Genomic DNA, 54,642 nt, shown 5'->3' with positions numbered 1-54,642 from the left:
GTTACCGTATCGGCGGAGACATGGACCGCAGCCGTCGCCTAAAATCTAAGCAAGGGACCCTTCATGCAGCGACTTGGAATTCTTCTCTCCGGCAGAGGCTCAAATTTTCTTGCGATCGCGAAGGCTATTCATGAGCAGCGGCTGCTCGGAGCGGAAATTGCCGTGGTCTTGTCGAATCTTGAAGATGCTCCTGGGCTGTCGGCGGCACGCGAGCTGAATATTCCAGCGTTTGGAATTCCTTCGGTTGGCCGCAAACGCGCTGAGCATGACGCGGAGATGATTGCGCGTCTGCATCAGCACAAGGTGGATTTGGTCTGCCTGGCGGGATATATGCGCATCATCTCGCCGGTCTTCGTGGGGGCGTTTCCGAACCGCATTCTCAACGTGCATCCGTCATTGCTGCCCGCCTTTCCCGGACTCGACGCACAAGAACAGGCCCTGAACTACGGGGCGAAGGTAGCTGGATGTACGGTGCACTTTGTCGATGAGGCAGTAGATCACGGCGTCATCATCTTGCAGAAGACCGTGCCGGTGCACGACGACGATACCGACGAGACATTGTCGGCTCGCATCCTTGAACAGGAGCACCGTGCCTATCCGGAGGCCATCGCCGCCGTGCTCAGCGGCGAATATTCCATACGGGATCGCCGTTACATCCGCAACAGCCCTGACAAAGACCTCTGAGGAGAGACGGAGTCAAAACCGACGCATCGTATCGGGCACGAGACCCATCAGCGCTCCGAGCGCGAACAGCAGCAGTGTGTAGCGAATCATCGTCGCGCTGCTCGGGCTCTCCGGGGCCGCGCCCGTAAAGAGACGCCAAGCCATACCGGCTGCGATGAACAGAAAGACTCCTTCATGCAGGAACGCAAAGAAGAGAATGGCGGCGGCCAGGATCAGGCCGCGCTGCATACGATTTAGCGCGTGGGTCGCCTGCGCGCCGTCAAGACCCAACACCGGCACCAGATTTATGAGATTTAGCCATGCGCCCGCGTGAGCTAGCGCGGCCCAAAGTTCGACTTTGGTGAAAAAATACATAGCCGCGCACGCTGCCGCAGCCAGCAACCCGGCGAACGGCCCCGCTAAGGCGATACTCGAGAGCGCGTCGAGCGAAATTCCCATGCTGTACCAGCGCACATACGCGCCAAGTCCAGGCAGGAACACTGGAAGATCAGCCTTCAATCCGCGACGCCGGGCTGCGACATAGTGTCCGAGCTCGTGGATGAGGATCGACACCGCGAAGCCCAGACCAAATCTCCACCCAAAGAGCGCCCAGTAGACCCCGAAAAAGGCGAAGAAACTGAACAGAAATTTGAACTTCAACAGAGCGAGCAGAAAGGTCTTGGCCTTCAGCAGGAAGAACGCAGCGGGAGCCAATGGGCCCAGCCTCTTCTTCCAGGTGGCCGTTCGTTGCTCCCCTTGCTGAATTCGTCCGTCGATCGCCGCGAGGTGCCCTGCCACCATCTGGCTCTGTTCCGTATCGGCGGGCAGCCACTGGAGCATCTGCTGCCAGGTCTCACGAGCCTGCGGCCAGGCCCGCTCCTGCTCCTGCGATACTGCCAGTTGTCCAAGCCCCTTCAGGTGTCGGGCATAGACGATCGAATGACACTCTGGACAGGCGAGCGTCATCGGTGGCAGCCAAAGACCACAATCGGGACAGTTGTGAATCGGATCAGGAGTAGTAGCGGAGGGGTCGTTTCAGTCACACCAGGTCAGCCGTAGAAGCATCTGTGTCTATTTTATCCGTTCGTCCGCAACCATGCTCCACTTTTGGCAGGACGATTTCAGAAGCTGTCCCGCCGGACGGGCCCAGTGCGCGTGGAGCGGTCACTTCGTGACTTGTATACCGGTCTCGGCGGGGTAAGCATGGGTCCTCCCGTTGGTCGGAGGAAAGATGATCCTGGCTAACGTGAGCACCACAATAGATCGTAGCTGCAAGAAAAGGTATACGCGTCACGAAGTGACCGCTCCACGCGCACTGGGCCCGTCCGGCAGGACAGCTTTAAGTCTCGCGACCTGCCTGTCCCTGCTGCTCGGTTGCATCGTTCAGCTTTACCTTCACATCGAGCCGTTTGCGCCCGCGGAAGATCGTGAGAGTTACCTCGTCGCCTGCCTTATGCGAGTTCATCACCGCCGCCAGATCCTGCGCGTTTGTGATCTCCTGTCCGTCCATCGCGACGATCAGATCGCCCCCCAGCATCACCGGCATGTTTCCCTGGTAGGCTCTCTGAGTTCCTCCATGCAGACCGGCCTTCTCCGCTGCGCCGCCGGGCAGAACGCGCTCAATCAACAGACCGTAGTCGGCGGCCAAACCGATCTGGTCGGCGACCTCCGGCCCAATCGCAAGCGTGGCAATGTCGAGCGAGGGACGACGGATTCGCCCGTACTTCGCGAAGTCTGCGATGACGGCTTTGGCGGTATTGACCGGGATGGCAAAACCTATGCCTGCCGATTGATCAACACCATTTGAAGCGATGAGAGTGGTGATGCCAATGACCTCGCCGCGCGAATTAAGGAGTGGTCCGCCGGAGTTGCCCGGATTGACGCTGGCGTCGGTCTGAATCGCGTCTTCGATGGGGTTGTTGTTCGGCCCGCGAATCGACCGTATCGCGGAGATGATTCCGCGCGTCATCGTGCCGGACAGGCCAAACGGATTGCCAATCGCGTAGACGCGCTGGCCGACGGTCAGGCTCTGCGATTCGGCAAGCGTCGCCGGCTGAAGGTTAGGAGCATTGTTGATCAGAAGCAGTGCGAGATCATGCCCTTTATCCACCCCAACCACGGTGGCCTTGTACTTGTGCTTGTCTGAGAGCGTGACCTCGACGCGCTGAGCGTTATCAATGACGTGATCGTTGGTCAGGATGTGGCCCTGCTTGTCCAGAATGAATCCGGACCCTTGTCCCTGTTGCGGAACCGGACCGTAGAAGAAGTCCATCGCGATCGCGGTCGAAGTGATGTTGACCACCGAGGGAAGGGCTTTCTTGTAGACGGCAATATTCTGCTGCTCCTCCGTGTCGTAGGCGGGCGCGGCATTGGCTTCGGTCAACTCAAAGGTGCCGAGCGGGCCATTCACGGCGGCGGTGTTCGTCGGAATCAAGGATGCGGCAGGCGTGGCGCGATGCAGCCACGGCGAGACGGCTCCCGTCGACCAGACATGCGTAGTCAGGTAGTAGAAGCCGGAGAGAAGAAGGACCACAAGGAGAACGGGGCGCAGTTTCATCGTGAGCACGACCTGATCTTTCAAATAGCCGGTTGCGAAAGACCGACACATTCAATTGTATCGAGGCGCGCGCTCCCCTGCGCAGGAGCATAAGGCCGCGGATCCTATCAAAAGGGTCCATCAGGATTGTCTGAAGAGTTGGAAAGCGGGACCGGATTCGTCCCGCTCTTCGAGAACACCAGGAAGTTGAAGTCTGTCGTGCTCCCGATCCATACCCGGGGAGGGCAAGTCTGCGCTTACTTACACCATTCGCTGCAACCGATTGAGTGCCGACGGCTTGATGCGCGGCGCATGGAGGAAGTTCTCGCGTTCGGGTTGCCGTTTGGCCTGCACCTCCCACGGCTCCTCCTTGACCTTCACCGGGCCGGCCCAGGATTCGGCTTCGAGGTCAGCGCTGTCAATGCTTGCGCGACCCACGAGCGAACGGTCGGTGCGATCGAGCCGATCAGATCTGTCTGCGCGCTCAGGCCTTTCGGCACGTTCGGAGCGTTCTGGGCGATGGGTTATCTCCACTTCCTGGCTCTTCGCCGCGACCTCAATTCCTTCCAATGCCGACTCAACATCCTGTTCGTTGCTATGAACCGTCGCCATCAGTGAAGCCATGAAGTTTGCCATCATGCGCTGCGCACACTTCTGTCCACACAGATGCTTGGCGCCCTTGCGCGAGTTCTTCGGCGTCTCCCAACCCCGCAGCTTCAACTCGCCGCCCTGTTCGTAAGCGACGAACCAGTAGTTACTCGTCTGCTTCTCTGCTGCACAGATATCGCAATTGATAGCTTGCCGGATCATCTGCCTGTCTCCTTATCCCTCGGTGAAGTGTGCCTGTCTGACACAGTCCCTTCATCGGCAGAAGATCGGAATGCATCATCTGGAGACATCCAAAATGTTAGGGATTTGATGCAGCCCGTTCCCCCGGAGTCCGGGACAGAGGCTTGTTTACGCTGCAGCTTCGAGGATCGGCCAGAGCTGATCGACCTGCCATTCCAGCTCCGTCAGCGCGCCGCCATTAGTCAGCACATAGTCGGACAAAGCGCTCTTCTGCTCATCGGAGATCTGCTGAGCCAGTCTGCGACGTGCCTCTGCTTCAAGTTCCGCGCGCTCCTCCTCGCTGATCATCCTGCCGGTGGAGCAACGAGCGACGAATCGCGCGATCTTCACCTCTTCCGGAGCCGTCACCAGAATGATCCTGTCGAAACGGCTCCGCCAGCGCGAACCATCTGCACCATAGCGCGTCTCGAAGATCAACGCCGACTCCACCATCACAACGGCGTGAGGTTCCTGCTGCATGATCTTCTCAGTCAACTCCATCTGACGTGCGATCACCAACGGATGCGCGATCGCATTTAATTCTTCAACGCGACCCTCCGCGAAGGCGATGCGCGCCAGGGCGGCACGATCAAGAGTTCCATCGGCGAGAACCACATCCGGACCAAAGTGCGCGACCATGCCGTCGTAGATCGGCTGGCCCAACTCCATGAGCTCGCGTCCGATCGCGTCCGACTGCAGGATGTGCGCCCCGTGAGCCGCAAACAACTTCGCTGCGGTGGATTTTCCGCTTCCCAACCCGCCAGTGAGGCCGACACGCAGCATAGAGCTACTTGTTCCCCAGCGAGATTCCGCGCCGCAGCCTCGCAGCCACCACCGTATTCTGCATGAGCATTGCAATCGTTAACGCGCCGACGCCACCTGGGACCGGGGTGTACGCGCCCGACACCGCGAACGCAGCCGGATGAATATCCCCGACCACAACTGATCCGCGCTTGGCGAAAGCCGCTGCCCGGTTTGGATCGCCGGGGAAGAACTCTTCGACCTCCGCAGCGTCCGTGATGCGATTGATTCCGACATCGATCAGCGTTGCGCCCGGCTTGACCATCTCCGCTGTCACGAATCCCGCGCGCCCGATCGCTGCCACCAGAAGATCGGCCTCGCGCGTGAAGCTACCGAGGTCAACAGTTTTGCTGTGGCATACCGTCACGGTGGCAGAGGCGTTCAGCAACATCACCGCCGTGGGCTTGCCCACGATATCCGATCGCCCCACGACGACCGCGTTCTGTCCGGCGATTGGCAATTCGCTACGGCGCAGGATCTCGAGGATACCCGCCGGAGTACAGGGAGCCAATCCCGGCTGACCGCTCTGCAGCCGGCCTACATTCACGGGATGAAACCCATCCACATCTTTGTCCGGCGCTACAGCCTCGAGCAGCCGCTTGGTATCTACGTGCTTCGGCAGCGGAAGTTGAATCAGGATTCCGTCGATGTCCTCGCGGTCGTTGAGGGCCGCGACCAGCGCCAGCATCTCCTCGGTCGTGACGCTCTCCGGCGGCGTGATCATCTCGCTGAAGATTCCCAACTCGCCGCAGGTCTTCACCTTGGTGCGAACGTAAATCTGCGACGCAGGCGACTCGCCGACCAGAATCACCGCCAACCCAGGAGTGATGCCGCGAGTCACCAGAGCTTGAACCTCGACCGCGACTTCGGCCTTGATCTGACCGGCGATCACAACGCCGTCCAAAATCGTTGGAGTTCTCTTCATGTCATCCATACATCTTTCATGGTATCGCGCTCTCCGGTCCCCCTGACGGTAAGATAGTTTCGTGAGCGCGCAATCCCTGCCGGCCGAAGATCTGCGGTACGTCGTCTGTCCGGTATGCCGCCAGCAACTCGTACGCTTGGGCGATGTCATCTCGTGCAAGGGATGCGGGCGACGCTACCCGGTGGTCGACGACATTCCTGTACTGCTCGCGGACCGTGCTCTCTGATCTATTGACTCAAGGAAACTTTCCGGGCCATCTCGTCGTAAAGTCCCTGGAGATACACTCTGCGATCGATCAATGGCGCATTCAGAAAGAGAGCACGACCTCAGTCAATTTATGACGTCTAACATCACAGATAAACTGACGGACACACACCGGGCAGGAGAAGCACAGATGACAAAGGTAAAAGGCGCCCATGTCGAAAAGTTCACCGATGCCGATCTCTCCGGGTTGCGGGAAGATCTGATGAAGTCGGGTCTCGACTCCTGGCAGGCCGCCGATCTCATCAGCAACTTTCTTGTCGCGCGCGGCTACGGCGTCTCCACGCAGGATGCGCGTAAAGCGGCGTTCCGGATGGAATCGATCAGCTGCTCTTTGCCTTGCCTTCAGGAGGAGTTGGAGAAGATCGCGCAGGTGATGTGAAGGCCCGCACCTTCACATGGCTCCTTCCGGCTGGAACAACGCACCGCGCGAGACTGAGTCAAAAAAATCTTTCGGGCGGCAATTCCGTCAGCTACACTATGCCCATGCCCGCTGGCTCTCGCTGCTCTATTCTCCTTCGTCTCACGCTCACTCTCCCCGTAGGGACGTCGCTCGTTGGCGAAGAGCAAAGCGCGGAGCAATCTGATCCTCCACAGCTCGTAAAGACCAATCTCGCTAACGGAATCGATCGGATCGCCGGACGGGAGCCGGGTTCGCAGATAGAGTACGTACGGCTGGCTCTCGCGGGTTTCTCCGCTCCCCGCTGGCGTAGACTCTTCCGTGCCTTCACCCGCCCCCGCGCTAATCGCCCAATGCACCCTGCGCCCAAACGGCAAATCTTATTTCGAACTCTTCGCAAACTTTCAGGGGCTACCGGCCTCGCCGTTGGGTACGGTCGACTCGAGATAGCTGATGTGGCTGATAAGTAATATTTATCGATAATCGGAAAGTACGTCTCGACCCGTAGTTGGGAGACGCGCATGCTTTAAGCATGTGGAAGAAGAATCTTTTTTATATTGGAATTATTGTTTCGGCGAGCGGGTTGATCGGGCCTCCGCTTGCGTTGGCCGCGGGTCTCGCGTTTGGGTTGAGCACGGTGCATACGTTTCACGGAGAGGGACGGGACCTGTCGAAGTTTCTGCTGCAGGCTGCCGTGGTCTGCCTGGGATTCGGGATGAACCTGAAGGAGGTCGTGCACGCGGGAGCGTCGGGGTTTCTATACACCGCGATCAGCATCACGTTTGCACTGGCTCTGGGAGTCGCGCTGGGTAAGCTGCTGCAGGTGGGGAAGACGCAGTCGCTGCTGATCAGCTTTGGAACTGCGATCTGCGGAGGAAGCGCGATCGCGGCGATGGGACCGGTGCTGAACGCGAATGAAGAAGAGATGGCGGTCTCACTGGGCACGGTGTTTGTGCTCAACTCGGTGGCGTTGCTGCTGTTTCCGTTGATTGGGCACCTGATGAACTTCTCGCAGACGCAGTTTGGGTTGTGGTCGGCGCTGGCGATTCATGACACGAGTTCGGTGGTGGGTGCGGGGGCGAAGTATGGGCCGACGGCGCTGGCTGTAGGAACGACGGTGAAGCTGGCGCGGGCACTGTGGATTGTGCCGCTGGCGATTGCTACGGCGATGCTCAAGAAGAGCAAGGCGAAGGTGCAGTGGCCTTGGTTCATTCTGTACTTCTGCTTTGCGGCGGTGGCAGCGAGTTATGTGCCACGTTATATGCCGCAGTCCGTGCCGCTGTTTGCGGCTCTGAACAGGTTGGGGCGCGCGGCTTTGACTGTGGTGTTGTTTTTGATTGGTACTGGCATTACGCGGGAGACGCTGAAGGAAGTGGGTGTCAGGCCGATGGTGCAGGGGATCGCGCTTTGGATTGTGGTGGCAAGCTTGTCGCTATGGGCGATCCACGTTGGATGGATCTCGCTGTGAGGAGCTAGCGGTCGGGGGCGTCGAGGCGGTGGCCTTCGGCTGGTCGCCGCTTCTGTCTTTGAAAGGATCTTTCCACTGGACGGGGAGGCTGTTTCGACTGCCTCTCTTTTTATTTTGATGCTGGAGGAGATGGAGAGGCCGGCGACTGTGAAGCTCACCAGCTGTCGCTGGCTGCAGCGGAGGCAGCGTACGGGATAGCGCATGAGGAGTATTTCGGTGAGGTCTTGCGACCGAAGGCTGGATCGGCGGAAGCTCTGGCCGGAGCAGTACTGGCATCGGATGGGAGCGCCATTGCGAGACTCGGTTCCGAGGTACGGGGTGCGAGTGTGGGAGGAGTGTCTGCGGCGGGAACTCTGCTTGTGATCGTCCTTGAATCTCATCTTCAACTCTTATCCTCTTCGGGAAGAAGGGGAAGGTTGAAGAGTTTTTCCGGAGTCCGGCGCGAGGTGGCCGATGTGCGCGGCGCGCGGATCGGGTGCACGGTAGGTCGGGCCGGTGATTTGGAGAGCAGGGTGTGGAGATCGCGGAGGTCTTTATGTAGTTTGCGGAGTTGGCGCGAGTCGATGCTGGTGGGCGCGCCTTCGATGGTAAGAGCCAGTTGCGGCTCGCGCTGCCTGAGTTCACTTTTGAAGACCTGACGGGCGCCTGGGATCGTGTAGCCCTCGTTGTAGAGGAGGCTTTTGATGCGGAGAGCCATTTCTACATCGCGACGTCGGTAAAGACGCTGGCCAGTACCGCCTTTGTGCGGCTTGAGCTGAGGGAACTCGCTTTCCCAGAAGCGAAGGACGTAAGCGGGAACGTCGCAGAGTTTAGCGACCTCACCGATGCGGAAGTAGAGCTTGTCGGGGATGTCGGACCCGGAGGGTGGGGTGGTTTTGCGGATTGGCTGGTGCTGCGCCATGCCAGAAGCTCCGGAACCGCCTGCCCGGCGGGTGTGGTGTATCGTTCGGCTGCTGCCAGTATAGGCCACTCGGTCTGGATGGTTTGTATTTTTCCCGGGTCGGAGCTGTTGAATTTTCAGGCACCTGGGGTGGTGACGGGCTGGCGAGGCTCGGTCTTTCCGCGGGCGCTGCGGAGGTACTGGACGGGCCAGGTGGTGGACTGGTGGAGAACCGCAGCCGCGTGAAGGGGCCAGTAGGGGTTGCGGAGTAGCTCGCGCGCCAGCAGGATGAGGTCAGCCTGACTGGTGCGGATGATCTGGTCTGCCTGGGCCGGCTCGGTGATCATGCCGACTGCGGCGGTGGGGATTCCGGCCTCGCGGCGAATGGCGTCGGAGTGATGGACCTGGTAGCCGGAGCCTACTGGGATCTGCTGAGCGGGGTGGTTGCCGCCGGTGGAGACGTCTACTAAATCGACGTTTGCCCGCTTGAGGAGCTTGGAGAAGGCAACGGACTGCGAGAGATCCCAGCTTGCGCCGAGCGACTCCGGTGCCCAGTCGGTGGCTGAGATGCGGACGAAGAGAGGTAGATGCTGGGGCCATGTGGCGCGTACGGCTTTTACTACTTCGAGGGGAAAGCGGGCGCGGTTTTCGAAGCTTCCGCCGTACTGGTCGGTGCGCTGGTTGGAGAGCGGGGAGAGGAACTCGTGCAGGAGGTAGCCGTGTGCGGCGTGGATCTCGACGAGGTCGAAGCCGGCGGCGAGGGCGCGATGAGTGGCTGCGACGAAGTCGGCGATGATTTTATCCATGCCGGCGCGGTCGAGAGCGTTGGGCAGGGGTAGGCTTCGTCGAAGCGGATGGCGGAGGGGGCTACGGGCTGCCAGCCGCCCTCGGAGGCGGGCATGGTGCGGACCTTTTCCCATGGGACGGACATGCTGGCTTTGCGGCCGGCGTGGGCTAGTTGGGTGCCGGCGTAGGCGCCGTGCTGATGGAGGAAGGCGGTGATGCGTTTGAGCTCGGGGATGTGGTCGTCCTTCCAGATGCCAAGGTCGCCTGGGGTGATGCGGGCTTCGGGGCTGACGGCGTTGGCTTCGGTGATGATGAGGCCGGCGCCGCCAATGGCGCGGCTGCCGAGGTGGACGAGGTGCCAATCGTTGGCAAAACCGTCCATCGAAGAGTATTCGCACATAGGGGATACGGCGATTCGGTTTGGAAGCGTGAGGCCGCGGAGCTTGAGAGGAGCGAAGAGGTGGTTGGTTGGCTGGGTCACTCCTATTGGATGTGGCGGGTTGGATTTGGATCTGAAGGGACAGTCAACCCTTACGGATTAAATTTTTGCGGTGGTATATGGGTGGTTTTCGGTGGAAGTCGCAGATTTTTGTGGTTTATTCGTGGTGAAGATGTGGTGAAATGCGTGGTGGACGTGGAGAAAAAACAGCGGTCATTTGGTAGCTGAAAAATACGCCAAGCATTCCGGATTTTTTCGAGCAGACTGCAAGACGGAACCTCAGGCGACAAGAGAGCGTATTGTTTTTCTGACTGAATGGAGGCTCAAGATGCGGGTGAACCAGAGTACGGCGGCGATGCTGGCAGCGACGATGGCAACGTCGATGATGTTGATGAGCGGCTGCCGGATCGAGAATGACAAACATGGCGATGCCGATAATGTGAAGATTGCTACGCCGTTTGGCGGAATGTCGGTGAAGACGAATGAAGCGGCAGGCGTCGATGCGATTGGGCTGCCTGTGTATCCGGGCGCTGTGATGGTGAAGAAGAAGGATAAGAACGACGGGGCGGCCGATATTAATTTGAGTTTCGGCAGTTTTTCGCTGAAGGTGAAGGCGGCCAGTTACACGACGCCCGATAGTCCGGATCTGGTGGCGGCGTTTTATCGCAAGGCGCTGGGACGATATGGGGATGTGATTCAGTGCCAGAACAACAAGCCGGCGAGTTCGCAGACGCGGACGGCGGAGGGGTTGACCTGCGCGGACGATCAGAAGAATCACGTCAAGGTGGACAACGATCTGTCGGGCAAGATGGAGTTGAAGGCTGGTTCCAAGCAGCATCAGCATATCGTCGGGATCGATCCTGAAGGCAGCGGAACGAAGATCGGGATGGTGGCGCTGGATCTGCCGGGACGTATCTCGGTAGGCGATGACAACGACTCGACCAAACAGTAACGCGGTTGGGTGAGGCTCGGGTGGTGTGGCGGAGTCGCTGCGCTTGCCGCGCCCTTTGGGGTGGGGTAGCTTCATAAGATATGCATGCGTACTGTCACCGTTGCGGAGGCGAGCTTTCTGCCAGTGTTGGGGAGTCGCCGTTCTGCCCCCATTGCGGTTCGCCGCAGATCTATTTGCAGGACTATGAGGAGCAGAACAACGGCGCGGAGGGCGATACGACGGGTGCGACGCCGCCTCCGAGGCCGCAGCAGGTGGAGTGGAAGACGGCGATTCGGTGTGCGCTGCTGGTGGCGGGCGTGGCGGCTGTGCTGAGCGTGGTGTCGGCGCGGGTGCAGTTGGTGTCGCCGCTGACGTGGCTGTGGACGATCAGCGGGTCGATGATTACGCTGGCGCTGTATCAAAAGAGGAAGCCGCTGGCGTGGATGGATGCCGGCATTGGAGCGCGGATTGGCGTGGTGGTGGGCCTGGCGCTGGTCTCGTGTCTTGCGGTCGCGATGGCGGGTGCGGGGTTGGTGGCGAGGTTTGGGCTGCACAGCATGGCGGGATTCGATGCGGATCTGACGCAGGCGCTGCATGCTCAGATCGAGAAGGCCGCTGCGACGGCGCCGGAGCCGCCGGAGGTGCTGCGGTTTCTGTATTCGCCTGAGGTGAGGGCGGGGATTATGCTGGCGGGGTTTGCGATGGTGTCGGGCGTGCTACTGGTGTTGTCGACGGTGGGTGGGGCGCTGGGTGGATTTATGCGGACGCGGCGGAAGGTTTCGGCGTAGATCCGGTCGTGTGGCCTCCGGCGAGGCGGCCCCAGAATCATGGAAGATGGAGGCCTGGATAGGGTGCCGAGACAACTTTCGGTCAGTCGGCAACTGCTGAATGACCGGTACGGAAACATCGTTACCGAACCGAACCAAGCAGAAGATGGCTCTCACGGCTGACTATCGTCCGATTGAGCCCATCGGAGAGCTATGCAACTCAGACGCAACGACCGGAGTCAATTAGGGCAAGCTTTCCGAGGGCAACTGACCCAAACGGGCAAAACTGCATCTACATTCGAGACGGGGGATGGACGTCGATTTGAGCGATTCGTCTGTGGGCTTTGCCGCTCAATTGATACTTCCGACCCAACCTAATATCTGAGAGTTTGGGGGAATACTTTCGTGGCGATCTCTCCAGCGGTGATTCCTGAAAGATCTTCTTCGACCCCACCGCGCAAGCTCCGCCTAAAGTGGTTGCTCGTTCTGGCAGGCGTCGCCATAGGTTTCGCGGCCTGGCGCGTCATCGATGTGCACTGGCCGTACCGGTACCGCAATGTGGAGCCGCTGCTGCAGAAGGTCTTCGCCAGCCAGATCAAGATCGATCACTATCATCGAATCTACTTCCCTCATCCTGGTTTCGTGGCGACCGGTTTGACGCTGCGCCGCAATTCGGCCCCGGACCTTCCGCCGATCGGCTCTGCACGAGATCTTATAGTCCAAGGGAACTGGCTGGATCTGGTGTTATTCCGAGACCGGGTGCGCCTGGTGGATGTCGGGGGCTGCATGTGGTGATTCCGCCGGTAGGCAGCCGCGCCAACCATGAGGACTTCTCACCCGGAAGCAGCGGTGATTTTGCGGGTCCGACGACTGTGGTGGAAGAGTTGAACGTGCATGATGCGGATCTCGACATACTTCGGGTGGACGGGGGCCGTTACTCGTTTCCAATTCACCAACTGGTGATCCGCAATTTTCGTAAAGGTGGTTCGATCTCGTATTTCGTGGACATGCAGAACGCGATACCGGGCGGACACATTGTGGCGAACGGGAGCTTCGGCCCGCTGTATCCAGATAATCTCGGAGCGACCCCGGTGTCGGGTGAGTTTAGCTTTGCTCCAGTGAACCTGGGGGATATTCATGGAATAAGCGGGACATTTTCGGGCAGGGGTCACTTTAAGGGAGCGTTGACGGCGATTGAAGCGGATGCGGACTCGGTGACGCCGGACTTTGCGGTGGGTCGTGGCAAGCCGACACGGCTGGAAGCGTTGGGGCACCTCACCATCAACGGTCTGAACGGGAATATTGTGCTTCATTCGGTTGACGCGCATGTTGGCGCTACCACCGTTCATGCGAGTGGGCAGATTGTGGGCGCGCCGAAGGTGACTAACCTGGACCTGACAGTAACTAAGGGCCGTGCGGAGGATGTTTTGCGGCCGTTTTTCAAGGAGAAGGTTCCGGTGACGGGGAGTGTGTGGCTGCACAGCCACGCGGTTATTGCGGCTGCGGAGGGAGGACGGAAGTTTCTGGAGCGGCTCCGGATGGATGGGGCTTTCGACATACCTGACGAACGGCTTACGGATAAGAGAACGGAGCAGTCGCTTTCAGCCTTCAGCGATCGGGCACAAGGCCTGAAGCGACCGGAGGGCGGAACGTCTGCGGCTGATCCGGCAGCGGGGGAAGATGAGGAAGTTCTCTCCTCGTTGAAGGGTCCAGCGAGGATACGGAACGGTGTGGTTTCGACCGATGGTCTCGATTTTCAGGTTCCCGGAGCTGGGGTGAAGGTCAAAGGAACCTTCAGCCTTTACGACAAGAGTGTCCACATGGTGGGCGATCTTCATATGCAGACGGATCTGTCGCACGTTACGACGGGTTTCAAGTCGGTGCTGCTGAAGCCGTTCGCTCCGTTTTTCAAGAAGCAGAATGCTGGGGCGGTGATTCCTATTGCGATCACGGGTTCTCCGAACCAGTACAAGGTGACGCAGGACCTGGCGCATAACAAGTAAGGGGAGGATGCGGTCTCGCATTCGATGCTCCTGGCAGATTCGGTCTGCGCATTGTGTGCAGAAGGGTGATGCGTCGGATATGTTTTCCCACTGCATTGGCCAGGTCGGGCTGGTATCATCAAGCGCAATTGTATGAGTGAAGATACTGAAGTTCGGAAGCCGAAGTTTCGTGAAAAGGGCAGGCTGATGTCGGCCTCGGAGATCGAGCGTACGCTGGTGCGGCTGGCGCATGAGATCGTGGAAAAACATGGCGGCAGCAAAAATGTCGGCCTGGTGGGGATTAGGCGAAGAGGCGTTCCGCTGGCGCAGAGGCTGGGCGTGCTGATCGAGAAGATCGAGAAGCATCCGGTGGATGTGGGTGTGCTGGATATCAGCTTCTATCGGGACGATCTGTCGACGGATGGGCCGAGGCCGAAGGTGACGCCGGGGGCGATCGGGTTCGATGTGACGGGGCGCGACATTATTTTGATGGACGACGTGTTGTATACAGGGCGGACGATTCGGGCGGCGCTGGATGCGCTGTTTGATTACGGCCGGCCGAAGAGTGTGCGGCTGCTGGTGCTGATCGACCGCGGGCATCGTGAGTTGCCGATTGAAGCGACTTACGTGGGACGGCTGATTCCTACGTCGAAGCGGGAGATTATCGAGGTGAAGTTGAACGAGGTCGATGGGCAGGAGCAGGTGCTGCTGGTTGAGCTGGTGGATTGAGACGGGCCCGCTCCGCGCGGGGCGGTCACTTCGTGACTTGTATACCCCTTCGGATGGCCCTCCCGTTGGTCGGGGTGAGATTTGATTTGCGAGCAACGCGAGGACCTAAGAAGATTCTCCTGCCCCGACCGGTATACGTGTCACGAAGTGACCGCACTCCGCGCAGGAGGCCCGTCCGGCAGGACAGAGATTCGCTCCAGGCTCTAAGATAAATTCGATGACAATATTAGAGACGCGCACGGTTGCGGCTGGTTCTTTGCTGACGGTTGCGAGCCTTTCGGTGGAGGAGGTTGCTGCGATTCTGGCGGCGACGGACCGGCTGGAACGGATGGCTGCGGCGGAGAGAGCGAAGATACTTGCAGGGCGGCGGATTGCGCTGCTGTTTTATGAGTCGAGTACGCGGACCAGGACTTCGTTTGAACTGGCGGCGAAGTCGCTGGGGGCGATGACGACGCTGGTGAGCGATAAGTCATCGTCGATTGAGAAGGGCGAGAGCCTGAAGGACACGGGGCTGACGCTGCGGGCGCTGGGGGCGGAGTGCATTGTGCTGCGGCATGCGAACTCGGGGGCGCCGTATCTGCTGGCGAAGTCTACTGGATTGCCGGTGTTGAACGCGGGGGATGGGATGCATGAGCATCCGTCTCAGGCGCTGCTGGATCTGCGGACGATGTTGGCGCGATTGCCGGGGATCGATGGGCGGTTGGTGAATGCGAAGACGCTTGAGGGCGTTACGGTGGTGATTACGGGGGATATTCTGCATAGCCGGGTGGCGCGGTCGAATGCGATGCTGCTGCCGAGGCTGGGGGCGAGGGTGGTGCTGTGCGGGCCGAAGGAGTTGCTGCCGGAGGATGCGCTGGGGTTGGGAGTTGCTGATAGCAGCGGTACGGTGGAGATTGAGCGGGACTTCGATAAAGCTTTGAAACAGGCTGGTACTGAGGGCAAGGCGGTTGTGATGATGCTGCGGATTCAGCGGGAGCGGCTGGCAGGATTGGAGTTGGATCTGGGAGATTACACTTCGCGGTATCAGTTGGATGAGGAACGGCTTGGGGCACGGGCGCCGGAGGCTTTGGTGATGCATCCGGGGCCCATGATTCGGGGGCTGGAGATCGCGGGCGAGGTGGCGGATGGGCCGAACTCGGCGATTGAAGATCAGGTGCGCCATGGGCTGGCGGTGCGGACGGCTTTGCTGGTGAGGGCGTTGGGTGTGGGTGGATTCGAGAGTGTAACGGTATGAGTGACCTATTGATTTTGAATGGACGGCTGGTGGATCCGGCGAGCGGTGTGGATGCGGAACGGGATTTGCTGCTGCGGCATGGTCGGGTGGCTGCGGTGGAGATGCCGGGGGCGCTGCGGGCGGCGAAGGTCAACGAGACGATTGATGCCAAGGGAATGATCGTCGCGCCGGGGCTGGTGGATGTGCATGTGCATCTGCGGGAGCCAGGGCAGACTTATAAGGAGTCGATCAAGACGGGAACGGCGGCGGCGGCGGCGGGTGGATTCACGAGCGTAGTGGCGATGCCGAATACCGTGCCGGTGAACGATTCGGTTGGGAGGCTGGAGTGGATGCTGGACGCGGCACGTGGCGCGGTGGTGAAGCTGTTTGCGATGCCGGCGGCGACGTTTGGAAGTTTGGGCGAGGAGATCACGGACTTTCACCAGCTGCGGCGAGCAGGGGCGGTTGGCTTTACCGATGACGGAAAGCCGGTGCTGCACGATCGGGTGATGCGCGCGGCTCTGGTGGCGGCTGCGGGGATTGGGGTGCCGGTGTCGCAGCATGCGGAGGATACGCGGCTGACGGGCGGATGCAGCATGAATGCCGGGCCGGTGGCGTTTCGGCTTGGGTTGCGCGGGATGACGGTGGAGGCGGAGTCGAAGATTGTGGAGCGGGATATTCGTCTGCTGCGGGATATTGAGCAGCATGATGGGCTGCGGCCGCATCTGCATGTGCAGCATGTGTCGACGGCGAAGGCGATGGAGGCGATTCGGCAGGCTAAGCGGGCGGGGCTGCATGTGACGTGCGAGGTAGCGCCGCATCACTTCACGTTAACGGACGACGCGGTGGGTGAGTATGACACGAATGCGAAGATGAATCCGCCGCTGCGGAATGATGCGGATCGTTTGGCGATGATCGCCGGGCTGATGGATGGCACGGTGGATTGCATTGCGACCGATCATGCTCCGCATGCGCTGTTTGAGAAGGAGCAGGAGTTTGAGCGGGCTCCGAATGGGATTACCGGGCTTGAGACTGCGCTGGGGTTGGCGTTGCGGGTGCTGCATAAAGGCAATGGGATGCCGATCTCGCGGGTGATCGAGTTGATGAGCGCGCAACCGGCTGGGATTGTCTCGCTCGATGGGCGTGGGACGCTTAGAGTTGATAGCTTTGCGGATGTGGTGGTGTTCGATCCGGCGGCGGAGTGGAGTTTTGAGGCGGGGAAGAGTCGTTCGAAGTCGCGGAATACGCCTTTTGACGGCGCGCCCATGCTTGGTCGGGTTGCGGCTACGATCAGCGAAGGGCGGGTTGTGTTCAGAGTGGATAGATAAGAAGTCTTCACGGCATTTTTTGTTAGTTACTTTATGATTCTGGTGATCCCTCGCGTGTTGTTAGGCTGCCGCGGGACAGGAGACATATGTTCGCGGCTTTTACATGTTTGATCGTTGTTCAATTCGCGATTATTGTGTCGCATGACTTAGTTGACATTCCTGGCTGGGTGCACGGGTCTCAAGTGCAGGCTGTGGTAGGAAGGCGAAAGGTTTTGCTTGCGACGCTTGCAAACTCTGTCTTCCCGGGGATCGCCGTGGGGTTTGCTCTCTATTTCTGGAATCGGCCTAAACCGAACTTCGTTCCTACCTACTGGGTCATCTATTGTGCTGTCGCGCTCTTGTCTGCTGTTGGAATGTGGTACGTTCCTTACTGGCGCGGAGCACCCGTAAAAGAGAGAAGTGAATACATGAAAATGTACGCGGGGACTCGCCACATCCTTCCTGCTCGTGGCGACAATCCCCGTCCCAATGTGTTCCACATAGGGATTCACATCTTGTTTTCAGTGACTTTTTGCTTGGCGCTGATCCTACGTTTTCGCCAAACATAGGGCGAATGCTAAAACCAGACGGACGCGGGGTGTTGCGGATAGAGTATTTTTCTACTGCGCTGTTGCGTGTGAGCGAAGAGACATCGCTATGTATAGGAAAGTGCAAGGGGATCGGAACCAATGGAAGGCGGTTTCGTATAGTGACGCATGAGAGTTTTGCGTTCGGCGGCGGCGCTAGCGGTTGTGTTGACGGTGATCGTGGGGGTGCGGGCCGGTTTTGCTGCGACGACCTACGAGGTGGGCGCGAGTTCGCGGGTGTTCACGCCAGCGCATGTCCGGAACTGGCGGCGCGCGAAGACTGAGGCGCTGGTGACGACGATCTGGTATCCGGTGAATGCTGATGGAAAGGTGTATGAAGAGCCGCAGGTAATTGGACCGCCGGATGGGCCGCTGTTTCTTGCGGGTGGCGCGGCTGTGGATGCTCCGATTGCGAGTGCGCCAGCGAAGTTTCCGGTGGTGATGCTGTCGCATGGCACGGGTGGCTCGGCGATGCAGCTGGCGTGGCTCGGCACGGTGCTGGCGCGTCATGGATATATTGCAGTGGGGTTGAATCATCCGGGGAATAACGCGTTGGAGCCTTATACGGCGGAGGGGTTTGTGTTGTGGTGGGAGCGGGCGACCGACATCAGTGATGCGCTGGATGCGCTGCTGCTGGATCCGACGTTTGGACCACATGTCGACGAAGCACGGATTGGCGCGGCGGGGTTTTCGATTGGCGGCTATACGGTGCTGGAACTGGCGGGTGCGCGTACGGATCAGGAGCGATTTCTCAAAGCGTGCGAGACCGATCCTACGTTACACAAGTGCGTGGTGCCGGAGATGAAGGGCATGGGCGATCCGGAACAGATGCTGAAGAAGGTAAGGGCGAGCAGCGCGGAGTCGATGGCGCGTGGAGGTGCGAGCTACCGTGATCCGCGGGTTCGGGCGGTGTTTGCGATAGCGCCGGCGGTTGGACAGGCGTTCGACGCGGATGGTTTTCGAGACGTGACGATTCCGGTGGCGATGGTCGTGGGAGCGGCCGATCAGATTGCTCCTGTGGCGACCAACGCGGGGAGATTTCTGGCGTTGATACCGAACGCGCATCTGGCGGTGTTGCCTGGTGGTGTGGCGCATTACACGTTTTTAGACGCCTGTACCGATGTGGGGAGGGCGAAGCTTGGCGTGTTTTGCGGAGATGCTGCGGGAGTGGATCGCGAGAAGGTGCATGGGACCGTGTCGGAGATGGCGGTGAAGTTTTTTGATAGGAATCTGAAGTAAGAGAAATGGAAGATTAGATTCTTTTCTGTTCGACTGCGCTGCGCGGTACTCTTTGCAGAAGAAGTGGAGGCCGTCGATAGGCTGGTTAGAGAGCTGAGATCAGGGGACTTGAGGCAAGGGTTCAAATTAACTGATAAAGCAGCGAAGCGTTCCGCCGCAGCGCGCATATTTCCTTCCTCGGCTGTAGGCGGGAAGACTTTCAGCTCGTCTGTATCAATAACCACAGTTCTCAGACAGATGACAGGAGAGGTGTCCGACAGCTTTGATTCCTGTCTTAGCTCTTTCCGCAGCAAAAGCAATCGGCGAGAGAATGCAATGAATTTTATACAGAAAGCATCGCCGCACAGGTTTGGAGGCGCGGATTGTTGCAATACCCATCAGGTAGACTCTTAACGTGACTGCTTCTTCCCGCCGTCTTGTGCTTTTCGTCCTCAATGTGACATTCCTGGTCATCGCAGCTCCGGCGCTGTTCTCGCAGAGTGCCGTTCCGACCGAAGCGACGCTACCTGACGCGCCTGTGCCGCAAGCGCCGGTGGAGATCGCAAACAACACGGCGGGATATAGCTCTTCGATTCTGGATGACGAGCAGACGGCGCAAGCTCAGACCACCCCGGAGCAGCCGACCTCGCCTGGGCAGGCGGATACCACGAAGAAGCCAATGACGGATGGGGAGAAGAAGAGCGCTTCGGAAGAGGAGCTCCAGAAGGAACTTCACCAGCGAATCGGTGTCGTCGTGCCAAACTTCAACGCTGTGCTCGATGGCAACAACCTTCCTCTTACTCCGGGACAAAAGATGCGGGCGTCTTTCCGGAGTGCGATTGATCCCTACCAGGTTGGGCTGGCGTTGTTTACGTCGGCGATCGGACAGGCGCAAAACTCGCACTCCAGCTCCGACCCGATTCCTGGCACAAATCCAGTGCAGTACATGAAAGAGGGCTATCAGCAGGGTTGGGGGGCTTATGGCAAGCGTTTCGGCGCGGCATTCACCGACCAGTTTAACGGAACCATTCTTGGCAACGGAGTTTTTCCCGTGCTGCTCCACCAGGACGCCCGCTATTTCCGGATGGGAACGGGACCGGTCAAGAAGCGGCTCTTATATGCGGTGAGCACCACGATTCGATGTAAGGGCGATAACGGAAATTGGCAGCCGAACTTCTCGAACCTGTTAGGGAACCTGGCGGCGGGCGGCATCTCGAATCTCTACTATCCGAAAGATGATCGGGGATTCGGGTTGACGATCGAGCAAGGTTTTCTGGTGACCGCCGAGGGCATCTTCGGCGCTCTTCTGATTGAGTTTGGCCCGGACGTCATCAGGCATTTTCAGAAGAGTCGTCTTCTTCCGCCGGATGTTGTTGTGACCCAACCCTCCGCACCGAGGAGCCACACCTCTCACCCCGCTCCCTAGAAACCTTTCGCGCGTCGCAAGTCTCTGTCGGGGATTGAGCGGGGTGAGATTTGATCCTGCATCTTCAGGCTTGAAGGATACCCGTCTTCTTTGCGACCGAGGTGAAGGTTTCGAGGGCTCGATCGATCTGCTCGCGTGTGTGTTCGCTGGTCATGATGGTGCGGATGCGGGCTTTGCCCTCGGGGACGGTGGGGAAGGCGATGCCGGTGGCCATGACTCCGGCGTCAAAGAGGGCGCGGGAGAAGTCCATGGTGCGGCGGCCGTCGCCGATGATGATCGGGGTGATTGGGGTTTCGCTTTTGGGAGTTGTGTTGCCGCCGACGTCGAAGCCGGCGTTGGTGAGTTGCTGTTTGAAGTAGGCGGTGTTGGCCCAGAGTCGTTCGATGCGGTCGGGCTCGTTTTCGAGGATGTCGAAGGCAGCGATGCAGGTGGCGGCGACCGATGGCGGGTGCGAGGTGGAGAAGAGGAAGGGGCGGGCGCGATGGTAGAGGTAATCGATGAGGTCGCGGCTGCCGCAGACGTAGCCGCCGAGGGCTCCGATTGCTTTTGATAACGTGCCGACCTGCACGTCGACTTTGTCGGTGGCGTGAAAGTGATCGACGGAGCCGCGGCCGTTGCGACCGAGGACGCCGGAGGCGTGGGCGTCGTCGACCATCATGATGGCGCCGTACTTTTCGCAGAGGTCGGCGAGTTTGTCGACGGGGCCGATGTCGCCGTCCATGGAGAAGACGCCGTCGGTGATGAGGAGCTTGCGGCCGGGCTCGTTCTGAACTTCCTGGAGGAGTTGCTCGGCGTGGGCGATGTCCTTGTGGCGGAAGACTTTGATCTTTGCGCGAGAGAGGCGTGCGCCGTCGATGATGCTGGCGTGGTTGAGTTCGTCGGAGAGGATGAAGTCTTCTTTACCGAGGATGCTGGAGACGGTGCCGGCGTTGGCGGCGAAGCCTGACTGGAAGACGACGCAGGCTTCGACACCTTTGAAGGCAGCGATCTTTTCTTCGAGCTCCATGTGGATGTGCATGGTGCCGGCGATGGTGCGGACGGCGCCGGAGCCTACGCCGTATTTTTTGTGGCGGCGATGGCGGCTTCTTCGAGGCGGGGATCGTTGCAGAGGCCGAGGTAGTTGTTGGAGGCGAGATTGATGACGTGCTTGCCGTCGTAGGTGCAGACGGGAGCCTGCTGGTCGTCGAGTATGCGCAGCTTGAAGAAGGTGCCTCGCTCGCGGAGGTCGTTGAGCTGGGCGGTGAGATGGGCAAGCTGAGGGCGTTTGGCGGCTGCGGTGGTCATGAAATTTATCTTAAACCTTTTGTGGCTGGGCGGTCTCTGGTGCGGAATGAGCATCTTAGGAGGTGACCGGATTTGCGATCGGTGACTTTTGTTCGCTGAAACTCATTTCCGAACTAAGAACGAGGATGGCACGATGAACTTTCAATATTCGAGCAAGACCGTTGGCGCGATGATGCTGGCGTTGGTAATGATGGCTGGATGCAAGTCGAAGCAGGACGCTGCGATTGATCAGGCCAAGAAACAGGCCGCAGCTACGGGACAGGCGCAAACGGTGACTTCGACCGATGGCAACGGTAATGTGACTACAACGACGGTGCAACCGCCAGCGCCGGGACAGGCGACGCAGGCTGTTACGACGACCACGACCCCACCTGTGCCAGCGGCACCGGTAGCGGCGAATACGCCTGCAACCGCGCCTGGGGCCCCCGAACCTGTAACTTCTGATCAGGCTGCAACTGGACAGGCGGTGGCCCCGGGGCAGGTGGATGCTTCGGGACAACCGGTGGTGGCGCCTGCACCTGGGGCTCCGCCGATTGTGCGACCGGCTGACGTCAATATTGCTGCGGGGACCAACCTGACGATTCGGATCAATCAGCACATCAGTGTGAAGACCAGCCATGCCGGAGACCGATTCACGGGAGAGGTGGAGGAGCCGGTGGTTGGGCGGGGCGATCGTGTGGTGATTCCGAGGGGCGCGCCGGTCAGCGGAGTGGTGGTTGCTTCGCATCGACGGGGACACTTCAAAGGATCTTCGATTCTGGAGCTGCGGCTGACGTATCTGACGTTGAACGGGTCGCGATATGCGCTGGATACGTCTGATCTGACGCAGACGAAGAAGGGAAAAGGTAAGAGGTCGGCGGCGATTATTGGCGGCGGTGCCGGAGCCGGGATGCTGATTGGAGGTATAGCTACGGGCGGCGTTGGGCTGCTGGTCGGAGGGCTGGTTGGAGGCGGGGGAGGAACACTGATCAGCGGTTTGACTGGGAATAGGGATATTGAGATTCCGGCTGAGTCGATTGTGCGGTTCAAGCTGGCGGATGATCTGGTGATTCGTCCTTCTTGATTGCGAAGTATGCTGAGAGGAAAGCTCATCCTTGCGGGTGGGCTTTTTCTTGTTCGTGAAGATGTTTTGAGACGAGGTGGTGGGCCTGGTCTGCGATGTCGGTGTCGCCGCCACTGCCCGGGAGCCAGTGCATGTCGGGTTCGCGGCGAAACCAGGTGAGCTGGCGTTTGGCGTAGTTGCGATGACCTTGCTGGGCTTGGGCGACGGCTTGCTCGCGGGTGAGTTCGTTGCGGAGGACGGCAGAGGCCTCGGCGTAGCCGAGCGAGGTGAGAGGGCGGCAGGCTTCGCCGTAGCGAGCTATGAGACGCTCGGCCTCCTCGACCAGGCCGCGGTCGAACATGGCGGCGGCGCGCTGGTTGATGCGTTCGTACAGGAGGGGCGTGCGGGGTTGAGTCCGAGGCGCAGGATGCGGTAACCGGTGAGGGCATCGCGGCCTTGCTGCCATTGTTCGGTCATGGGAGTGCGTTTGGTGGAGTTGAGGGTTTGGCCGGCTGCGAGAGAGACCTCGATGGCGCGTACGACTTTGGGGATGTCGTTGGCGTGGATGGCCGCTGCTGCGGCCGGGTCAAGCCGGGTGAGGAGGCGGTGGAGATATTCGGGGCCGCGGGTGGCAGCGATGTTGCGGAGCCGTTCGCGCTGGCCGGATTTTTGTGGAGGTGATGGGAAGAGGCCGTCAGTGAGGGCTCGGAGATAGAGGCCGGTGCCCCCGGCGACGATGGGGAGGTGGCCGCGTTCGGTGATGCCGGCGAGGGCTTCACGGGCCTGACGGCTGTAGTCGCCTGCGGTGCAGGGTTCGTCTGGCCAGGCAATGTCGATCATGTGGTGAGGGACGAGGGCGCGCTCTTCATGGGTCGGCTTGGCGGTGCCGATCTCCATCTCGCGATAGACGGCTACCGAGTCGCAGCTGATAATCTCGCCGTTGAACTGTCGGGCGAGATAAATGGCGAGCGAAGTCTTGCCGCTGGCGGTCGGGCCGGCGAGAAGGATGAGGGGTTGTTCCGGCGCGCTCACCATAGGCGCCACCAGCCAGTGTGGAAAAGCTGGTGGACGCCGGCGCGGAGGACGCTGAAGAGGAGGATAAGGGCGGCCAGCGTGAGGAGGCCGCGAATCTGGCGGCGGCGTTCGTGTTGGAGTGGAGTTGCGATCGTGGTGGCCGTCTTTTCCGATGATAGATGATGGCCGATTGTGTTTGGAGTGAGCCGCTTTGAGCAGAGCGGGTCGCTGCCTCAGCATCGATGGCCACCCCTGCGATGAGATCGCATCACTAGGGCACTTGCCACCGGGGTGCGGGCTGCAGTTGCTCAAACGGCAGCTTGAGTGTGATCCTTGAAAGATGATGCGGAAGAAGATGGTCGGTGCAATTGTCGGATCGGCGCTGGCCTGCTGTATTTTGCGGTGGCACAGGAAAAAGGGTACTGGCGTGCGGAAAGTTCTACGGCACAGTCCATTACGGGCGATATCGGCTTCTCCGGCGAGAAGATGTCGATCAACTTTACCGGCTTTGTGATTGCTCAGATACGTTCTCTTGAGCCGGGCGAGGTGAGTGCTGTGTTCGATGCAGATAGTAGTGGAGGCGGGAGTGGCAACCTCTACAGACTGAACATCCCGGCCGCGAAGAAGTTCCTGCATAAGAATACTTTGTGCGGTACTGAGGATGTGCAATGGATGGCCACGTATGTTGTCGGGCGCTCTTTGAAGATTGCATTTTTCTCGGGACCAAAAATGCCCGTCTTCACGTTGACTGAGATCGGAAATTCAACGGACCTATGCGGCACTTTTTCTTACGTGCGCTGAGTCAGCGGCAATCGATCTCACCCGATAGATGATTTTGAGTGGTCTGGTGCGTTCTTGCGTAATAGATCCGGTTACGGGAGGGGCTTGTTGGTGAGGAAGTCGATGCGGAGTTCGAGGTTGGGGCCGTGGAAGTTTGCGGGGAGCGGGGGAATTGGCCTACGCCGGTGATGCCGCCCCAACAGGCGCGGTCGATCGCCTGATCCTGGCTGGAGCCGTCGAGGTTCATGGCGGCGATGCGGCCGTCGGGGAGGATGGTGAAGCGGATGAGGGTCTCGCCCTGTTTGTTGAGGGGCGGGCGGGCCTCTTCGGGGATGAGCGGGATCCAGTTGCGCTTGATGTCACCGAGGATGCGGCGGATGTAGGGGCCGAAGTCGACGCCTTGCGTGTCGGAGAGGATATCGGCTCCGGTGCCCATGCCTGAGCGTCCGCTGGATTGGCCGCCGCTGTAGTCGCCAGCGCTGCCGTGGTCGCGGGAGGCGCTCTGTGCGGCCTGCCGAATGGCGTCACCGGCGGTCTGGTTGGGGTTGCCGAAGTTTGGCCGGGTTGGGACTGGTTTTGGTGCTTCTACGAGAGCCTGCTGGGCCGGCTGTTGGGTAGGCTGAGGCTGTGGGGCTGGGGGTAGCGGCGTCGCCTGTTGTGAAGGAGCGGGCTGGGTGACGGGTGGCGCGGGAGTGGGCGCGGCCGGAGCGGAGGGCGTTGGCGGGGCTGCCTTGCGCATTGCCTGCAGCTGCTTCAACATCTTCTCGTCGACGACTGGTTGTGCCGGGTGCGCCTTCGGGATTTTGGGTGCGATTTTGGAGAGATTCGTCGGGTCTTCGAGGCGGGTTAGCTGGTCACGCTCTTTGAGCACCTGGGCGGGGCTGATGAGGCGGGGCTGATGGAAGAGGACGCGCGGACCATAGAAGAGGAACCAGCCGATGGCCAGGTAGATGATGATGGAGATGTAGATGGACTCGCGGAAACGGGCCTTGGAGCGCTCGTCATCGAGGGAGTCGAGCAGGTGAATGAGTTCGTGCTCTTCGAGTTCGCCGTAGCGGCCTGTGCGCACCTTTGGGGTCTGGTTGGGTGGTGCGGATTTGGGCGGGGTCTCGAGTGAAGGCATGGGCTCTGTGTTCTGACGGCTGCGGGAGGCGAAAGTTTCGTGCGGGAGCGATCGTGATATTCCGGCAGGATGCACCGGGTTGCATAGTCCTCTTTATTTTCTCATCTTTACTGCATGGATTGGGAAAAGAAGCGTTCGCGGGAACTTTCGAACAGACAGGTGAAACCGTAGACTAGGAGGGTGACTCTAAGATTTGCGCCTGATGTTCGTGCCGTAGTGCTGACGATCAGCGATCGCTGTTCCCGTGGGGAACAGATGGATCTCTCGGGACCCGCGGTGTGCGAGCTGCTCGAAGATGCCGGGGTGGGGCAGGTGTTGAGCGAGATGCTGCCGGATGAGGTCGATCAGATTGCCGAGGCGTTGAGACGTAACGCGAAAGTTGTAGACCTGATTGTGACGACCGGGGGGACGGGGCTGGCGAAACGCGATGTGACGCCTGAAGCTACGAGGATGGTCTGTGAGCGGCTGGTCGATGGGTTATCGGAGCGCATGAGAGCCGACGGGCTGCTGCAGACGCCGCTGGCAGCGTTGAGCCGTGCAGTTTGCGGGACGCTGGGAGATGCGCTGATTGTGAATCTGCCGGGAAGTCCGTCGGGCGCGAGGAGTTCGCTCGCATCGATTCTGCCGGTGTTGCCCCATGCGCTGGACCTGCTGGCGGGGCGGACGGCTCATCATGCATCCCCAGAAAGCGATCAGCATGGAAGGGCTGACGGCAATTAGAATGAGAAGAACCCCGTGAAGATCTCTCCCGTTGCCCTTCTACATAAATTGAATGTCGTGATGCTTGCGGCACTGAAGCCGCTTGGCGTGTGGGGCATCGGCGCGCTGGCGGTGATCGACTCGGCGGCGATTCCTGTGCCGATCGATGCGCTGCTGATCGACTATGTGGTGCACGATAAGTCTCGATTTTTACTTTATTGCTTTATGGCGGCGGTGGGCTCTGCGATCGGCAGCCTGTTGCCGTACTACCTGGGTCGCGCGGGCGGGGAACTGTTTCTGCTGAAGCGAATCAATCGGCAGCGGTATGAGCAGATGCGGGACCGGTTTGAGAAGCAGGAGTTTCTCGCGATCATGATTCCGGCGATGATGCCTCCGCCGACGCCGGTGAAGCTGTTTGAGTTTGCGGCGGGCGTGTTCGAGATGAAGATGCTTTGGTTCTTCAGCGCGATCTGTCTCGGGAAGTTCATACGATTTTTGATCTGGGCCATTATCACGATTACGTATGGGCCTGCGATTCTGCATACGATTACGCGGGCGATACATCAACACCTTACGTATGTGCTGGGGTTCAGCGGCATTCTGATTGTCCTGCTGCTGGTGTATGTTCTGCGGAAGGTGTTTGACCGGCGGCGGGGAACGACGCTTCCGGTGGAAGAGAATTAGCGCGTTTTCAAATTAGCTAATGCTGGATGTGGCCGTCCATCTCCATGCGGACGATGCGGCGGTCGGCGTTGAGATAGACGGTTCCGGAGAGTGGGGGCTTTTCGCTGCCGGCTAGGAACGGTGTGTCGTAGAAGCGCAGATCACGGAAGGTGACGGTGGTGAGGCCTTCTTCGTTAGTGCCGATGTCGGTGACTACGGGATATTGCGACCAGTCGAGGTAGGCTTCGCCGAGCCAGCTGCGTTTGGCTACTAGAGTAGCGAGCCGGGTGGGCGGCTTATAGATGACGTCGGCCTGAGTGCTGGTGGTGACGACGCTGTTGAGAGTGTCAACTGTGGCTAGCTGGTAGAACTGCGGAGTCTCGGCGATGGTCTGCCAACGAAAAGGATTGATGGGGTAGGGGCTGGCGAAGGCACGTGAGATGGGTGCTCCGTTGTAGTCGGTGGATTGAGCGAGTTGGAGGGCCTTTGCGTGTTCGACCAAGCGCAGGGTCCAGAGGGCGACGATGGCGACGAGGGCGAAGATGGCCCAGCCTCGTCCGCGGAATGCTTGTTTACGTGCGCCTACTTCGCTGTTGACGAGCCCGAAGAGGGAGGGCGCGATAAGAGCCAGGAGCAGAAGGAGAAAGATGACGGGTTCGAAGATGAAGACGATGGAGCCGGCGTACCAGTGAGGGTTGAAGGGAAAGAAGGGGCGGAGGCCATAGTTGTTGGTCCAGTCGAGCAGGAGGTGGCTTAGCAGGGCGATGAGAGCAAAGCAGTAGAGCAGTCCCCAGCGGATGGGGGCGCGGTGGGGGGAGTGGGGTCGTCGTGGGGTCGAAAGGCAGGGCGGGGTCGGGTTGTTTTTGGGCTTCGTTGCGTCGGCTGCGCCAGCGGTGAAAGAGCCAGATGGCGCCTAGGATCAATGCAGCTTCGAACGGCAGACCGAGGAGGGTGTGGGTCCAGCCGCGATGATGCTGGAAGGCTGCGATGGGACCGCGAATGGCCCATAGGGTGTCGAGGTCGGGAGCTTCGGCGGCGAGGGTCATCGTAGCGGTGGCGTAGGCGGCCTTGCGATTGAATCCGGAGCGGGCGAGGACGGCGCCGGTCATGAGGTGGGTGATGGGTTCCATTTGCTTCCGATAGTAGCTTGTTTCGCGGCGATGTCCTGCCGGACGGGCCCACTGCGCGTGGAGCGGTCACTTCGTGACGTGTATACCGGTTTTGGCAGGATGACAGGCATGGGGGCCTCCCGCTGGTCGGCACAATCTTCCTCCGACCAACGGAAGGACCGTTGCTTCCATTCGACACGACAAGGTACACGAGTCACGAAGTGACCGCTCCACGCGCAGTGGGCCCGTCCGGCAGGACATGCTTGGTAGAATCGAAATAGACCATGCCTACCTTGACTGCGCTTTCGCCCGAGGTTCTTGCCAAGTACCAGCCTGTGATCGGGCTGGAGGTTCATGTTCAACTTTTGACGAATTCGAAGGCATTTTGCGGCTGCGTCAATAAATACGGTGGCGAGCCGAATACGCATTGCTGTCCGACCTGCCTCGGGCTGCCGGGGGCGTTGCCGGTGTTGAATCGCAGGGCCGTGGAGTTTGCCGTGCTGGCAGCGAAGGCGATCAACTGCGAGATTCGCGAGACGAGTATTTTTTCACGGAAGAACTATTTTTATCCGGATTCGCCCAAGGGATACCAGATCTCGCAGTTCGATAAGCCGATTGCGGAGCATGGATGGATTGAGGTGCCGGCGTTTGATGCGAGTGGCGCGGCTGTGACGAAGCGGATCGGTGTGACGCGCCTGCACATGGAAGAGGATGCGGGAAAGAGCATTCACGATGGGTTTGCGGATTCTGTGTCGAAGACGTACATCGATCTGAACCGGTGTGGGACGCCGCTGGTGGAGATTGTGAGTGAGCCTGATCTGCGCACGGCGGATGAGGTGTTTGAATACCTGACCAAGTTGAAGGAGATTCTGCTCTATACCGGCGTGAGCGATTGCAACATGGAAGAAGGCTCGCTGCGGTGTGATGCTAACGTCAGCGTGATGCTGAAGGGGGCGAAGGAGTATGGTACGAAGGCTGAGGTGAAGAACGTCAACAGCTTTCGGTACATTCGCGCGGCGGTAGAGTACGAGATCGAACGGCAGATTGGCGTGATTGCAGACGGTGGTCGGGTGGTGCAGGAGTCGCGGCTTTGGAATAACGCGGAGGGACGGACCTACTCGATGCGGAGTAAGGAGCAGGCGCATGACTACCGGTACTTTCCGGAGCCGGATTTGCCGCCGCTTGTCGTTGGAGCCGAGTGGCAGGCGGAGATTTTGAAGATGATGCCGGAGCTGCCGGAGGCTCGGCGGGCGCGAATGATTGCGGAGTATGAGATCTCGGCGCAGGACGCGGCTACGCTGACGGCGACGCGTGAGTTTGCGGACAGGTTTGAAGATGCGGCGAAGAAGGCGAAGAGTCCACGGCGTGTGGCATCGCTGCTGACGAGCGAGTTGACGATGCGGCTGCGGGCGGCGGGGCTGGAGTTGGAGCAGTCGCCGGTGTCGATGGCGGGTGTGGTGATGGCGGCGGACCTGGCAGAGTCGGGTGAGCTGTCGAGCAAGATGCTGAAGCAGCTGCTGGATATGGCGTTTGAGAGGAATGAAGATTTTCCTGTTGTGTACGAGCGGGAGAAGCCGCAGCAGATCTCGGATACGGGCGCGATCGAGGCGATGATCGATGAGGTGATTGCTGCAAATGCGAAACAGGTGGAACAGTATCGCGGGGGAAGAAGACTGTGGCCGCGTTCTTTGTCGGACAGGTGATGAAGCTGTCGAAGGGACAGGCAAATCCTGCGCTTCTGAATGAGCTGGTGACGAAGAAGCTGGATGCGTTGGGGTAATGTGCGCTTACGATACACGCCCTCTACTAAATGAAATTCTTCCAATCTTCGCGAAGGAGATTGAAGAACTGCTAAACAAGCGGAACGAACCGAAGTTAGCCGCTCAGATAATTTCGCTGGCGATAGTGGATCGTTGCAAGTGCGGTGAGGATTTTTGCGGTGCATTTTATGTCGAGCCTAAGCCAGCGGGAGCCTACGGTCCAGGCCATCGTAATGTGGAACTTGAACCCGAGAGTGGAATGATCATTCTTGATGTCGTCAATGATCGAATTATGCAGATTGAAGTTTTGTATCGTGATGAGGTGCGCCGGGCGATTCAGGTCGGCGATTCCGTAGCCTCAGTTTGACTTGCCAGTTTGAGTTGAATTAAGTTCTTGCGCACGCACGATGTAGGGTTTAATGGGCGGATGCATGTGCGTGGCCCTCTATCCAAAGATGTTTATCGTGGGGTGTGTGTGAGTATTCTGCTTGCTCTCTTTGGGTGCCGGAGCGATGCTCCGTACGTTGTGCCGGAGGAGCCGATGCCGGCGAACACCGTGATGCTGTCGCAGATGATGCGTGAACTTTCCGCTACGCCGGGATTCACGGACGCGATGCTCGCGCAGCTGGATAAGAACGGGAAGAAGGGCCCGGCGCTGATGACGCCAGCACTGGTGAAGCGGCTGCGTGAGTTGATTCTCGGGAAAGACTGGCAGGGACTGGATCGGTTTCCTGGTTGGACGATGCAGGCGATCAATCCCACGGTAAGAGTCGCGGGTCGCGTGGTTGCCAAGGATCAGAGTGTGACGGATCTCGCGGCCCAGCACCCCGGAATGCAGGTGGGTTCGGAATCGACAAAGAGCGCGGTGACTAAGAGCCAGATCAAGGACTATATCGATCTCGGTGAGTATGCGTTGGAGGCTGAGAAGGTGAGTCTGGATGCTCCATCGAAGCTGCCGAGTTTCACTACGGATGGCTTGGTGAGCGAACTTGGGGGCGGCGTGGTGAGAGGAGATGGCGCCAATCCAACGCTTGCGCCGATGCATGCTGAGAGTCAGCGGCTCGCGGATTTATTGAACCGGCTGAGTTTGAACGGGCTGAGTGATTATGCTCCTGTTACGGTTGCAATTGAAAGTCAGAGCGCGAAGACCCCGCAGGAGCTGGTAAAGGCGCTGATGACGACTGGGCATACGGTGGTGGTGGCGGATGCGCGGTACTTTGCCAACTTCGGGCACTTTCATTACAAGGGACAGGATGTGATGATGCCGTTCTGGGTGGACTCGCAGATTCGCGTGCCGGGGACGAGACGTTCACTGTTGGTTCCGGTGAGCCATGCTGAGTACGAGTGGGAGGTTCGCGGGCCGAAGGTGAATGCGAATGTAAGTTGGTACTTCGGCATCGATGGCAAAGCGGAGTTTCGCACGATGGATACGCAGGATCAATCATGGGTGCTGGGTCGCCATGCGCATGAGTATCGCGATGCGGATGCGGTGGAGGTGACGCGGCTGGTGGGGAAGATGTCGATTGCTTATATGCATCAGCATCTGGCTCGGCCTGAGCTTCCGTTTGGGGGGTACTATCCGCTGGGCGTGTGCCAGGACGGCGTTGCTGCGATTGAGAGGAAGATGACGGGGAAAGATACTCTGTTTCCCAATACTGCGGATGGAGCATTGTTTGATGATCGACGCGACGCGGAGGTCAATGAGCTGATCAAGGCAATTCCGAAGGACCGGGAGGAGGGGTGCCGGAGCCTGCGCGGATCTTCGGTTCGCTGCCGACTGCTGATTTGAACGCGATTACGATTCCGGGGTTGGCCGCCGATCTCGAGAGGGTGCATGCGGCCTGGCAGGATGGGTCGCTGGAGCGGACGCCCTCGTGGATTAGAAAAGTCACGCTGAGAGTTGTTGGTGTGGCAGCTTTAGGGATGCTGGCGGGAATAGTGGTTTGGCGAAGAAGGCGAAGTCGGTGACACTACTGTTCGAAGCGCGGTGAGGGCTTGATGATGCAACGTTGCGGTGGTCTTGAAGACTCTTAGTATGAGGAGGAACTCTATGACTACGAAGAAGGCAACGGCAAAGAGATCGGCGAGTAAGAAGACAGCTTCAAAGAAGACGGCTGCGAAGGAGGCTCCGGCAAAGAAGGCCGCAAAGAAGAGTTCGACGCGAAAGTACAGTCCTTCGGCCAGCAAGAATGTCGAGACTGAGATGCGCGAGATGAAGAAGGGTACGCTGAAGAGTGGTCGGAGCGGGAAGAAGGTGACCAATCCGAAGCAGGCGATTGCGATAGGTTTGTCAGAGGCCAGGAAGGCGGGGAAGAAGGTTCCGCCGTCGCCGAAGAAAGGGTAAGGATGACTGAGGTCGAGAGGTATCGCGCGATGCTGGAGGTCGCGTTGGAGGAGGCCCGCACAGGGCGGAGTGAGGGTGGTGTTCCGATCGGTGCGGCGTTGTTCGACGCGGAGGGCAAGCTACTGGCATCGGGAAGAAATCGTCGGGTGCAACAGGATGACCCGTCGGTGCATGGAGAGACCGATGCCTTTCGACGCGCGGGCAGGCAGCGGTCTTATAAGGACAAGGTGATGGTGACTACGCTTGCTCCTTGCTGGTATTGCAGCGGCCTGATCCGGCAGTTTGGAATTCGCACCCTGGTGGTAGGGGAGAGCAGAAACTTTTCTGGTGGAGTGGAGTGGCTGAAGGAGCATGGAGTAAAAGTGATCGATCTCGATTCGCAGGAGTGTTCGGATCTGTTGACCGCGTTTATCGCAGAGAAGCCTGAGGTTTGGAATGAGGACATCGGCGAAGAATAAGGGCTTTTATGGTGGTCGTTCTATGTCGAAGGGCGCTCTTTGATGTGGAATGATGAAGAGATGGGTATTGAGTCAGGCGGTGGATTCGGTTGCAAGCTCTGTGGCGAGCGCCACGTTTTGTCTTTGAGTTATAGCGTGAAGGCTCCTCTGGCAGTTGGTGCGATTCCGGCGGAAGAGTGGGATCAGCGGGTGGTTATTACTCACGATCAGTGCGTTGTTGATGGTAAGGATTTCTATCTACGCGGACGCATCCTGGTGCCGGTGATTGGGTTGGAGGAACCGTTTGTTTGGGGAATATGGGCCGAGGTAAGTCCGAAGAACTTTGTGCGGACCAATGAACGATGGACGGCTGCTGGGCGGGAGAGGGATCCGGCGTTTCCGGGTTGGCTGAACTCTCAGCTGCCGGTCTTCGGCGACACATTTAATCTCGAACTGAGTGTTCAAACGCAGCCGGTGGGGCAGAGGCCGCAGTTTGTCGTAGTCGATGCAGGTCATCCGCTGGCGATCGAACAGCGAGATGGGATCACACTCGAGCGGGTCGAAGAGATTGCTGTGATGATGATGCATCCGGCGAATCGCTAGATCAAGCTGCTCGGCCTTTGCCGACTGCAAACCACGCCATCCCGCAGAAGATGTAGGCAAGGTAAAAGTAAGGGAGCCAGTTGTAAGGGCTTGCGGGGACGGGGTAGAGGGTTCCGGCTAATGCGAGCACGATGGCGAGTGTAGTTGCGGCGGAGAGGATCAGCGGAGGGTTGGTGAGGCGGTTGTTGCGCTTGAGGTAGAGAGGGAGCGCTATGGCGGCGAGACCGTAGGTGGTGAGGAAGCCGTAGACGGCGAGGGAGCCCATCCAGCCATAGATGTCGGTGCCTGCGATGCCGCGGAGAGCGAGGATCGTTACAGGGAGCGCGGTGAGGATACCGGCGACGAGGACCGCTGAGCCCGGGGTGGCGTTCTTGTGGTGGGCGACAGATAGGCGGCGGTGGACGAGGCCGTTGTGGCCCATGCGCATGAGGACGCGAGCAGCTGCGGTGATGCAGGCCAGGGTGCAGGCGAACATGCTGACGAGAGCGCCGAGGTCGATGAATGGACCGAGGGGGTGACGCCGGCGAGGTTGGCGAGCACACGCATGGGGGCAGTGGATTCGCCGAGGTTCTGGTGGGCGGTGTGCATGCCGAGGGTTTCGAGGTAGGCGCAGAGGATGAAGAAGAGGCCTGTAAAGACGGCGCTCTGGATGACGGCGCGGGGGATGGTGCGGAGCGGGTTAGAGGCTTCGGCTCCGAGGGTGGTAGCGCTCTCGAAGCCTACGAAGCTGAAGAGGGCGAGGACGACGCCGAGACGAACTGCGGAGGGAGTGACGCCTTGGAGGTGGAGTTGGGCGTGGTCGATGTGAAGGCCATTGCGCCAGAGCAGGAGCGCGAGCACGATGGCGATCAGTGCGACGGAGGTGGCTTCGATCCAGAGCATGAGGCGGGCAGAGACTTGTACGTCGCGGTAGGCGATGAAGGTGGAGACGCCGACGCAGAGTAATGCCAGCAGGAAGGTTGGGGCCGACTTACCGGTGATCGAGAGGAGGAAGACGTTGGCGTAGTTGATGAACCCTCCGGCAACGGAGGCTCCTGTGGCGATGTAGGCGAGCAGGAGTGCCCAACCGGCGATGCCGCTGATGGCTGGTGGGAGCGAGGAGGTTGCGTAGGTGTAGAGCGAGCCTGAGCAGGAGGTGTAGCGGGCGAAGCGGCTGATACAGAGGGCGATGAGGAGGATGGCAGCGGTGGCGAAGAGATAAGCGAGCCAGGTTCCGCTCCCTGCTAGGACGAAGACCAGCGGGATGGTCATGGTCGGCGTGGTTGTGGGAGCGATGGTGGAGATGGATTGGGCGAGGGTCTCCATCGGCGAGAGGATGTTCGCGCGCAGACCGGGAGCAGGAGCGAGGGAGGCTTCGGATTCGGCTACGGTTTGCTCCATTGTGTTTGACCCTTCTTGCGTCGATGGGAACGGAGATGCGGATGCTGAAGCGTTGCCGGATGTCGGAGGCAGAGCTGCTTGTGGTTGGAACGATGACGTGGAGTTAGACCGAGGATAGCTGAAGTTTGCTGGAGCGCGAAGCGGTATCTTGCGTGGGGGCCGATGATGGGGAGTCTGCCGTAATTGAACTCGCAGATCGGTTTGCAGGAGGAGGCGAGCTCGTTGCTTCGATGGAACTCTTCAGAAGAGCGAGACGGAGATCTTCAAAGTTTCAAATTAGGTGTAAGCTATCGGGCGGGACCCCACACATAAAACCTATGAGGTACGACCATGAAGGCGTTCGCACGTTGTTTCGTCGCTTTGGTACTCACTGCTATGCCGGTCAGCGGACTAGCTCAACAGTATTACAGTCATGTCGGAGTCACTCGGGCCGTGAAGCTTCGGATATTGCCGGGAAAGACCAAGGAGTTTTACGAGGCGTTTGCTTATGCACCTAAGGTCTTTGAGGCCGAAAAAGCGGCCGGCATCATCCTTGGATACGAGATTCTCACTTCGGTGAACTTCGAGGGGCCGGAGAAGTGGGACGTGATGTACGTGATTCATTTCAAAAATATGGCCATACTGGATACGTCCGCGGATCTGGCCGAACCGATTGTTGCCAAGGTGTATGGTTCGCCCGAGAAGAGAGCGGAGGTGCTCACGATGAGGGCGGAGAGCACGGAGGTTGTCTCGAGCGAACTGGTTCGCGAGATTCAACTGAAGCCGTTGCCATAAACCGAAGCCTGGAGCGCCTGCGCGGCTACTTCTTGTCTGACGACGAGGAAGAGGCTGCTGCAGGCGCTGCCGCTGGGGCGGAGGGAGCCGTGGCCGGAGAGCCGCTGCCGCCCGAGGAGTTGGAGTCGGCGCTGGACTTTGAACCACCAGACTTGGAATCGCCGGACTTGGAATCGCCAGATTTCGAATCGGCTGACTTCGCGTTGCCGGCGCTTGATCCTGAACCGTTGCCATCGCTCGAGGACTTCGGTTTGGCGTTGCCGTAGCCGTCGGCGTACCAGCCGCCGCCTTTGAAGCTGACGGCGGGCGCGGAGATGACCCGCTCCAGGTGGCCGCTGCAGTGGGGGCAGACGGTGATCTCGGGGTCGGAGAACTTCTGAATCTTTTCAGTGTGCTTGTGGCAGGTGGTGCATTCGTATTCGTAGAGCGGCATGGCTTCTTTCTCTGTTTCTTACTTATTGGGATGCGGGACGAGGCTTGAAGATGCGCTTTCAGGCCTCGTTCGGTGATGGAACGTTAAAGTTTGCCTAGTTCGATGAGTCGAACGCTGGCGATGGCTTCTACTTTGCGCAGGGCGTCGACGGCTGCGGTGGCGGAGGCGGCTTTGGGAACATCGATCTGGACGACGGCGAGCGCCTGGCCGTGGGGTACGCGCTGGCTGTGAGTGGAGTGGGCGCGGCCCAAAGCGAAGTTGGCGATGTTGACCGAGTGTTCACCGAGAATCGTGCCGATGCGACCGACTACGCCGGGGACGTCGTGGTTGCGAATGGCGACGAGGGTGCCGTGGAGGGGGCTTCGATGTCGATGCCGTCGTAACTGAGCAAGCGGGGCGAGTTGCCGTGTAGGACGGTGGCGGAGGCGCTGGCGTCGCCATCGGAGGAGTGGAGGACGATCTTGAGGACCGAACCTGCGCCGCCGACGGTGAATTCTCTTTTGTCTTCCTGGATTCGGATGCCGCGTTCGGCTGCGATGGCGGCGGCGTTGATGCGGTTGGCGGTGCTGCCGCCGTCGGCGCCGCTGAAGATTCCTGCGATGGCGGCGTTGCGGATGAGGTCGGTTTTACCGGCGGCGATGCGACCTGTGTAGGAGATCTGGATGTTTTCGAGGTTGCCCGGGGTGGCGTGGGCGAGGAAGTAGCCGAGACGTTCGGCCATCTCGATGTAGGGAGCAATCTCTTTGTACTCTTCGTGCGAGAGCGAGGGGAGGTTGACGGCGTTCTGGACGACGCCGAGCTTGAGGTAGTCGCGGACCTGCATGGCGAGCTGAATGCCGATGGCCTCCTGAGCTTCGTCGGTTGCGCCTGCGATGTGCGGGGAGAGGAGGACGTTGTCGAGATTGTAGAAGGGCGACTCTTTGAGGGGCTCCTGGTGGAAGACGTCTAGTGCGGCGCCACCGACGTGGCCGGATTTGATGGCGTCGGCGAGGGCTTGCTCGACGATGAGTTCGCCGCGGGCGCAGTTGATGATGCGGATGCCCTTCTTCATGATCTTGATGGAGGTTGCGTTGATGAGGCCTTCGGTCTGGGTGGTAAGGCCGACGTGGAGGGTGAGGTAGTCGGAGGATTTGAAGATGTCGTCGATGGGGACGAGGGTGACGTTGTTCTCGCGGGCGATGACGGGGGCGACGAAGGGGTCGTATCCGAGGATGGTCATGCCGAAGCTGGCGGCGCGGCGGGCGACTTCAAGGCCGATGCGGCCAAGGCCTACGATGCCGAGGGTTTTGCCGCGGAGTTCCTGGCCCTGGAGGGATTTTTGTCCCACTTGGCCTGGTGCATAGTGGTGTTGGCGCGCGGGATGGAGCGGGCGAGCGAGATCATGAGGCCGAGGGTGAGTTCGGCGACGGCGACGGCGTTGGCGCCGGGGGTGTTCATGACGACGATGCCGCGATGGGTGGCGGCGTCGGTGTCGATGTTGTCGACGCCTACGCCGGCGCGGCCGATGACGCGTAGCTTGGGGGCGGACTCGAGGAGCTTGGCATCGGCCTGGACGGCGGAGCGGACTACGAGGGCGTCGGCGTCGGTTAGTTCGGCGGCTAGTCCGTTTTTGATCTGGTCTGGGGTGACGATCTGCCAGCCGGGTTCTTGTTGGAAGACTGCGAGTGTGGCGGGAGAGACTTTTTCGGCGAGAACGATCTTCAAAATTGACCTCTGCGTTCGGTGTCTGTTCACTGCGACTGGTGTTGAAGGGGTACCCCCTCCCCCATACCCACTCACAAGTTATTTGTTTTCATTTAGATGGCGAAAAGGTGGTTTGCTAAATTATTCTATCTAAATGGGTTACGGCTAAATATTTCCAACGAAATGAGTTAGGGCCATCTACCCCACGGATTGGGCGGGTAGGGCTGCTTTTTCTGTACTTCCCTCTATTTTACGGGATTGGAGGAAACTAATGCGCCACGTTCATGTTGTTGTTTGATCTGGGTTTAGGGCGATCGGGGGCTTGACACGTTTTTGTGTGGCCTGAAGTGTCCTGCCGGACGGGCCCACTGCGCGTGGGGCGGTCACTTCGTGACGGGTGATTGCTTCGCCGGCGCTCCCGCTGGTCGCGAGCCATCTCTCGCGCCGACCAACGGGAGGACTGTCGCATATCGCTTACCGAGACCGGTATACCCGTCACGAAGTGACCGCCCCACGCGCAGTGGGCCCGTCCGGCAGGACATGATCTTCTAAATAAAGAAGTGGGGGACGAAGGAGCTCAAATTGTCGGTGATGGGGTTGAAGGATTCGCGAACGCCGAGGCCGCAGCAGTCCTGGTCGATCATCCACAGGCCGAGGACGGTGTGGCGATGGTCGAAGATCGCATCGGGCGCGAGGGCCTGGATGATTTGTTTGCCGTTGTAGGGGCCAGGGGTGGTGGCGATGGTTGTGCCTTCGCGGACGAGGGTGATGTTGGCGCCTTCGCGGGACATGAGCGGCTTGCGGACGTAGTTTCGTAGATTGGCGACGCTACGGTCTTCGGCGAAGTGGGATTCGAGGAGGAGGTCGTGGTTGGGGTAGAGCTGCCAGAGGATGGGCAGGATGCCCTTGTTGGAGAAGAGCATCTTCCAGATGGGCTCGATCCAGCGGGTGCTGGGGTAGGTGTCGATGGCGTGAGGACCGAACTCCTCCTGGAGCATGGCCTCCCAGGGGTAGAGCTTGAAGATGGAGAACATGGGGTGTTCGTCGGGGTCGAGGAAGAGCTGCTGCTCGTCATTCCAGCCGATCTCGTTCATGAACATCTGAAGGGTTTCGAGACCGGCCTGTTGCGCGGTGTCGCGGAGGTAGGTGATGGTGAGCTGGTCTTCGGGGTTGTCGAGTGCGGCGAAGTAGATCGGCTTCGAGAGGTAGGGGTCGATGTCATGCCACTTGGCGATGAGCTTTTCGTGGATGGAGTTGAACTGGTCGGGCTTGGCGGAGACGAGCGATGATGGCATGTCTTTGAGCCAGTGCCACTGAACGACGGCGGCTTCGAGGAGTGAGGTGGGAGTGTCGGCGTTGTACTCGAGGAGCTTGGGGGCGTTGCCGGATTGTGCGCCGGCCCAGCTTAGGTCGAAGCGGCCGTAGAGGGCCGGTGGCTCGTTGTTCCAGGCCCACTCGATGGCTTCGATGGCGAAGGCGGGGACGTCGAGTTCGGCGTAACGCTTCTCGTCGATGATGTGTTGGGCGGCGGCTAGGCACATCTCTTGCAGCTTGTTGCCGGCGGCCTCGAGGGTGTCGATCTCGGCGGCGGTGAAGCTGTAGGCGGCGGACTCGTCCCAGTAGGGCGTGCCGTTTTCGAGGGTGTGGAAGGTGAGGCCGACGGACTCGACTTTTTGTTGCCAGACGTCGCGGGGGTTAGGGTGATGCGCTGCATGAGTCTCCTGAGGTCGATGATTCGTCGCTGCTGTTTATTCGCCGGCGCTGCCACCGTGGGCTCCGCCTTCGCCGCCGCTGCTGCTGTGACTTCCGCCCTCGGAGAAGCTGCGGCCGAAGCCACCTCGGATGGTTACACCGGAGCGGTTGGCGTAGCTGCGACCGGCTACAGGGACGTAGCCTCCGCCGCCGACTACGCTGCCGAGTCCGTAGCCTCCCCAGCCGCCGTAGTAGTAGCGGTAGGGAATAAGGAGGGGAGGAAGCCGCCGTGGCCGTCGGGGCGCTGTTGCTGGATGCCTTGCTGGTCAGCGGGGAGATTGGCGCAGAGGCTGTCATCGACGACGCGGTTTTGTTCGTCGACACACCGCTGCATCTCGGGTTTTTGGCAGCCGGCGAGCATGGAGAGGGCGGCTGCAGCGAGGAGTGGGGCGGCGACTTGCGAGGAGCGCTTCATGGAGGGAGTGTGCTGAGACAGGTTATCAGTCACATGGTGGAGCTGGAAGGAATTTTGATTTGCTCAAGTCACAGTTGATTCGGGCGGTCGAAGAGCGAGACGACGGAACCACCTCGACGGCCCTTCCCGAGTTCTGAAACAGGCACACAGAACGTTTAGACTGGCTCACGCGAATGGGAAACGGTAGGAGAGCCCGACGATGACACCCAGCAAACTCAATAAGGCGCGAGTCGCAGATCTGCACGCGATGACGAATGGATATGTCGAACGCGGGGATATTCCGGGCATCGTGACGCTGATTGCTTGTGGCGAAGAGGTCGATGTTGATGTGATCGGCACAATGACTGTTGATGGAGCGAAGCCGATGAGGCGCGATACGATCTTCCGGATTGCGTCGATCACGAAGCCGGTTGCCGCGGCCGCAACTATGATTCTGGTCGACGATGGGAAGCTTCGGCTGGAGGATTCTGTGGAACGGTGGTTGCCTGAGCTTGCGAATCGCAGGGTGCTCCGTCGCATGGATTCAGCACCCGACGACACGGCGCCTGCGAAACGCTCGATCACGGTGAGGGACGTGCTGAACTCTACCTTCGGCTTTGGCAGCGTGATGGCGAGACCGGGCACGTATTGGATTCAGGAACTGATTCGCGATGGGCATCTTGGGGGCGATGGGCCGCCTCATCCGTCGTTGGCGCCCGGAATGGACGAGTGGATGCGCAGGCTGAGCGAGTTGCCGCTGATGTATCAGCCGGGCGAGCGGTGGCTCTATAACACCAGCTGCGATGTGATGGGCGTTCTGGTGGCGCGTGTTTCGGGGAGGTCGTTTGATGCGTTTCTTCGCGAGCGGCTGTTCGATCCGCTGGGCATGAAGGACACGGGGTTCAGCGTTCCGGCGTCGAAGCTCGATCGGTTGCCGGGGGTGTATGTGTTCAATCACGAGAGCAGGAAGTTGGAGGAGTTCGACACGGTAGGGGATAGTGAGTACAGTCGGCCGCCGGCGTTTGAATCGGGTGCGGGTGGGCTGGTATCGACTGTCGACGACTACTACGCTTTCTGCCGGATGATGTTGAACAAGGGTGTGTGGGGTCGAGAGCGTGTGCTGACGGAGGCGTCCGTTGAGGCGATGACGAAAGATCAACTTTCGCCGCAACAGAGAGAGGGTGCGGAGTTGTTCTTCGGCAATCACAGCAGTTGGGGCTTCGGGATGGCAGTGAGCCTTCGACGCGAGAAACCCTGGATGGTGCCGGGAAGATTCGGCTGGGACGGGGGCTTTGGGACTTCGGCTTATTCGGATCCGGCGAATGACTTGATTGGCATTCTGATGACGCAGCGCATGATGGATTCGCCGGAGCCTCCGGCGGTGTTCACGGACTTCTGGGCGGGTGCGTACCGAACGTTAGAAGAACAGTGGCATTAGCGTGAATGTCGGGCGCTTGTTATGAGGCAGATCCTGCGGATCGAGGTCCCGGCTGTGCAGTAGGGTTAGAGAAGAAGCAAGTTCGGACGTCCGACTCGGGACTTGCCCACTTCTCACGAAACAATTTGACACCCAACAGTTGGCGGTCTTGCAAATGTCACGATTCGATGAATTCGTGGCGCCGCGATCATGTGTTGCGGATTTCCGCCGATACCGGAGACAGGACGAGGGAACGATGCGGTACTTAAAAGTTTGCGGAATCTTACTTGTGGCAACGATCGTAGTCAGCGGTAGTACGAGCATGGCACGGGCAGCTGAGATTCAGCAGCCTGTGGTTTCACGCATTTCGCCGAACTATCCGGCGGTTGCGCGGCGCATGCGCGTGGAGGGCCCGGTTGTGGTCGAGCTGACAGCGATGCCGGATGGATCGGTGAAGAACGTTCACGCGGTGTCAGGGCATCCGTTGCTGATGCAGGCGGCTGAAGACTGCGTGTCGCATTGGCGGTTTTTGCCGATGGCAAAGGCCGAGCATGGAACGGTATCGGTTATCTTTTCGTTGAGCGAGTGAAGAGAAAAGGCCAAGTGCTTTGAGCTGGAGGGTGCAGCGCGAGTAACCGAGATCGTTTCGCGTGCCCCACCGTTCCGCGAGGAGTGTTGGGGCACGCGAGATGGCTACTTTGCGTGTTCGGCGAAGAAGGTTTGGGCGGCGATTAGGCCTTTGCCGAAGGTGAAGTTGGGGGCGGGGAATTTGGTTTTGTGGATGACTTGTTCGAGGGCACCGATGATGGCGATGGTGTCCATGTAGTCGAAGAAGCCGATGTGGGCGATGCGGAAGAGTTGGCCCTTCATCTCGCCCTGGCCGTCGGTGACGATGGCGCCGAACTGAGATTTGAGACCTTTGACCAGCGTGCCGGAGTCGGTGCCTTCGGGGGCTACGATGGCGGTTGCGGCTGCGGCTTCGTTGCCTGCGGGAGCGAAGAGTTTGAGGCCGAGTGCGGTGGCTGCGGCGCGAGTCATGGCGGCGCAGGTGATCGCGTTGTCGACTAACTTCTTGCGGCCTTCTGCGAGGTCGCCTTCGGGTTTTTCGGGTGTAGCGGCTTGAGCGGCGATGTAGTTCAACGCTGCGCCCAGGGCTGCGATGAGCGCTACTGACGGCGTGTAGGCGGACTCGCCCTTGGCGGCGTTCTTGCGCTCCTTGCGGAGGTCGAAGTAGTAGCGTGGGTTGTAGGTGGCCTCCATGCGATCCCAGGCGCGGGCGCTGACGGCGAGGTAGCTGAGGCCGGGGGAATCATGACGGCCTTCTGCGAGCCGCCGATGAGGACGTCGATGCCCCAGCCGTCCATGTCGAGGTGCGAGGTGCCGAGGCCGGTGATGCCGTCGACGATGAGGAGGGCTTCGGATTTTTCCTGCTTGAGGAGCTTGGCGATGGCCTCGATGTCGTGGCGGACGCCGGTGGAGGACTCGGTGGCCTGGACGAAGACGGCGCGGGTTTCGAGGTGGAGATTCGCTTTGATCTCGTCGAGGGAGAAGGTGCTGCCGTAGGGGGCGCTGACGACGTCGACGTGGCAGCCGAAGGCTTTGGTGATGCCGGTCCAGCGCTCGCCGAACTTGCCGGCGGTCAGAACCAGAACGCGATCTCCCGGTGACGTCAGGTTGGAGACTGCGGCTTCCATCGCGCCGGAGCCGCTGCTTGAGAGGATGATGACGTCGTTTTTGGTGCCGACAAACTCTTTGAGCTGGGAGAGGACGCGGGTGTACATCGCGCGAAACTCGGGAGTGCGGTGGTGGATATCGGCCGCAGCCATGGCGAACTGGGCGGCGGGGAGGAGAGGGGTCGGACCAGGAGTGAAGAGGCGCGTTTTGCGAATCATGGGTTTATTGTAGCGGGGTCCTGCCGGACGGGCCTCCTGCGCGGAGGGCGGTCACTTCGTGACTTGTATACCTTGTCTTGGCTGGTGAGAGGCATGGGGCCTCGCGTTGCTCGGCGTACTTATAATTAGAGATTGATTTGATGAGATGAGGGAATGATGACGATTGGCGAGAAGATTCAGACGGATATTGTGGTGGCGATGAAGGCGAAGGATGAGCATAAGCTGACGACGCTGCGGATGGTGAAGTCGTCGCTGAAGAATAAAGAGATCGATAAGCGCGAGAAGCTGACGGATGCGGAGGAGCAACAGATTTTGACGACGCTGATCAAGCAGCGGAGGGAGTCGGTGGAGTCGTTTACCAAGGGTGGACGGACGGAGCTGGCGGCGAAGGAGCAGGCGGAGATCGGGATGATCGAGGGCTATCTGCCGCAGGCCGCGGAGGAGGACGTGATTCGCGCGGTGGTGCGGGGCGCGATTCATACGATGTCTGAGGGCGGAAGCAGACCGACGCCAAAGGAGATGGGTACGGTGATGAATGTAGTCAAACAGCGAATTCTGGCGGATGGGTTGCGTGCGGATGGGAAGCTGGTGAGCGAGATTGTGAAGGCGGAGCTGGCGAAGTAGTTGCATGAGGCTGGGTGCGCGGTTGGAGGTCAGGTAGGGTCGGTAGGGCTGAGCTCCTGGTTGATCGCGCGAACGGTTACACAAGCTGTGACGGCAAAGTTCTTGTCCAGGAGCTTATCCTTCGATGTCGACTCCTTCTTTCAAATCAGTTGAACCGGAAGAGACCCTGTCGCTGCGGATGCCGGCGAAAGCAGTAAGAGCCCAGGGCGTTATCGCCTGGTCAAGCCTCTTCTTCGTGCTTCTGCAAAGCGTCTGCAGCTTCTTTGTCGCTCTGGATGGTCTGCGTGTCGTGATTGGAGTAGCGGCTTTGGCCTCCATCACACAGGCCGGGATAACCTGGGACAAAGTCCACACCGACTGGATTCGCGTGCCCATGATTGCGTTTGCCCTGATGGGTGCGCTGCTGAACCTGACGATTCTGCGGCGTGTTCGGTATCTCCGCAGACGCTCGTCGTCGCTCTGGCGTCAAAGACCTCTGACGCCGCGCAAGATTCGACTCGAGCGGATCCAGCTGGTTTTATCTCTGGTCACGCTGGCTCTTATAGCAATTGAAGAGCTGACTCACTTTCATACGTTTCATCGGATGTAATCTTCGATTGCGTGCGGTGGGCGGCTGTATCTTCGCGACCAGTTGAACTTCCGCGCTGCGATGATGGCGCAGCCTGGCGGATTGGATGTGAGCGGAGGGGAAGCTCTGGTGAGCGATATCGTGAAGGGCGAGCTTGGCAAAATGATCAGGCGCTTCGAGTGGAGATTTCTGAATTGCGTGGCCGATGCCGGCCAGTGTATAGTCCTCGGCCATCGAGGTAACAACTATGCGAAAGATTCTGTGCGCGTTAGCACTGTTAGCGTTTGCAACGCCTCTGCTGGCTAGTGATCCCTTCGTTGGGACATGGACGCTCAACTCGGCAAAGACGAAGTATACGACCGGTACCGCAGCAAAGAGCGTGACGCTTGTGATTGAAGAGCAAGGCGACAGTCTTCAGGTGACTGGTACTGGCACGACCGGTGATGGCTCGCCGATATCGGTGAAATATACGGTTCCGATCAAGGGCGGGGTGGGGACAGTACAGCAGGGCGACTTCGACGGCGTCAACTCAAAGCTGGTCAGCTCTCACAGTCGCCTCAACACCTTCACGAAAGCCGGAAAAGAGCTCAGGACACGGCACGCGGTTGTTTCGGCAGACGGTAAGACGCTTTCGACCACCGTCAAGGGAACTGGTGCGGACGGGAAGCCGGTGGCCGGGGTGGACGTTTACGACAAACAGTAGCGTGGCGGTTGCAGTTATCGAAGCTTCGATGCCCTGTGGAAGATCTTGAAGCGTTAGGTGTGAATCTGCGTGGATGCTGAGATCAACAAGGTTTGGGGGTCCTGAGTGCTAGCCATTCAGGAATTGCGACTTGTGCCGGGCTAATGGCGCGAAGTGGTCCAGTTGAACTCGGTGCCGGCGATGATGGTGCGGCCTTGCAGGGGGACTTGTGGGATCTCGTGGTAGCCGGTGTTGCTGAGGTTGAGCAGGCGCAGGTAGGGGCGGACGTGGCCGGTGTTGCGGGCGAGGGCGACGTCCCAGAGTGGGTAGGCGGTGTGCTGGGTTCGCTGGACGATGTTGACCTGGGTGTGGGCGTTGATCTGGTGGCCGATGCTGCCTGGGAGGGTTCCGTTCCAGGCGAAGATGGCGTTTTGCGCGGCGTAGTTGTAGGCGTACTCGGAGATGAGGTTGGCGGGTGGGGACGCGGCGTGGGCGGCGGTGTAGCTGAACTGTAGTTGCTGCGTGGTGGTGAGGCGGAGACGGAGGGTGGTCTCGGCTCCGGTGATGTTGAGGTTCTGGATGTTGACGGCCTGGTAGGGCTCGGCGAAGGTGAGGGCTGGGGTGGCGAGGGCTAGTTTGGAGTAGTCGATGGTGTTTTTTTGCTGGAGACGGAAGCCGGTTGCGGTGAGGGTGAGGCGGCCGTTGTTGGGAGTCCAGTCGAGGCCGGCTTCGTAGCTCCAGGAGGACTCGGGTTTGAGGTTGGGATTGCCGATGGTGGTGGGGTCGGCGTAGTAGAGATCAACGTAGGTAGGGAGGCGGAAGCCGTGGCCGGCGGAGGCGCGAAGACGCGTGGTGTGGGTGAGGGTGTAGGCGGCGGCGATGCTGGGAGAGAAGACGTTGCCGTTGCTGGAGAGGAGTTCGTCGCGTGCTCCGAGGGAGAGGGAGAAGCGGCCGAGGGCGCGGAGGTTGAGGTTGGCGTAGCCTGCGCCCTGATTGCGGGCGTGCTGACCGAGCGAGTTGGAGTGGATGGAGTCGCCATCGGCTTCGAGGCCGTAGGAGAGGGTGATGTTGGGGGTTAGAGTGTCGGCGCGGCGGAGGGCGGCCTCGTAGCTGGTGGTGATGTGGTTGTTTTCGTAGATCTGGGGCTGGTCGGCGAAGAGGACAAAGATGTCGGAGTGGCGGCGGTAACCGAAGCTGGCGGCGGTGCGTTGGCCGAGCTGCTGCTGGATGCTGGCGAACCAGCCTTTGGTGCGCTCCCAGGAGTCGTAGGGGCCGTAGAAGAGGTTGGCTCCGTAGGGGCGGTCGCTGGCGGCGAGGAGGATGTCGGTGGTGCCGGGCTTTAGGGTGAGCCAGGTCTCGGAGGCGAGGGCGTTGCTCGAGTAGTTGCGGTCGGGGATGAAGCCATCGGAGGTGTCGCGGCTACCGGTGAGCTGGGTGGCGATGGGGCCCTGGGTGTAGGAGGCTCGGAGGTGCTGCTCGATGGAGGAGTAGCTGCCGCCGCCTGCGCTGCCGATGATGGTGAGGCCGGGGGTGGGGGCTGGGTGAGGAGGTTGACTGCGCCGCCAATGGCGCCGGAGCCATAGAAGGTGCTGCCGGAGCCGTGGAGGATGTCGATGCGGGTGACAGCGTCGAGGGGGATGGGGATGTCGAGGTTGAGGTGACCGGTTTCGGGGTCGTTGATGCGGAGGCCGTTGAGGAGAATGAGTGCCTGCTCGAAGGTGGTGCCGCGGAGGGAGAGGTCGGCCTGGACGCCGTTGGCCGCGCGAGCCTGGAGGTTGAGGGAGGTGTCCTGGCGCAGGAGGTCTACGACGCTGTTTGAGAGGAGGGGCTGGTCGCGTGGGGAGATGAGGTTGACGGAGCGGTCGCTCTCGGCGAGGGGGAGGGGTTCGAGCGTGGTGGTGACCGTGATGCTTTCGGCGATGGGGGTAATTCTTTTGGGGGAAGTGGTTGCGTCAGTCGATTGATGGGGCTGCTGGGCCACGGCGGCGCTCAGAGAGATAACGCAGAGTGTCAGGAAGGCTGATTGATTTTTCATAGATGTTGCGAGTTTGTCTGTAACCATGATGCGTCGGGATGAGGGCGGAGAGCAGGTAGTTTTGTTTTGTTATAAATAGTTGAGCGTGTAAAGCAATAGGCGAGGTTGTGATGCGGATTGAGGCTTTTTTGCGGCAGAGTCCCGTGTTTCAGGCCAGCCGGATTGCGCGGAGAATGGATGCTTCGCTCAATCGTGTGCTCGAAGATGAGGAGGTGACCGCGTTTGAGGCGTTGGTGCTTGCGGCGATCTTCTTCGAGAAGCGTGGGCAGATCAAGCCGTCGGCGCTGGCGGAGGCGTTTGAGACTACGCGAAGCAATGTGAGTCATTGCATCTCGTCGCTTGAGGCGAAGGGGCTGGTGGAGCGGAGGATCGATCCGGAAGATGCGCGGGCCGTGCAGTTGCTGCTCAAGCCGCTGGGGAAGAGGCGAGCGGTCAGGGTGATGGGTATTCTGGATCGAATGCAGCGGCGATTTGAGGATGGTGTGGGACCGCAGAAGCTGGAAACGATGTTGACGCAGATGGCGGCGGTGGAGAAGCTTTGTGCGCGGATAGCTGCTGCCGGACGTTAAGCTTATTTCTAAGTTGAATAATTTGAAACGGACCAGTATGAATCGAGTGTCCGATGAATTTAGGAGAGAGACAAATGATTGCCAAGACATTGTGGACGAAGGAGATGGAATTTGAGGGTCGCTCGGAAAGTGGCCATAGCATCGTTTTCGATGCCGGCGACCGGCACGCCAACGGTCCTTCACCAATGGAGGCGGTGCTGATGGCCCTTTGCGGTTGCACATCCGTCGACGTTGTTTCGATCCTCAAAAAGAAGCGCGAGCCCCTGACCAGCCTTACTGTGTCTGCAACCGCGGAACAGTCCGCTGCGCCGCCCCGGGTGTTTACAAGGATCATGCTGACTTACCGGATTGGCGGTGCTGTCTCAAAGAAGGCTGCCGAAGACGCGGTGGAACTCTCGAAGAATAAGTACTGTTCGGTCTCGAAGATGCTGGAAAAGGCCGCCCAGATCGACTTCAGGATCGAATACGCGAACGACTCCAGCGTGGACGTCTCGAGCAAATAGGTTATTCGCGGATAATTTTGACGAAGACGCCGTCGGGGAGAGTGGCGCCGCCGAGGATGTGGACTACGCCGTCTTTGGTGAAGCCGCGGAGCATGGTGTCGGCTTTGGCGTAGGGGTTGGGCGGGGCTTCTGACTTGGCGGGGTAGGGTGTGGCCTTGATGATCGGCGGGGCGGTGGGCTGGGTGGGGGAGTTCGAGCCGGTGGCTGGGCCTCGACGCATTCCGCGGTCCATGGCTTCGTTCGCGAGACGGTCGGCGTCTTTGTTTTTGTGGCGGAGGGCGTGGGTGATCTCGAAGCCTTCGAGTTTGGCGATGCGGCGCCTGGCCTCTTCGTAGAGGGGCTTGAGGTCGGGGCTCTTGACCTGATATTTGCCCTGGATCTGCTTGACCATCAGCTCGGAGTCCGAGACGACCCGGAGGCGGGAGTGGTGATGGTCGATGGCGTATTGCAGGCAGCCGAGTAGGCCGGAGTATTCGGCGTAGTTGTTGGTGCGCATGCCGAGGAATTCGGAGAGTTCGGCGAGGACGTTGCCTTTGTCGTCCTGAATGAGGGCGCCGTAGCCGGAGGGGCCGGGGTTGCCGCGGGCTCCGCCGTCGCAGTGGGCGTTGATCCAGTCTGTTTTTTTGTGGCGGTCGGACTGGAGGTGGAGGCTTCGGAGAAGAGGCTGGGGACGGCGGTCGGACGGGGAGGCATTGGGTGAGTTTACCGGATCGTGGTGGTGCGTGACTTCGGCGAGGTTGTTGGATTGTGGTTGGAATGACGCTGAGGCGGATACGAAATACGGGGTCTCTCCACTGCGGCGGCAAAGTACGCCGCCTTCGGTCGAGATGACGAATATTTGTCGCGAGGCCGAATATTTGTCGGGAGGGCGAATATTTGTGGGGAGGGCGAATATTTGTCGAGATGACGAGCGTTATCTATAACGAGCGTCATCTGAAGGTTTTCGGCTGCCCCTTTTGTGGGATCTGGTGATGCTCACCTTTTGGAAGTTCGTGGGTCTATCGGGGTGTAGTCCGATTTCCTGACTCCGGAGTCAGAACGATGAATGCAGACGTTGCTGGGTTGAATCCTGGCGGGGAGTTGTCTTCTCCGCTCGCTGTGGGGCTCCGAAAACGGCATATTAGCCCGTTTGCCAGGGGATTATTGGGTGCGACCGCTGTAGAATCGTTGCCAGCGATGGCAAAGGCAGCGGCTCAACCCGGAACCCGGAACGGCGGTAAGCTGACCCAGGCGCAGCTCGATGCTCGTGCCCAGCAGCGGACCGAAGACGATGAATTGATTCGCGAGGCGCAGAAGGGCCAGCGAACTGCGTTCGACGCTCTGGTGCGGCGATATGACCAGTCTGTGCTTCGGCTGGCGCTGCATATGCTCGGCAATGAGCAGGATGCGCAGGATGTCCACCAGGAGGCCTTCATCAAGGCATATCGGCACCTGGGGAACTTCCGCTTCGAGTGCAGCTTTTATACATGGCTTTATCGGATTGTCACAAACCTTTGCCTGGACCAGCTGCGGCGGAGAAAGAGCCGCAGGGAAGATCCGGCGACGGTGCTGGATGCCAGTGGCGACGAGATGGACCTGATGGCCAATATCACGGATGACCGGGCGATGGCGAACCCGGGGCGGGAGTTGGACCGGAAGGTGATGAGTGAGCGGATCGGCGAGGCTTTGAACAAGCTGACACCGCGAGAGCGAACGGTGTTCGAGCTGAAGCACTACCAGGGGCTGAAGCTGCGGACGATTGGCGAGATGTTGAGCACGACGGAGGAGACGGCTAAGAATACGCTGTTCCGGGCCACGCGAAAGCTGCGGGCTAATCTGGCGGAGTTGCGGTAACGCCGGTGCGATGTGAGTGCAGGTACGTTGGGAATGATTTTATAAGGGCGCACGCAGAGCCCACAAAGAGCAGGCAAAATTTGAGGCTGGTTGAGGTAGGACAATGAAGTGTGAGAGCGCAAGAGACTGCATCGTTTTATTGAAGTACGGCGAGTTGCCCGATGAACTGGCTGGGGGCTGGAACAGCATCTGACCGAATGCGAGGGTTGCCGCGCGGAGCTGGAAGCTTTCCAGATGTTTGAAGAGCGATTGGCGTTGTTGCCAGTGTTGGAACCTTCGCCGAATCTTCTGGCGCAGTCGCGAATGCGGCTTGATGACGAGCTGGATATGATTCCGCCGCATGGGTTTCTTACTCAACTGAGAACAAGCTTATACCGGTGGCTGGGGCATGTGCAGAGCGCTCCGGCGCTGGCGACACTGTTGCTGGGGGTAGGTTTTCTAGCGGGTAACTTTACTCTGCGCTACCAGGTGGCGCATGCTCAGAAGCCTCAGAAGCCGGTGATTGTCACGGGTCCAGATGTAGGCGTTGATAGAGGCGCTGTCGCTAACGTGACCGGGATTGTGACGATGCCGAACTCGGAGTTGGTGCAGGTTAACTACAACAGGGTGGTTCCGGAGACGATGGAGGGATCGTTGGACAGTCCGGAGATTCGGAACCTGCTGATGGTGGGCACGCGTTCTGCTGCGGCAGATGGAGTGCGAAAGCATTCGGTGGAGCTGCTGACGAGCGAATGCAAGTCGGGGCATGCGTGCCAGCCGACGGCTGTCGATGGAACGGAGATTCGCAACGCGTTGATGGTCTCGCTGCGATATGACCAGGATGCCGGCGTTCGAATGACGGCGCTGGAAGGTTTGCAGCGGTTTGTAGGACAGGACCAGCACGTACGGGATGCGGTGCTGGAGGCAGTTATGCATGATTCGGATGCGCAGGTTCGGAAGATCGCGATCGGGTTGCTGGAGCCGGTGCAGTCGGACTCGAGCGTGCGGCAGGTGCTGCGAACGGTTTCAACGCAGGACGCAAATCCCTTTATTCGGACGGCGTCTTATAACGCGCTGCAGGGTTCCGCGGATATTCAGTAGGACTGGGCAAGATAAGTGCACTCGATCGCGGTGTGCGAGAGCAAGTGCGAATGAGGGTAGGCAGATGAAGTACCGCAGGTCTTTGGGGGTTGTGACGGGGGTTGTGGCGCTGATGGCTGGGACGACTGTTCTGCATGGTGGGCAGAGTTCGGTCGCGGCGCAGGGTCTTCCCTTCCGGGCTGCGCGCACGCTGCTCGAGGGAGCGATGGACGGAGGCTCCCACAAGTCTGCGGCGCAGGGGTACCTCGGGGTGGAGACGCGCGATGTGAGCGACGATCAGGTTGGTTCGCTGCGGATGAAAGAGGCGCGCGGTGCGGAGATCGTGAGTCTGGATCACGATGGACCGGCATGCAAAGCAGGGATGCGGATGCATGATGTGATTCTGCAGATGAACGGCCAGGCGGTTGACGGCCAGGAGCAGTTGAAGCGGTTGCTGCGCGATCAGCCAGTGGGGCGGACCGTGAGCTTCGTGGTAAGGCGCGATGGGCAGACGCAGACGATGACGATGCAGATGGCGGATCGGCGAACAGTCGGGCAGCAGGCGTGGGAGCAGCACTTTACGGTTCCAGCTCCGGGGAACGGCCCTTCGGGATCTGTGCGGGGTGGGAATAGTTTTATGGGTGGCTCGACCTCGTCCGGGACGACGACGATTCCCAAGGGGCATCGAGAGATGCTGGCGATGAATATGATTTTGAGTTCGTCTTACACTGGCGCTCAGCTTGAGGTGATGGGGCCGCAGCTGGCGGGATTTTTGGGACAGAGGGTGGAGCGGGGCTGCTGGTGCGAAGCGTCGACAGCAACAGTCCGGCGGAACAGGCTGGGTTGAAGGCGGGAGATGTGGTGGTGCGGGTGAACTCGATCGCGGTTTCGAGCGGGACCGACTGGACGAAGACGATCCATGACAACAGAGGACGGCCGGTGCCGGTGGTGGTGATTCGCGACAAGCAGGAGCAGACGTTGACGCTGACGCCGGATTCAAAGAAGCGCTCGTGTGTGATTCCAGGGTTTGGGCTGGAGGAGTTGTTTGGCGAGACGGGCCAATACACCCGCGAACTGTTGGCGAAACTGTAGGGCGAAGCGCGGTCCGGAAGACGCGGCAGAATTTTATCTGGGCGAGATGACGCGAGATCTTTGCTCTTAGTGGATCTGGGTGCCTTCAATCAGTCCCGCGAGTTCGATTGGAAGCACGAGCGCTTCCTCGGTATTGCCCGTCAGGAAGGGCTTTAGATCGTAGTGGCCATGCGATTCGCCAACCTCAAAGATGATGTGATCGGGGTAGAGGAGATCCTTTACGGTGGCTCCTTTGTGTGAGCCAGAGCCGGTGTAGTGATCGTGCTGGATCTCCACGAAGATGGGTGGCCGGTCTCGCCTGATTGTTTCGCGCATTCCTGCTAACGCCTTTGCCTCGTAGCCCTCGACGTCCATTTTGAGAAGTGTGATCGGAGGCAGTGCGTTGGCTGCGAAGAAGTCGTCGCCGCGGACGACTGGCACTGAGAGGATCTCGGTGGAGGCGTTGTCGGGGAGGTTATTGCCTAGAGTTCCCGTGCCCTGATTGGCGCCTGTGGGCGGGTGGAGCTGCCGCTTTCATTGAGGTCGCCGAGGGCCACTGGAAAGATGGTCACGTTGCCGACTAGGGCGTGGTGGAGCTTGCGTTCCATCTCGCTGCGCACTACGGAGAAGGGTTCAAAGGAAAAGATGTGGTCCGCGTGGCTGGACATAAAAAGAGTGTGGTGGCCGATGTTGGCTCCGACGTCGAAGAAGTTTACCGGCTTGCCCGTGGCGCGGAGGGCGTCGGCAATTGCGCCAAGTAGACGCACCTCATGCAGCTGAAAGGCTCCGTAGTAGAAGACGGACCAGTCGATGAAGTTGGCCATGTTGCCGGAGTAGGACTTTCCAAAGAAGTCAGTGTCGAAGGGGTGCGATTTCTGGTGGTCGGGATGCGAGAAGGTACGCAGGATTCTGTCGCGACCGCGAAGCCAGTGTTGGTGTCCACAAATCGCAGGAGTTGCTGCTTCATTGGTTGCATGTTGGAGATGATACCGCAGGAGTTTTTATTTGTAACTACAACAGCGAGGTGAGTTTGGCCTCCGGTTGGCGGGATGTTGGCTCAGGGAGTCAAGAGACAGTTTCGGGTCTTCTTCGCGTGGATTTATCGGTCCTTGGGTTGGCGATGGAGGAGATCTGAGCGCACTCCGATATACTTGAAGATGATATGTCTTCTGCTCCTACAACTGCCGTGGTGAATGGCAGCCGTCCGATGACTGCCAGGCGCCGCTGGAAGGCAGTGACGCGCAAGCTGCGTGAGTTGGGTTCGATCGGTTCGGCGGTGATGTCGACCGGGCATCCGTACATGGCGCACATTGTGCCGATGCGGCGATGCAACCTGGCCTGTACCTACTGCAATGAGTACGACGATTACTCGGACCCGGTGCCGTTGGAGGAGATGCTGCGGCGCATCGACCATCTGGGCCGGCTGGGAACTTCGGTGATTACGATCTCGGGCGGCGAACCGCTGCTGCATCCGGAGCTGGACCAGATTATTGCTCGGATACGGAAGACGGGCGCGATTGCCGGGATGATCACGAACGGCTATCTGCTGATGCCGGACAGGATCGAGAGGCTGAATAAGGCCGGGCTCGATCATATGCAGATCTCGATCGACAACGTGATGCCGGATGAGGTCTCGAAGAAGAGCCTGAAGGTGCTGGATAAGAAGCTGCAGATGCTGGCCGAGCATGCGGACTTTCATGTGAATATCAACTCGGTGGTTGGCGGCGGGATTGCGAATCCGAGCGACGCGCTGACAGTGAGTGAGCGGGCGCTGGCGCTGGGGTTCAGCTCGACGATTGGGATCATTCACGATGGCAGCGGACAGTTGAAGCCGCTGGGCGAGGCCGAGCGCACGGTCTGGGACAAGGTGCGTAATCTAACGCGGCGGAGCTACTCGCGGTTCAATCACTTCCAGGAGGCTATCGCCAACGGGAAGACGAATGACTGGCGTTGCCGGGCGGGTGGACGGTACTTGTACATCTGCGAGAACGGGTTGGTGCACTATTGCAGCCAGCAGCGTGGATATCCGGCGGTGCCATTGGCGCAGTACCAGACCGCCGATGTGAAGCGGGAGTTTTTGACGGAGAAGAGTTGCGCTCCGAGCTGTACGATCAGCTGTGTGCACCAGGTGAGCTACATCGACCACTGGCGTGCTCCGCAGACCTCTTCGGTGACGCCGGGCGCATCGGGACATGGGGCAGACGCGGAGCTGGTGCAGATTCGTTGATTGCGCTGGGTGAGTTGTTGGCGAGGTAATAACTGACAACTGTGGGTCGATTGCTTTAGCCAGTGAATTGGCGGATCCTGTTGGGATGACGCTTTTCGGCGGTTCGCCATGGCTTGGGCTGGGTAGAGGTTTTCTGGTTTTAGTTTTGGCGGCGGTAGTTTGCGTGCCTTGTGGTGGGCAGACCGGAGCGGGAACGCAGCGGAACCTGGACAAAGCGACCGCCATGATGTCGACTTCCGCTGACGCGGCGCAGGACGTGACGCAGCGGCCTACGAGTACTCCTTACTCTGGCGATCTTTCCATCTTTGAGTATCCGGATCGGGATAAGAAGCTGCAGATCGATCGTGTGATGGATCTGCTTGGAATTGTCGCGGGGAAGAATGTTGCGGATATCGGTGCAGGGTCGGGGTGGTTTACCGTGCGTGCGTCGCGCAGGGTGGGACCTACGGGTGCCGTGATCGCGGAGGATATTAATCCGGTGGCGATCGAATACATTGGCAAGAGAGCGTTGAAGGAAGATCTGTCGAATGTGCGTACAGTGCTAGGGAGCGCTGACGATCCGCGGCTACCTGCAGGCAGCGTCGATGCCGTGCTGATGCTGAAGGTCTATCACGAGATTGCGCACCCTGTGCCGACGATGAAGGTGCTGCAGAAGGCTTTGCGGCCGGGGGCTAAGGTGGGGATCATCGACCGCAACGGCAATGGAGCAGACCATGGATTGAACCACGATGTTGTGGTGAA

Annotated in this window: 58 protein-coding genes and 9 pseudogenes (1 of these 67 only partly in view); 41 read left to right on the top strand and 26 right to left on the bottom strand. The window is 59.6% G+C overall.

What is annotated here, in order from left to right:
- Positions 1-63 precede the first annotated feature (63 nt).
- On the top strand, positions 64-684 hold the full coding sequence (gene purN / locus RBB80_RS07915; RefSeq protein ID WP_433967653.1) for a phosphoribosylglycinamide formyltransferase: 621 nt from the start codon (positions 64-66) through the stop codon (positions 682-684).
- Positions 685-696: 12 nt separating this feature from the next.
- Here the strand turns inward: purN and RBB80_RS07910 are convergent, their stop codons facing one another.
- From RBB80_RS07910 to RBB80_RS07890, 5 genes are all read right to left on the bottom strand, one after another.
- Positions 697-1,629: a site-2 protease family protein gene (locus tag RBB80_RS07910; protein ID WP_433967651.1), complete on the bottom strand. Its 933-nt coding sequence runs from the start codon at positions 1,627-1,629 to the stop codon at positions 697-699.
- Positions 1,630-2,002: 373 nt separating this feature from the next.
- Complete coding sequence (locus RBB80_RS07905; protein WP_433969568.1) at positions 2,003-3,220, bottom strand: S1C family serine protease; 1,218 nt, start codon at positions 3,218-3,220, stop codon at positions 2,003-2,005.
- 240 nt (positions 3,221-3,460) lie between these two features.
- On the bottom strand, positions 3,461-4,009 hold the full coding sequence (locus RBB80_RS07900; protein WP_433967650.1) for a hypothetical protein: 549 nt from the start codon (positions 4,007-4,009) through the stop codon (positions 3,461-3,463).
- A gap of 147 nt (positions 4,010-4,156) precedes the next feature.
- The gene (gene coaE / locus RBB80_RS07895; RefSeq protein WP_433967648.1) at positions 4,157-4,810 is read right to left on the bottom strand and encodes a dephospho-CoA kinase; all 654 of its coding nucleotides are present in this window, start codon (positions 4,808-4,810) and stop codon (positions 4,157-4,159) included.
- A gap of 4 nt (positions 4,811-4,814) precedes the next feature.
- On the bottom strand, positions 4,815-5,753 hold the full coding sequence (locus tag RBB80_RS07890) for a bifunctional 5,10-methylenetetrahydrofolate dehydrogenase/5,10-methenyltetrahydrofolate cyclohydrolase (protein ID WP_433967646.1): 939 nt from the start codon (positions 5,751-5,753) through the stop codon (positions 4,815-4,817).
- A 61-nt stretch (positions 5,754-5,814) separates the two neighbouring features.
- Here RBB80_RS07890 and RBB80_RS07885 point away from each other — a divergent pair, with 61 nt between their 5' ends.
- The 4 genes from RBB80_RS07885 to RBB80_RS07870 all read left to right on the top strand — a co-directional run bounded on the left by RBB80_RS07885 (position 5,815) and on the right by RBB80_RS07870 (position 7,882).
- Positions 5,815-5,979, top strand: coding sequence for a Trm112 family protein (locus tag RBB80_RS07885; protein WP_433967644.1), 165 nt, complete (start codon positions 5,815-5,817; stop codon positions 5,977-5,979).
- Positions 5,980-6,147: 168 nt separating this feature from the next.
- On the top strand, positions 6,148-6,396 hold the full coding sequence (locus RBB80_RS07880; protein ID WP_433967643.1) for a hypothetical protein: 249 nt from the start codon (positions 6,148-6,150) through the stop codon (positions 6,394-6,396).
- Positions 6,393-6,884, top strand: a complete 492-nt coding sequence (locus tag RBB80_RS07875; RefSeq protein WP_433967642.1) for a hypothetical protein — start codon at positions 6,393-6,395, stop codon at positions 6,882-6,884. Before RBB80_RS07880 ends, RBB80_RS07875 begins: the two co-directional genes overlap by 4 nt.
- 62 nt (positions 6,885-6,946) lie before the next feature.
- Positions 6,947-7,882: a YeiH family protein gene (locus tag RBB80_RS07870; RefSeq protein WP_433967640.1), complete on the top strand. Its 936-nt coding sequence runs from the start codon at positions 6,947-6,949 to the stop codon at positions 7,880-7,882.
- Positions 7,883-8,264: 382 nt separating this feature from the next.
- On the opposite strand, the gene RBB80_RS07865 is transcribed toward RBB80_RS07870, so the two are convergent.
- The 3 genes and pseudogenes from RBB80_RS07865 to RBB80_RS07855 form a co-directional block, all read right to left on the bottom strand.
- The gene (locus tag RBB80_RS07865) at positions 8,265-8,783 is read right to left on the bottom strand and encodes a MerR family transcriptional regulator (protein WP_433967639.1); all 519 of its coding nucleotides are present in this window, start codon (positions 8,781-8,783) and stop codon (positions 8,265-8,267) included.
- 116 nt (positions 8,784-8,899) lie between these two features.
- Complete coding sequence (locus RBB80_RS07860; RefSeq protein ID WP_433967638.1) at positions 8,900-9,568, bottom strand: hypothetical protein; 669 nt, start codon at positions 9,566-9,568, stop codon at positions 8,900-8,902.
- A gap of 176 nt (positions 9,569-9,744) precedes the next feature.
- A pseudogene (locus tag RBB80_RS07855) lies at positions 9,745-9,948 on the bottom strand (oxidoreductase); the annotation flags it as partial.
- A 367-nt stretch (positions 9,949-10,315) separates the two neighbouring features.
- On the opposite strand from RBB80_RS07855, the gene RBB80_RS07850 reads away from it, so the two are divergent.
- The 10 genes from RBB80_RS07850 to RBB80_RS07805 all read left to right on the top strand — a co-directional run bounded on the left by RBB80_RS07850 (position 10,316) and on the right by RBB80_RS07805 (position 20,147).
- Positions 10,316-10,939 carry a hypothetical protein gene (locus RBB80_RS07850; protein ID WP_433967637.1) on the top strand — a complete coding sequence of 208 codons (624 nt, stop codon included), beginning with the start codon at positions 10,316-10,318 and terminating at the stop codon, positions 10,937-10,939.
- A gap of 173 nt (positions 10,940-11,112) precedes the next feature.
- Entirely contained in the window at positions 11,113-11,706 is a 594-nt protein-coding gene (locus tag RBB80_RS07845) for a hypothetical protein (RefSeq protein WP_433967636.1), read from the top strand.
- Between the two features lie 384 nt (positions 11,707-12,090).
- A complete protein-coding gene (locus RBB80_RS07840; protein ID WP_433967635.1) occupies positions 12,091-12,480 on the top strand; it encodes a hypothetical protein in 390 nt (129 codons plus the stop codon).
- On the top strand, positions 12,477-13,688 hold the full coding sequence (locus RBB80_RS07835; RefSeq protein ID WP_433967634.1) for a hypothetical protein: 1,212 nt from the start codon (positions 12,477-12,479) through the stop codon (positions 13,686-13,688). The genes RBB80_RS07840 and RBB80_RS07835 overlap by 4 nt, the downstream gene beginning before the upstream one ends.
- 132 nt (positions 13,689-13,820) lie before the next feature.
- The gene (gene pyrR / locus RBB80_RS07830) at positions 13,821-14,396 is read left to right on the top strand and encodes a bifunctional pyr operon transcriptional regulator/uracil phosphoribosyltransferase PyrR (protein ID WP_433967633.1); all 576 of its coding nucleotides are present in this window, start codon (positions 13,821-13,823) and stop codon (positions 14,394-14,396) included.
- 217 nt (positions 14,397-14,613) lie between these two features.
- Positions 14,614-15,630, top strand: a complete 1,017-nt coding sequence (locus tag RBB80_RS07825; RefSeq protein WP_433967632.1) for an aspartate carbamoyltransferase catalytic subunit — start codon at positions 14,614-14,616, stop codon at positions 15,628-15,630.
- Positions 15,627-16,937 carry a dihydroorotase gene (locus RBB80_RS07820; protein WP_433967631.1) on the top strand — a complete coding sequence of 437 codons (1,311 nt, stop codon included), beginning with the start codon at positions 15,627-15,629 and terminating at the stop codon, positions 16,935-16,937. The genes RBB80_RS07825 and RBB80_RS07820 overlap by 4 nt, the downstream gene beginning before the upstream one ends.
- 86 nt (positions 16,938-17,023) lie before the next feature.
- Positions 17,024-17,485, top strand: a complete 462-nt coding sequence (locus RBB80_RS07815; protein ID WP_433967630.1) for a hypothetical protein — start codon at positions 17,024-17,026, stop codon at positions 17,483-17,485.
- Positions 17,486-17,632: 147 nt separating this feature from the next.
- The gene (locus RBB80_RS07810) at positions 17,633-18,742 is read left to right on the top strand and encodes an alpha/beta hydrolase family protein (protein WP_433967629.1); all 1,110 of its coding nucleotides are present in this window, start codon (positions 17,633-17,635) and stop codon (positions 18,740-18,742) included.
- A gap of 394 nt (positions 18,743-19,136) precedes the next feature.
- A complete protein-coding gene (locus tag RBB80_RS07805; RefSeq protein ID WP_433967628.1) occupies positions 19,137-20,147 on the top strand; it encodes a hypothetical protein in 1,011 nt (336 codons plus the stop codon).
- Positions 20,148-20,211: 64 nt separating this feature from the next.
- Here the strand turns inward: RBB80_RS07805 and RBB80_RS07800 are convergent, their stop codons facing one another.
- Both RBB80_RS07800 and RBB80_RS07795 read right to left on the bottom strand, forming a co-directional pair.
- Positions 20,212-21,153 carry an aminotransferase class I/II-fold pyridoxal phosphate-dependent enzyme gene (locus RBB80_RS07800; protein ID WP_433967627.1) on the bottom strand — a complete coding sequence of 314 codons (942 nt, stop codon included), beginning with the start codon at positions 21,151-21,153 and terminating at the stop codon, positions 20,212-20,214.
- A gap of 44 nt (positions 21,154-21,197) precedes the next feature.
- Positions 21,198-21,431: a hypothetical protein gene (locus RBB80_RS07795; protein WP_433967626.1), complete on the bottom strand. Its 234-nt coding sequence runs from the start codon at positions 21,429-21,431 to the stop codon at positions 21,198-21,200.
- A 133-nt stretch (positions 21,432-21,564) separates the two neighbouring features.
- On the opposite strand from RBB80_RS07795, the gene RBB80_RS07790 reads away from it, so the two are divergent.
- Positions 21,565-22,494: a hypothetical protein gene (locus RBB80_RS07790; protein ID WP_433967625.1), complete on the top strand. Its 930-nt coding sequence runs from the start codon at positions 21,565-21,567 to the stop codon at positions 22,492-22,494.
- A 25-nt stretch (positions 22,495-22,519) separates the two neighbouring features.
- Here the strand turns inward: RBB80_RS07790 and miaA are convergent.
- A pseudogene (gene miaA, locus RBB80_RS07785) lies at positions 22,520-23,508 on the bottom strand (tRNA (adenosine(37)-N6)-dimethylallyltransferase MiaA).
- A 381-nt stretch (positions 23,509-23,889) separates the two neighbouring features.
- Between miaA and RBB80_RS07780 the strand changes: the two are divergent.
- Positions 23,890-24,288, top strand: coding sequence for a hypothetical protein (locus RBB80_RS07780; protein ID WP_433967624.1), 399 nt, complete (start codon positions 23,890-23,892; stop codon positions 24,286-24,288).
- Position 24,289: 1 nt separating this feature from the next.
- Here the strand turns inward: RBB80_RS07780 and RBB80_RS07775 are convergent, their stop codons facing one another.
- Complete coding sequence (locus tag RBB80_RS07775; protein WP_433967623.1) at positions 24,290-25,390, bottom strand: energy transducer TonB; 1,101 nt, start codon at positions 25,388-25,390, stop codon at positions 24,290-24,292.
- Positions 25,391-25,570: 180 nt separating this feature from the next.
- Between RBB80_RS07775 and RBB80_RS07770 the strand changes: the two genes are divergently transcribed.
- A complete protein-coding gene (locus tag RBB80_RS07770; protein ID WP_433967622.1) occupies positions 25,571-26,110 on the top strand; it encodes a MogA/MoaB family molybdenum cofactor biosynthesis protein in 540 nt (179 codons plus the stop codon).
- Positions 26,111-26,125: 15 nt separating this feature from the next.
- Positions 26,126-26,773 (top strand): YqaA family protein, encoded by a 648-nt coding sequence (locus tag RBB80_RS07765; protein ID WP_433967621.1) that lies wholly within the window; start codon positions 26,126-26,128, stop codon positions 26,771-26,773.
- 16 nt (positions 26,774-26,789) lie between these two features.
- On the opposite strand, the gene RBB80_RS07760 is transcribed toward RBB80_RS07765, so the two are convergent.
- From RBB80_RS07760 to RBB80_RS07750, 3 genes and pseudogenes are all read right to left on the bottom strand, one after another.
- Positions 26,790-27,254: a hypothetical protein gene (locus RBB80_RS07760; protein ID WP_433967620.1), complete on the bottom strand. Its 465-nt coding sequence runs from the start codon at positions 27,252-27,254 to the stop codon at positions 26,790-26,792.
- Positions 27,255-27,299: 45 nt separating this feature from the next.
- Positions 27,300-27,497, bottom strand: a pseudogene (locus RBB80_RS07755) (metal-dependent hydrolase); the annotation flags it as partial.
- Positions 27,498-27,699: 202 nt separating this feature from the next.
- Positions 27,700-27,861: pseudogene (locus RBB80_RS07750) on the bottom strand (metal-dependent hydrolase); the annotation flags it as partial.
- Between the two features lie 284 nt (positions 27,862-28,145).
- On the opposite strand from RBB80_RS07750, the pseudogene gatB reads away from it, so the two are divergent.
- The 7 genes and pseudogenes from gatB to RBB80_RS07715 all read left to right on the top strand — a co-directional run bounded on the left by gatB (position 28,146) and on the right by RBB80_RS07715 (position 33,005).
- Positions 28,146-29,641 (top strand): annotated as a pseudogene (gatB, locus tag RBB80_RS07745) (Asp-tRNA(Asn)/Glu-tRNA(Gln) amidotransferase subunit GatB).
- Positions 29,641-29,988 (top strand): hypothetical protein, encoded by a 348-nt coding sequence (locus tag RBB80_RS07740; RefSeq protein ID WP_433967619.1) that lies wholly within the window; start codon positions 29,641-29,643, stop codon positions 29,986-29,988. Before gatB ends, RBB80_RS07740 begins: the two are co-directional and overlap by 1 nt.
- Before the next feature lie 108 nt (positions 29,989-30,096).
- On the top strand, positions 30,097-31,410 hold the full coding sequence (locus RBB80_RS07735) for a hypothetical protein (protein WP_433967618.1): 1,314 nt from the start codon (positions 30,097-30,099) through the stop codon (positions 31,408-31,410).
- Positions 31,362-31,589: a hypothetical protein gene (locus RBB80_RS07730; RefSeq protein WP_433967617.1), complete on the top strand. Its 228-nt coding sequence runs from the start codon at positions 31,362-31,364 to the stop codon at positions 31,587-31,589. Before RBB80_RS07735 ends, RBB80_RS07730 begins: the two co-directional genes overlap by 49 nt.
- Before the next feature lie 82 nt (positions 31,590-31,671).
- Positions 31,672-31,965 (top strand): DUF6496 domain-containing protein, encoded by a 294-nt coding sequence (locus RBB80_RS07725; protein ID WP_433967616.1) that lies wholly within the window; start codon positions 31,672-31,674, stop codon positions 31,963-31,965.
- 2 nt (positions 31,966-31,967) lie between these two features.
- Positions 31,968-32,423: a nucleoside deaminase gene (locus RBB80_RS07720; RefSeq protein ID WP_433967615.1), complete on the top strand. Its 456-nt coding sequence runs from the start codon at positions 31,968-31,970 to the stop codon at positions 32,421-32,423.
- A gap of 60 nt (positions 32,424-32,483) precedes the next feature.
- Entirely contained in the window at positions 32,484-33,005 is a 522-nt protein-coding gene (locus RBB80_RS07715; protein WP_433967614.1) for a DUF2199 domain-containing protein, read from the top strand.
- A 1-nt stretch (position 33,006) separates the two neighbouring features.
- Here the strand turns inward: RBB80_RS07715 and RBB80_RS07710 are convergent.
- A pseudogene (locus RBB80_RS07710) lies at positions 33,007-34,256 on the bottom strand (APC family permease).
- Between the two features lie 459 nt (positions 34,257-34,715).
- On the opposite strand from RBB80_RS07710, the gene RBB80_RS07705 reads away from it, so the two are divergent.
- Positions 34,716-35,159, top strand: coding sequence for a hypothetical protein (locus RBB80_RS07705; RefSeq protein ID WP_433967613.1), 444 nt, complete (start codon positions 34,716-34,718; stop codon positions 35,157-35,159).
- A gap of 25 nt (positions 35,160-35,184) precedes the next feature.
- On the opposite strand, the gene RBB80_RS07700 is transcribed toward RBB80_RS07705, so the two are convergent.
- The 3 genes and pseudogenes from RBB80_RS07700 to RBB80_RS07690 form a co-directional block, all read right to left on the bottom strand.
- The gene (locus tag RBB80_RS07700) at positions 35,185-35,592 is read right to left on the bottom strand and encodes an FmdB family zinc ribbon protein (RefSeq protein WP_433967612.1); all 408 of its coding nucleotides are present in this window, start codon (positions 35,590-35,592) and stop codon (positions 35,185-35,187) included.
- 83 nt (positions 35,593-35,675) lie between these two features.
- A pseudogene (gene serA, locus RBB80_RS07695) lies at positions 35,676-37,296 on the bottom strand (phosphoglycerate dehydrogenase).
- A gap of 527 nt (positions 37,297-37,823) precedes the next feature.
- Positions 37,824-38,897 (bottom strand): annotated as a pseudogene (locus RBB80_RS07690) (glutathionylspermidine synthase family protein); the annotation flags it as partial.
- On the opposite strand from RBB80_RS07690, the gene RBB80_RS07685 reads away from it, so the two are divergent.
- The 3 genes from RBB80_RS07685 (at position 38,820) to RBB80_RS07675 (ending at position 41,427) form a co-directional block, all read left to right on the top strand.
- Positions 38,820-39,458, top strand: coding sequence for a hypothetical protein (locus RBB80_RS07685; protein WP_433967611.1), 639 nt, complete (start codon positions 38,820-38,822; stop codon positions 39,456-39,458). The pseudogene RBB80_RS07690 and the gene RBB80_RS07685 overlap by 78 nt on opposite strands.
- Before the next feature lie 183 nt (positions 39,459-39,641).
- Positions 39,642-40,859, top strand: a complete 1,218-nt coding sequence (locus RBB80_RS07680; protein WP_433967610.1) for a serine hydrolase domain-containing protein — start codon at positions 39,642-39,644, stop codon at positions 40,857-40,859.
- Positions 40,860-41,127: 268 nt separating this feature from the next.
- Complete coding sequence (locus RBB80_RS07675; protein WP_433967609.1) at positions 41,128-41,427, top strand: energy transducer TonB; 300 nt, start codon at positions 41,128-41,130, stop codon at positions 41,425-41,427.
- 104 nt (positions 41,428-41,531) lie between these two features.
- Here RBB80_RS07675 and RBB80_RS07670 read toward each other — a convergent pair.
- Positions 41,532-42,730 (bottom strand): annotated as a pseudogene (locus RBB80_RS07670) (pyridoxal-phosphate-dependent aminotransferase family protein).
- A 156-nt stretch (positions 42,731-42,886) separates the two neighbouring features.
- On the opposite strand from RBB80_RS07670, the gene RBB80_RS07665 reads away from it, so the two are divergent.
- The 3 genes from RBB80_RS07665 to RBB80_RS07655 all read left to right on the top strand — a co-directional run bounded on the left by RBB80_RS07665 (position 42,887) and on the right by RBB80_RS07655 (position 44,625).
- Positions 42,887-43,354 (top strand): GatB/YqeY domain-containing protein, encoded by a 468-nt coding sequence (locus tag RBB80_RS07665; protein ID WP_433969567.1) that lies wholly within the window; start codon positions 42,887-42,889, stop codon positions 43,352-43,354.
- Positions 43,355-43,478: 124 nt separating this feature from the next.
- Entirely contained in the window at positions 43,479-43,943 is a 465-nt protein-coding gene (locus RBB80_RS07660) for a hypothetical protein (RefSeq protein ID WP_433967608.1), read from the top strand.
- Between the two features lie 226 nt (positions 43,944-44,169).
- Positions 44,170-44,625, top strand: coding sequence for a hypothetical protein (locus RBB80_RS07655; protein WP_433967607.1), 456 nt, complete (start codon positions 44,170-44,172; stop codon positions 44,623-44,625).
- Positions 44,626-44,765: 140 nt separating this feature from the next.
- On the opposite strand, the gene RBB80_RS07650 is transcribed toward RBB80_RS07655, so the two are convergent.
- Together RBB80_RS07650 and RBB80_RS07645 are read right to left on the bottom strand one after the other, a co-directional pair.
- Positions 44,766-45,926, bottom strand: coding sequence for a TonB-dependent receptor plug domain-containing protein (locus RBB80_RS07650; protein WP_433969565.1), 1,161 nt, complete (start codon positions 45,924-45,926; stop codon positions 44,766-44,768).
- A gap of 17 nt (positions 45,927-45,943) precedes the next feature.
- Positions 45,944-46,639 (bottom strand): TonB-dependent receptor, encoded by a 696-nt coding sequence (locus tag RBB80_RS07645; protein WP_433967606.1) that lies wholly within the window; start codon positions 46,637-46,639, stop codon positions 45,944-45,946.
- A 110-nt stretch (positions 46,640-46,749) separates the two neighbouring features.
- Here RBB80_RS07645 and RBB80_RS07640 point away from each other — a divergent pair, with 110 nt between their 5' ends.
- Both RBB80_RS07640 and RBB80_RS07635 read left to right on the top strand, forming a co-directional pair.
- Positions 46,750-47,208, top strand: coding sequence for a MarR family winged helix-turn-helix transcriptional regulator (locus tag RBB80_RS07640; protein WP_433967605.1), 459 nt, complete (start codon positions 46,750-46,752; stop codon positions 47,206-47,208).
- 74 nt (positions 47,209-47,282) lie between these two features.
- Positions 47,283-47,711: an OsmC family protein gene (locus tag RBB80_RS07635; RefSeq protein ID WP_433967604.1), complete on the top strand. Its 429-nt coding sequence runs from the start codon at positions 47,283-47,285 to the stop codon at positions 47,709-47,711.
- Position 47,712: 1 nt separating this feature from the next.
- Here RBB80_RS07635 and RBB80_RS07630 read toward each other — a convergent pair whose 3' ends face one another.
- Together RBB80_RS07630 and RBB80_RS07625 are read right to left on the bottom strand one after the other, a co-directional pair.
- Complete coding sequence (locus tag RBB80_RS07630; RefSeq protein ID WP_433969563.1) at positions 47,713-48,258, bottom strand: ribonuclease HI family protein; 546 nt, start codon at positions 48,256-48,258, stop codon at positions 47,713-47,715.
- 155 nt (positions 48,259-48,413) lie between these two features.
- A complete protein-coding gene (locus RBB80_RS07625; protein WP_433967603.1) occupies positions 48,414-48,644 on the bottom strand; it encodes a hypothetical protein in 231 nt (76 codons plus the stop codon).
- Positions 48,645-48,752: 108 nt separating this feature from the next.
- Here RBB80_RS07625 and RBB80_RS07620 point away from each other — a divergent pair, with 108 nt between their 5' ends.
- The 4 genes from RBB80_RS07620 to RBB80_RS07605 all read left to right on the top strand — a co-directional run bounded on the left by RBB80_RS07620 (position 48,753) and on the right by RBB80_RS07605 (position 51,695).
- Complete coding sequence (locus RBB80_RS07620; protein WP_433967602.1) at positions 48,753-49,544, top strand: RNA polymerase sigma factor; 792 nt, start codon at positions 48,753-48,755, stop codon at positions 49,542-49,544.
- Between the two features lie 234 nt (positions 49,545-49,778).
- On the top strand, positions 49,779-50,624 hold the full coding sequence (locus RBB80_RS07615; RefSeq protein WP_433967601.1) for a HEAT repeat domain-containing protein: 846 nt from the start codon (positions 49,779-49,781) through the stop codon (positions 50,622-50,624).
- Positions 50,625-50,688: 64 nt separating this feature from the next.
- The gene (locus tag RBB80_RS07610) at positions 50,689-51,450 is read left to right on the top strand and encodes a S1C family serine protease (RefSeq protein WP_433967600.1); all 762 of its coding nucleotides are present in this window, start codon (positions 50,689-50,691) and stop codon (positions 51,448-51,450) included.
- Positions 51,405-51,695 (top strand): PDZ domain-containing protein, encoded by a 291-nt coding sequence (locus RBB80_RS07605; RefSeq protein ID WP_433967599.1) that lies wholly within the window; start codon positions 51,405-51,407, stop codon positions 51,693-51,695. Before RBB80_RS07610 ends, RBB80_RS07605 begins: the two co-directional genes overlap by 46 nt.
- Before the next feature lie 66 nt (positions 51,696-51,761).
- On the opposite strand, the gene RBB80_RS07600 is transcribed toward RBB80_RS07605, so the two are convergent.
- Positions 51,762-52,124 (bottom strand): FkbM family methyltransferase, encoded by a 363-nt coding sequence (locus tag RBB80_RS07600; protein WP_433969562.1) that lies wholly within the window; start codon positions 52,122-52,124, stop codon positions 51,762-51,764.
- A gap of 32 nt (positions 52,125-52,156) precedes the next feature.
- Positions 52,157-52,498, bottom strand: a complete 342-nt coding sequence (locus tag RBB80_RS07595) for an FkbM family methyltransferase (RefSeq protein WP_433967598.1) — start codon at positions 52,496-52,498, stop codon at positions 52,157-52,159.
- Between the two features lie 338 nt (positions 52,499-52,836).
- Between RBB80_RS07595 and RBB80_RS07590 the strand changes: the two genes are divergently transcribed.
- Both RBB80_RS07590 and RBB80_RS07585 read left to right on the top strand, forming a co-directional pair.
- Positions 52,837-53,901: a radical SAM protein gene (locus tag RBB80_RS07590; RefSeq protein WP_433967597.1), complete on the top strand. Its 1,065-nt coding sequence runs from the start codon at positions 52,837-52,839 to the stop codon at positions 53,899-53,901.
- A gap of 85 nt (positions 53,902-53,986) precedes the next feature.
- Positions 53,987-54,642 carry the 5' portion of a class I SAM-dependent methyltransferase gene (locus tag RBB80_RS07585; protein WP_433967596.1) on the top strand. Its footprint extends 94 nt past the window's final position, so only the first 656 of its 750 coding nucleotides appear in the window; the start codon lies at positions 53,987-53,989; its stop codon lies beyond the right edge, outside the window.

Source organism: Tunturiibacter gelidiferens (assembly GCF_051013345.1).
Taxonomy (GTDB): Bacteria; Acidobacteriota; Terriglobia; order Terriglobales; family Acidobacteriaceae; genus Edaphobacter; species Edaphobacter gelidiferens_A.
Note: the sequence above shows the minus strand (reverse complement) of the source record. Positions and strands in the feature narration are given on the sequence as shown.

Bases quoted from the DNA above. Each gene is read 5' to 3' on its own strand.
- purN (WP_433967653.1), top strand. From the start codon at position 64: ATGCAGCGACTTGGAATTCTTCTCTCCGGCAGAGGCTCAAATTTTCTT.
- RBB80_RS07860 (WP_433967638.1), bottom strand. From the start codon at position 9,568: ATGGATAAAATCATCGCCGACTTCGTCGCAGCCACTCATCGCGCCCTC.
- RBB80_RS07645 (WP_433967606.1), bottom strand. From the start codon at position 46,639: ATGAAAAATCAATCAGCCTTCCTGACACTCTGCGTTATCTCTCTGAGC.
- RBB80_RS07705 (WP_433967613.1), top strand. From the start codon at position 34,716: ATGAAGGCGTTCGCACGTTGTTTCGTCGCTTTGGTACTCACTGCTATG.
- RBB80_RS07720 (WP_433967615.1), top strand. From the start codon at position 31,968: ATGACTGAGGTCGAGAGGTATCGCGCGATGCTGGAGGTCGCGTTGGAG.
- RBB80_RS07795 (WP_433967626.1), bottom strand. From the start codon at position 21,431: ATGACCACCGCAGCCGCCAAACGCCCTCAGCTTGCCCATCTCACCGCC.
- RBB80_RS07820 (WP_433967631.1), top strand. From the start codon at position 15,627: ATGAGTGACCTATTGATTTTGAATGGACGGCTGGTGGATCCGGCGAGC.
- RBB80_RS07910 (WP_433967651.1), bottom strand. From the start codon at position 1,629: ATGACGCTCGCCTGTCCAGAGTGTCATTCGATCGTCTATGCCCGACAC.
- RBB80_RS07825 (WP_433967632.1), top strand. From the start codon at position 14,614: ATGACAATATTAGAGACGCGCACGGTTGCGGCTGGTTCTTTGCTGACG.
- RBB80_RS07680 (WP_433967610.1), top strand. From the start codon at position 39,642: ATGACACCCAGCAAACTCAATAAGGCGCGAGTCGCAGATCTGCACGCG.
- RBB80_RS07610 (WP_433967600.1), top strand. From the start codon at position 50,689: ATGAAGTACCGCAGGTCTTTGGGGGTTGTGACGGGGGTTGTGGCGCTG.
- RBB80_RS07810 (WP_433967629.1), top strand. From the start codon at position 17,633: ATGAGAGTTTTGCGTTCGGCGGCGGCGCTAGCGGTTGTGTTGACGGTG.
- RBB80_RS07725 (WP_433967616.1), top strand. From the start codon at position 31,672: ATGACTACGAAGAAGGCAACGGCAAAGAGATCGGCGAGTAAGAAGACA.
- RBB80_RS07615 (WP_433967601.1), top strand. From the start codon at position 49,779: ATGTTTGAAGAGCGATTGGCGTTGTTGCCAGTGTTGGAACCTTCGCCG.
- pyrR (WP_433967633.1), top strand. From the start codon at position 13,821: ATGAGTGAAGATACTGAAGTTCGGAAGCCGAAGTTTCGTGAAAAGGGC.
- RBB80_RS07625 (WP_433967603.1), bottom strand. From the start codon at position 48,644: ATGACGCTCGTTATAGATAACGCTCGTCATCTCGACAAATATTCGCCC.
- RBB80_RS07620 (WP_433967602.1), top strand. From the start codon at position 48,753: ATGAATGCAGACGTTGCTGGGTTGAATCCTGGCGGGGAGTTGTCTTCT.
- RBB80_RS07880 (WP_433967643.1), top strand. From the start codon at position 6,148: ATGACAAAGGTAAAAGGCGCCCATGTCGAAAAGTTCACCGATGCCGAT.
- RBB80_RS07635 (WP_433967604.1), top strand. From the start codon at position 47,283: ATGATTGCCAAGACATTGTGGACGAAGGAGATGGAATTTGAGGGTCGC.
- RBB80_RS07850 (WP_433967637.1), top strand. From the start codon at position 10,316: ATGCGGGTGAACCAGAGTACGGCGGCGATGCTGGCAGCGACGATGGCA.
- RBB80_RS07815 (WP_433967630.1), top strand. From the start codon at position 17,024: ATGTTCGCGGCTTTTACATGTTTGATCGTTGTTCAATTCGCGATTATT.
- RBB80_RS07595 (WP_433967598.1), bottom strand. From the start codon at position 52,498: ATGGCCAACTTCATCGACTGGTCCGTCTTCTACTACGGAGCCTTTCAG.
- RBB80_RS07700 (WP_433967612.1), bottom strand. From the start codon at position 35,592: ATGCCGCTCTACGAATACGAATGCACCACCTGCCACAAGCACACTGAA.
- RBB80_RS07660 (WP_433967608.1), top strand. From the start codon at position 43,479: ATGTCGACTCCTTCTTTCAAATCAGTTGAACCGGAAGAGACCCTGTCG.
- RBB80_RS07800 (WP_433967627.1), bottom strand. From the start codon at position 21,153: ATGGAGCTCGAAGAAAAGATCGCTGCCTTCAAAGGTGTCGAAGCCTGC.
- RBB80_RS07590 (WP_433967597.1), top strand. From the start codon at position 52,837: ATGTCTTCTGCTCCTACAACTGCCGTGGTGAATGGCAGCCGTCCGATG.
- RBB80_RS07890 (WP_433967646.1), bottom strand. From the start codon at position 5,753: ATGAAGAGAACTCCAACGATTTTGGACGGCGTTGTGATCGCCGGTCAG.
- RBB80_RS07640 (WP_433967605.1), top strand. From the start codon at position 46,750: ATGCGGATTGAGGCTTTTTTGCGGCAGAGTCCCGTGTTTCAGGCCAGC.
- RBB80_RS07655 (WP_433967607.1), top strand. From the start codon at position 44,170: ATGCGAAAGATTCTGTGCGCGTTAGCACTGTTAGCGTTTGCAACGCCT.
- RBB80_RS07900 (WP_433967650.1), bottom strand. From the start codon at position 4,009: ATGATCCGGCAAGCTATCAATTGCGATATCTGTGCAGCAGAGAAGCAG.
- RBB80_RS07870 (WP_433967640.1), top strand. From the start codon at position 6,947: ATGTGGAAGAAGAATCTTTTTTATATTGGAATTATTGTTTCGGCGAGC.
- RBB80_RS07775 (WP_433967623.1), bottom strand. From the start codon at position 25,390: ATGCCTTCACTCGAGACCCCGCCCAAATCCGCACCACCCAACCAGACC.
- RBB80_RS07740 (WP_433967619.1), top strand. From the start codon at position 29,641: ATGTGCGCTTACGATACACGCCCTCTACTAAATGAAATTCTTCCAATC.
- RBB80_RS07865 (WP_433967639.1), bottom strand. From the start codon at position 8,783: ATGGCGCAGCACCAGCCAATCCGCAAAACCACCCCACCCTCCGGGTCC.
- RBB80_RS07790 (WP_433967625.1), top strand. From the start codon at position 21,565: ATGAACTTTCAATATTCGAGCAAGACCGTTGGCGCGATGATGCTGGCG.
- RBB80_RS07715 (WP_433967614.1), top strand. From the start codon at position 32,484: ATGGGTATTGAGTCAGGCGGTGGATTCGGTTGCAAGCTCTGTGGCGAG.
- RBB80_RS07905 (WP_433969568.1), bottom strand. From the start codon at position 3,220: ATGAAACTGCGCCCCGTTCTCCTTGTGGTCCTTCTTCTCTCCGGCTTC.
- RBB80_RS07665 (WP_433969567.1), top strand. From the start codon at position 42,887: ATGACGATTGGCGAGAAGATTCAGACGGATATTGTGGTGGCGATGAAG.
- coaE (WP_433967648.1), bottom strand. From the start codon at position 4,810: ATGCTGCGTGTCGGCCTCACTGGCGGGTTGGGAAGCGGAAAATCCACC.